The organism is Desulfatiglans sp., assembly GCA_012513605.1.
Taxonomy (GTDB): Bacteria; Desulfobacterota; DSM-4660; order Desulfatiglandales; family HGW-15; genus JAAZBV01.
In genome coordinates this window covers 1-57671 of sequence record JAAZBV010000154.1, presented here as the reverse complement: position 1 = coordinate 57671, position 57671 = coordinate 1, and the positions used below count along the sequence as shown (strand labels likewise).

General features: G+C 44.0%; 45 protein-coding genes and 1 tRNA gene (1 of these 46 running past the window's edge). 27 read left to right on the top strand and 19 right to left on the bottom strand.

The annotated features are described in order from the left end of the window. On the bottom strand, positions 1 to 140 hold the start of the coding sequence (gene amrB / locus GX654_20810; GenBank protein NLD39304.1) for an AmmeMemoRadiSam system protein B. The gene continues 808 nt to the left of window position 1, outside the view; only the first 140 of its 948 coding nucleotides appear in the window; its start codon is at positions 138 to 140; its stop codon lies off the left edge, out of view. Between the two features lie 175 nt (positions 141 to 315). Between amrB and GX654_20805 the strand changes: the two genes are divergently transcribed. From GX654_20805 to GX654_20730, 16 genes are all read left to right on the top strand, one after another. Next, complete coding sequence (locus GX654_20805) at positions 316 to 843, top strand: TlpA family protein disulfide reductase (GenBank protein ID NLD39303.1); 528 nt, start codon at positions 316 to 318, stop codon at positions 841 to 843. Continuing rightward, positions 840 to 1688, top strand: a complete 849-nt coding sequence (locus GX654_20800) for an amidohydrolase (protein ID NLD39302.1) — start codon at positions 840 to 842, stop codon at positions 1686 to 1688. Before GX654_20805 ends, GX654_20800 begins: the two co-directional genes overlap by 4 nt. Positions 1689 to 1964: 276 nt before the next feature. Next, positions 1965 to 2729, top strand: coding sequence for a hypothetical protein (locus tag GX654_20795; protein ID NLD39301.1), 765 nt, complete (start codon positions 1965 to 1967; stop codon positions 2727 to 2729). Positions 2730 to 3270: 541 nt separating this feature from the next. After that, positions 3271 to 4041 (top strand): 4Fe-4S dicluster domain-containing protein, encoded by a 771-nt coding sequence (locus GX654_20790; GenBank protein ID NLD39300.1) that lies wholly within the window; start codon positions 3271 to 3273, stop codon positions 4039 to 4041. Positions 4042 to 4058: 17 nt separating this feature from the next. Then, entirely contained in the window at positions 4059 to 5033 is a 975-nt protein-coding gene (gene nrfD / locus GX654_20785; GenBank protein ID NLD39299.1) for a polysulfide reductase NrfD, read from the top strand. Between the two features lie 25 nt (positions 5034 to 5058). Further along, on the top strand, positions 5059 to 7281 hold the full coding sequence (locus GX654_20780; GenBank protein ID NLD39298.1) for a molybdopterin-dependent oxidoreductase: 2223 nt from the start codon (positions 5059 to 5061) through the stop codon (positions 7279 to 7281). A gap of 186 nt (positions 7282 to 7467) precedes the next feature. Continuing rightward, positions 7468 to 10080, top strand: coding sequence for a molybdopterin-dependent oxidoreductase (locus tag GX654_20775; protein NLD39297.1), 2613 nt, complete (start codon positions 7468 to 7470; stop codon positions 10078 to 10080). Further along, complete coding sequence (locus GX654_20770) at positions 10080 to 10889, top strand: 4Fe-4S binding protein (GenBank protein NLD39296.1); 810 nt, start codon at positions 10080 to 10082, stop codon at positions 10887 to 10889. The genes GX654_20775 and GX654_20770 overlap by 1 nt, the downstream gene beginning before the upstream one ends. A 216-nt stretch (positions 10890 to 11105) precedes the next feature. Further along, positions 11106 to 13718, top strand: coding sequence for a molybdopterin-dependent oxidoreductase (locus GX654_20765; protein ID NLD39295.1), 2613 nt, complete (start codon positions 11106 to 11108; stop codon positions 13716 to 13718). A 2-nt stretch (positions 13719 to 13720) separates the two neighbouring features. Then, positions 13721 to 14542 carry a 4Fe-4S dicluster domain-containing protein gene (locus tag GX654_20760; GenBank protein NLD39294.1) on the top strand — a complete coding sequence of 274 codons (822 nt, stop codon included), beginning with the start codon at positions 13721 to 13723 and terminating at the stop codon, positions 14540 to 14542. Between the two features lie 183 nt (positions 14543 to 14725). Beyond that, the gene (locus tag GX654_20755) at positions 14726 to 15868 is read left to right on the top strand and encodes an ATP-binding protein (GenBank protein ID NLD39293.1); all 1143 of its coding nucleotides are present in this window, start codon (positions 14726 to 14728) and stop codon (positions 15866 to 15868) included. A 511-nt stretch (positions 15869 to 16379) separates the two neighbouring features. Next, on the top strand, positions 16380 to 16901 hold the full coding sequence (locus tag GX654_20750) for an RNA polymerase sigma factor (GenBank protein NLD39292.1): 522 nt from the start codon (positions 16380 to 16382) through the stop codon (positions 16899 to 16901). A gap of 1 nt (position 16902) precedes the next feature. Next, positions 16903 to 17715 carry a hypothetical protein gene (locus GX654_20745; GenBank protein ID NLD39291.1) on the top strand — a complete coding sequence of 271 codons (813 nt, stop codon included), beginning with the start codon at positions 16903 to 16905 and terminating at the stop codon, positions 17713 to 17715. A gap of 22 nt (positions 17716 to 17737) precedes the next feature. Continuing rightward, entirely contained in the window at positions 17738 to 18814 is a 1077-nt protein-coding gene (locus tag GX654_20740) for a DUF4097 family beta strand repeat protein (GenBank protein ID NLD39290.1), read from the top strand. Between the two features lie 51 nt (positions 18815 to 18865). After that, positions 18866 to 21127: a carbohydrate binding family 9 domain-containing protein gene (locus GX654_20735; GenBank protein NLD39289.1), complete on the top strand. Its 2262-nt coding sequence runs from the start codon at positions 18866 to 18868 to the stop codon at positions 21125 to 21127. 174 nt (positions 21128 to 21301) lie between these two features. After that, on the top strand, positions 21302 to 23290 hold the full coding sequence (locus GX654_20730) for a hypothetical protein (GenBank protein NLD39288.1): 1989 nt from the start codon (positions 21302 to 21304) through the stop codon (positions 23288 to 23290). Between the two features lie 11 nt (positions 23291 to 23301). Here the strand turns inward: GX654_20730 and GX654_20725 are convergent, their stop codons facing one another. The 4 genes from GX654_20725 to GX654_20710 form a co-directional block, all read right to left on the bottom strand. Further along, positions 23302 to 24588 carry a protein kinase gene (locus tag GX654_20725; protein NLD39287.1) on the bottom strand — a complete coding sequence of 429 codons (1287 nt, stop codon included), beginning with the start codon at positions 24586 to 24588 and terminating at the stop codon, positions 23302 to 23304. A gap of 238 nt (positions 24589 to 24826) precedes the next feature. Then, positions 24827 to 24903: transfer RNA gene (locus tag GX654_20720), tRNA-Arg, on the bottom strand. Positions 24904 to 25039: 136 nt separating this feature from the next. After that, a complete protein-coding gene (locus tag GX654_20715) occupies positions 25040 to 25429 on the bottom strand; it encodes a hypothetical protein (protein ID NLD39286.1) in 390 nt (129 codons plus the stop codon). 200 nt (positions 25430 to 25629) lie between these two features. Continuing rightward, complete coding sequence (locus tag GX654_20710) at positions 25630 to 26403, bottom strand: FadR family transcriptional regulator (protein NLD39285.1); 774 nt, start codon at positions 26401 to 26403, stop codon at positions 25630 to 25632. Between the two features lie 203 nt (positions 26404 to 26606). Here GX654_20710 and GX654_20705 point away from each other — a divergent pair, with 203 nt between their 5' ends. The 5 genes from GX654_20705 to hflX all read left to right on the top strand — a co-directional run bounded on the left by GX654_20705 (position 26607) and on the right by hflX (position 31363). Further along, positions 26607 to 27650 (top strand): TRAP transporter substrate-binding protein, encoded by a 1044-nt coding sequence (locus tag GX654_20705; GenBank protein NLD39284.1) that lies wholly within the window; start codon positions 26607 to 26609, stop codon positions 27648 to 27650. A gap of 179 nt (positions 27651 to 27829) precedes the next feature. After that, positions 27830 to 28333, top strand: a complete 504-nt coding sequence (locus tag GX654_20700; GenBank protein ID NLD39283.1) for a TRAP transporter small permease — start codon at positions 27830 to 27832, stop codon at positions 28331 to 28333. Then, positions 28321 to 29619 carry a TRAP transporter large permease gene (locus tag GX654_20695; protein ID NLD39282.1) on the top strand — a complete coding sequence of 433 codons (1299 nt, stop codon included), beginning with the start codon at positions 28321 to 28323 and terminating at the stop codon, positions 29617 to 29619. Before GX654_20700 ends, GX654_20695 begins: the two co-directional genes overlap by 13 nt. Positions 29620 to 29634: 15 nt before the next feature. After that, a complete protein-coding gene (locus tag GX654_20690) occupies positions 29635 to 29943 on the top strand; it encodes a hypothetical protein (protein NLD39281.1) in 309 nt (102 codons plus the stop codon). Positions 29944 to 29980: 37 nt separating this feature from the next. Next, positions 29981 to 31363 (top strand): GTPase HflX, encoded by a 1383-nt coding sequence (gene hflX / locus GX654_20685; GenBank protein NLD39280.1) that lies wholly within the window; start codon positions 29981 to 29983, stop codon positions 31361 to 31363. A gap of 7 nt (positions 31364 to 31370) precedes the next feature. Here the strand turns inward: hflX and GX654_20680 are convergent, their stop codons facing one another. Both GX654_20680 and GX654_20675 read right to left on the bottom strand, forming a co-directional pair. Further along, on the bottom strand, positions 31371 to 32096 hold the full coding sequence (locus tag GX654_20680; GenBank protein ID NLD39279.1) for a UPF0280 family protein: 726 nt from the start codon (positions 32094 to 32096) through the stop codon (positions 31371 to 31373). An 11-nt stretch (positions 32097 to 32107) separates the two neighbouring features. Then, positions 32108 to 34150 carry a hypothetical protein gene (locus GX654_20675; GenBank protein ID NLD39278.1) on the bottom strand — a complete coding sequence of 681 codons (2043 nt, stop codon included), beginning with the start codon at positions 34148 to 34150 and terminating at the stop codon, positions 32108 to 32110. Positions 34151 to 34359: 209 nt separating this feature from the next. On the opposite strand from GX654_20675, the gene GX654_20670 reads away from it, so the two are divergent. Then, on the top strand, positions 34360 to 34836 hold the full coding sequence (locus GX654_20670; protein ID NLD39277.1) for a CBS domain-containing protein: 477 nt from the start codon (positions 34360 to 34362) through the stop codon (positions 34834 to 34836). A gap of 20 nt (positions 34837 to 34856) precedes the next feature. Here GX654_20670 and GX654_20665 read toward each other — a convergent pair whose 3' ends face one another. Then, the gene (locus GX654_20665; GenBank protein ID NLD39276.1) at positions 34857 to 35141 is read right to left on the bottom strand and encodes a hypothetical protein; all 285 of its coding nucleotides are present in this window, start codon (positions 35139 to 35141) and stop codon (positions 34857 to 34859) included. 503 nt (positions 35142 to 35644) lie between these two features. On the opposite strand from GX654_20665, the gene GX654_20660 reads away from it, so the two are divergent. From GX654_20660 to GX654_20640, 5 genes are all read left to right on the top strand, one after another. Beyond that, a complete protein-coding gene (locus GX654_20660) occupies positions 35645 to 36070 on the top strand; it encodes an archease (protein ID NLD39275.1) in 426 nt (141 codons plus the stop codon). A gap of 8 nt (positions 36071 to 36078) precedes the next feature. After that, positions 36079 to 37512 carry an RtcB family protein gene (locus tag GX654_20655; protein ID NLD39274.1) on the top strand — a complete coding sequence of 478 codons (1434 nt, stop codon included), beginning with the start codon at positions 36079 to 36081 and terminating at the stop codon, positions 37510 to 37512. An 18-nt stretch (positions 37513 to 37530) separates the two neighbouring features. After that, complete coding sequence (locus GX654_20650) at positions 37531 to 39489, top strand: response regulator (protein NLD39273.1); 1959 nt, start codon at positions 37531 to 37533, stop codon at positions 39487 to 39489. A gap of 105 nt (positions 39490 to 39594) precedes the next feature. Then, the gene (locus GX654_20645) at positions 39595 to 40383 is read left to right on the top strand and encodes a hypothetical protein (protein ID NLD39272.1); all 789 of its coding nucleotides are present in this window, start codon (positions 39595 to 39597) and stop codon (positions 40381 to 40383) included. Positions 40384 to 40819: 436 nt separating this feature from the next. After that, positions 40820 to 43270, top strand: coding sequence for a beta-glucosidase (locus GX654_20640; GenBank protein NLD39271.1), 2451 nt, complete (start codon positions 40820 to 40822; stop codon positions 43268 to 43270). A 14-nt stretch (positions 43271 to 43284) separates the two neighbouring features. On the opposite strand, the gene GX654_20635 is transcribed toward GX654_20640, so the two are convergent. The 11 genes from GX654_20635 to GX654_20585 all read right to left on the bottom strand — a co-directional run. Then, positions 43285 to 44118: a response regulator gene (locus tag GX654_20635; GenBank protein NLD39270.1), complete on the bottom strand. Its 834-nt coding sequence runs from the start codon at positions 44116 to 44118 to the stop codon at positions 43285 to 43287. A gap of 67 nt (positions 44119 to 44185) precedes the next feature. Further along, positions 44186 to 45526: a response regulator gene (locus GX654_20630; protein ID NLD39269.1), complete on the bottom strand. Its 1341-nt coding sequence runs from the start codon at positions 45524 to 45526 to the stop codon at positions 44186 to 44188. Positions 45527 to 45583: 57 nt separating this feature from the next. Next, on the bottom strand, positions 45584 to 47167 hold the full coding sequence (locus GX654_20625) for a response regulator (GenBank protein ID NLD39268.1): 1584 nt from the start codon (positions 47165 to 47167) through the stop codon (positions 45584 to 45586). Positions 47168 to 47267: 100 nt separating this feature from the next. Then, positions 47268 to 48482: a hypothetical protein gene (locus tag GX654_20620; GenBank protein NLD39267.1), complete on the bottom strand. Its 1215-nt coding sequence runs from the start codon at positions 48480 to 48482 to the stop codon at positions 47268 to 47270. Positions 48483 to 48600: 118 nt separating this feature from the next. Beyond that, positions 48601 to 49821, bottom strand: a complete 1221-nt coding sequence (locus GX654_20615) for a response regulator (GenBank protein ID NLD39266.1) — start codon at positions 49819 to 49821, stop codon at positions 48601 to 48603. Between the two features lie 5 nt (positions 49822 to 49826). Then, the gene (locus GX654_20610) at positions 49827 to 51185 is read right to left on the bottom strand and encodes a PFL family protein (protein ID NLD39265.1); all 1359 of its coding nucleotides are present in this window, start codon (positions 51183 to 51185) and stop codon (positions 49827 to 49829) included. Positions 51186 to 51189: 4 nt separating this feature from the next. Continuing rightward, positions 51190 to 51468, bottom strand: coding sequence for an ACT domain-containing protein (locus GX654_20605; GenBank protein NLD39264.1), 279 nt, complete (start codon positions 51466 to 51468; stop codon positions 51190 to 51192). A 69-nt stretch (positions 51469 to 51537) separates the two neighbouring features. Then, a complete protein-coding gene (locus GX654_20600) occupies positions 51538 to 53814 on the bottom strand; it encodes a response regulator (protein ID NLD39263.1) in 2277 nt (758 codons plus the stop codon). After that, positions 53798 to 54409, bottom strand: a complete 612-nt coding sequence (locus tag GX654_20595; protein ID NLD39262.1) for a YfiR family protein — start codon at positions 54407 to 54409, stop codon at positions 53798 to 53800. The genes GX654_20600 and GX654_20595 overlap by 17 nt, the downstream gene beginning before the upstream one ends. An 18-nt stretch (positions 54410 to 54427) precedes the next feature. Then, positions 54428 to 56500: a TonB-dependent receptor gene (locus GX654_20590; GenBank protein NLD39261.1), complete on the bottom strand. Its 2073-nt coding sequence runs from the start codon at positions 56498 to 56500 to the stop codon at positions 54428 to 54430. A gap of 228 nt (positions 56501 to 56728) precedes the next feature. Continuing rightward, the coding region (locus GX654_20585) for a sigma-54-dependent Fis family transcriptional regulator (protein ID NLD39260.1) at positions 56729 to 57671 on the bottom strand (943 nt) is incomplete at its 5' end.

Genomic DNA, 57671 nt, shown 5'->3' with positions numbered 1-57671 from the left:
GGATAAAAGGCACCTGCAACTGAGGCCGGTCTGGTTTTTGTGGTACTGTCTGATTTTATCATGGTTTCACCATAGGTATTTATTAAGGTCAGTGTTAAAAAAATAAAAGCGGTTATTAATGTATATGGTTTTTGTACCATTTTTTACCTCATATATTTTTAATATTAACTATTCCATATCCGGTGAAAAAATAGTATTTAGCAGTATAATTGAACAGGATAAATATTTAAAGCAATTGTTTTTAAATGGCCGCAGGATAGAACCCGTGCTAAGGATCGTGCGGCTTAATACAAAATTCAGATATCAGGAGACAAAATGAGATTTAAATTGATTGCGTTATGCGTAACCCTGCTAACCATATTTATGGCTTTTACCTTTTCCGGTTGTTCGAAAGACAACGAAAAGGCCGAAGTGAAGACGATAGATGCCCCGGATTTCACATTAACGGCAATGACAGGTGAGGATATTACACTTTCACAATACCGCGGCAAGGTGGTGCTCCTTGATTTCTGGGCAACATGGTGCGGCCCATGCATGCTCTCTATCCCGGAGCTTGTTCGCCTTCAGGAAAAATACAGGGATAAGGGGCTTGTCGTGCTTGGTGTTTCTGTGGATACCCTTTCACAGGCAGATGATGGGCAGATACTAAAGTTCATGAGGACATTCGGGATAAATTACCCTGTGATGAGGGATGATGGTACTGTAAGCGGTACATATTATGGTGATTCCCCTGCTGCAATACCCACCATGCATATTATCAACAGGGAAGGTAAGATCATTAAGACAATATCGGGATTTACCCAGGGTGAAGTCCCGAATATTGTTGAAACGCTTTTAAAATGATTATTGATGCTCATACCCATATCTTTCCTGCGATCTTCAGGGATAAAAGAAGCTCCTTCTTTGATGATGAGCCTTCATTTAAGATGCTTTACAGCCATAAGACATCAAAATTGGAGGGTGTCCAAAACCTGATTCAGGATATGGATGCAGATGGTGTGGATGTTGCTGTTGTGTTCGGTTTCCCGTGGAAGAACCCGGATAATTACAGGCGGCACAATGATTATATTATAGAGGCAGTCGCAGCAAACCCGGATAGACTGATCGGTTTAAGCTGCTTCGACCCTGTTTCATCTGAAGGTGCAAGGGAGGCGGAGAGGTGTTTCAAGTCAGGGCTTAAGGGCGTGGGTGAACTGGCAGTATATGACTCGCCCCTGACCGATGATATTATCTTAAGGATGAACGATGTTATGGCAGTATGCCGTGCTCATGATGCGCCTCTTCTCATGCATGTGAATGAACCGGTTGGGCATCACTATCCGGGCAAGCAGGCGATTACACTTAAACAGATAGAGAACCTCATCAATAGGTATCCTGATAATAAAATAATCCTGGCCCACTGGGGCGGGGGTATCTTCTTTTATGCCCTTCTGAAAAAAGAGCTAAAAGAGGCCCTCACTAATGTCTGGTTTGATACAGCCGCATCACCATTCCTTTATGACCCGGCAATCTACAAAACAGCAGGTTCAATTATCCGTTATGATAAAATCCTGTTCGGTTCCGACTATCCCCTGATTAAACCCGACAGGTATTTCCGGGAGATAGACACCGCGGGTATTGAACCTGAAGATATGGCAAAGCTAAAAGGTGATAATGCCTCTGGTCTGTTTCACCACAGAGGACACTGAGAAAAGATTTTTATTATATTATCAATAAATAATTTTTGTTTTTCTTAGCGCCTTTTGCGTCTTTGCAGTTCAATTTTAGTCTGTCACTTCAACCATACAAGGAAACGGAGAGCATGGAGAAATACTATAATAAAAAACCTTTCATTCTAGTTTATGTGAAGGCCATCTGGTAATAGGCTAATCAGTTTTTAACCTCTATTATTTATTAATGAAAACTTATTTATTGCCGATAAGGAGAATATCAAAAAAGAATCTGCCTGGGGAGGAGGATTCATTATGAACACAACAGGTTTAACAAATAACAACTATAATAAATATGGTTTTGACGGGTATTCTAGCGGCCAGTTCAACTATGTACAGGGACACTACGCTAAAACTGACAGCGCGGATATCACCATTGTCACAGATGACGGTGACAGGGTAACCATCTCATCTTCTAACAGCCTTGAAACGAGCTATGCCACGTACAGCGGCCTTTTACGATCAGGGTCAGCATTAATTAATGCAGAGGGTTATGAGTACACGAGTAAACTCAGCAGCAGCCTTTCACTTTCCATTACAGGTGATCTGGACAAAGAGGAGTATGAAGATGTTCTTGCGGCTGTTAAGACTATAGAATCCCTTATGGAAAAATCCTTTACAGGCAGTGTGGATGACCTTAATAAACTGGCAAAAGAGTTTGTTGGTCTTGATTCCCTTTCAAGCCTTGACGCAGCTATCAGTGTTGAAGAATCCATGAGTTATGAGCAGGTTCAGGCAGTTGTTTCAGAGGCTGTCGAGTCAAAAGGTGAAGGGCGTAAAGGCCGCAGTGAATGGGCAAAGATGGATCATGCCCTTGACACCATACTTAAATCAGCCAGAAAATCAGGGAAGTCTCATGACTCTGTACGCTCAATGATGAATGATTACCTTACCGGTCTTTTTGCTATGTTCTCTGAAAAGGCAGACAAAAATGAGGATGGCATAAAAGCCGGTCAGCAGATGAAAGATTCGATCATGAATCGACTTGATGAAAAGGCCGAGACCGAGGCCCAGGCCTGATATACATAGTGTCCATCCAGAAAGAGCCAAATCCTGGATGGGGTTTTCAGCTGTCAGCGATCAGCTGTCAGCTAACTCTTTGGTTTAAAAGTCTTTTGCTGAAGGCTGAATGCTGATGGCTGACCGCTAGAATTAAAAAACGACAGTTTCCGGATGGACACTAAATAAATTTTATCTTTTTTTTAGATGCTCCTGCCCCATAAAAAGGATCAGACTGCTATTTTCCTGTTCGTTTTTAGTCACTTCAGATGCAGTTTTTTAGTTTTGCATTCGAAACCTTAAATGAATTATTTTGCTTTTAAAATCATAAAATATATTTTTCTGTTAGAAAATTAATTATCTAAATTAAGATATAAAATGTTTAATTTGGTGATTTTAAGTTAAAAAGCAAGCGTATAAATGTAATACGTTTTTACATTTAACAATTGACAACAGGTATACCTGAAAGTATAATCCCTTTGTTTTATTTCTGCATGTAAAACTTTTAGCCAGTACCACATTGTAGTTTACTGGCAGATTGTATATCGGAAAAGGAGAGAAAATTATGAGATGGGGAATGGTTATAGACCTAGTTAAATGCACCAGATGCCATGCGTGCGTGGCAGCCTGCAGGATTGAACACTTCCTTCCTTTACATGTCACATGGCCGAGGCTTTTGGCCCTTGAGACCGATGTGGGTGGGAAACCTGAACTGACCACCTTTCCTGTAAGGTGTAATCAGTGCAAGGATGCCCCCTGTGTAAAGGTCTGCCCGACAGAGGCAACAACGCAGAGGGATGACGGGATAGTAGTGATAGACTCCAACAAGTGTATCGGCTGTCGGTATTGCGTTATTGCATGCCCCTACCAGAACCGTAATTTCCTGTCAAAGGACAAGGACCCGGGCTATTTCCCCGGTTACGAATTGACCGGTTTTGAAAAGAAGGGAAAGAAACTTTATCCGCATCAGGTGGGCACAACAGAAAAATGTAATTTCTGCGCAGAAAAGATCGATGCCGGAAGAGAAAAGGGCTTAATACCCGGAAAGGATCGTGATGCCACACCCGCCTGTGTGAATACCTGCCAGGCGCGCGCAATGACATTCGGCAACCTTGATGACCCGGACAGCAATGTCTCTGTGCTTATCAGGGAGCGCAAAGGTTTTACCCTTCAACCTGAATATGGCACAGAACCTTCGGTCTATTATGTGGATGGCAGGATCGGTGGCAAGGAGTCGAACAAGGCCCCTCTGCATGCACAGACAGGGAGTAACATGCAGCACCTCAGTTCAGTAGATGCAGACGCTAAAAAGCGTTTTGACGGTTTAGCTTAAGGATAATGGAGGGATATATGCGATATCAAACTTCTCGTCAATGGATGATAACCCATGAGTGGATGGTTAAACCCATGCAGCAGAAAGAGTGGATTGAAAAACAGGGGATCCTTGTGTGGCTTTCTGAGGTATTTTCTGCCCTTGGTACAGGTCTTTACCTGATTGCAATATTTGTTGATAGCTGGTGGGGCGCACTTGCAGGGTATCTTATTGTAATGCTTTTAAAGCTGCCTCTTCATCTTATTTATCTTGGCAAACCCTTGAGGTTCTGGAGGACAATGCCACCCTTTTCAGGGGCCTGGCGGACATCATGGATAGCAAGGGGCGTTGTATTTACTGTATTTTTCAGCATATTTGGTTTTCTGCAGCTTATAACATCATACATCCTTGGCTCTGACTTCCTTGCAAGCGGTCAGGCCCATAACATGGTATATGCTGCAGATATTATCCTCAAGATTATAGCAGGGTTCTTTGTAATACTTACCGGTATTTACTGCGGATTCATGATGAGCTGTTGTAAGAGTGTCCCATTCTGGAACACGGGCATCCTTCCCATCGTGATACTGAATGCAGGTATTGCTGACGGCCTTGCACTTGTTATGGGAATAGGGCTTTTAGCCGGAGGTGTTGGTGTGTATGGCCCTGAGTATTTCCATAACCTTGAATATGCCAGCCGGATCGTGCTCGGGGTAAATGCGGTGCTTCTTGGGACATATCTTATGAATGCATCATACCAGTCTTCAACTGCGGAATTGTCTGTCAGGGAGCTCCTTGTAGGGAGAGTGGCAGTTGTTTTCTGGCTTGGGATTGTTTTCTTCGGTATTGTCATGCCGCTTGCCATATCTTTTATAAGCATGTTTACTGGAGATATAACAACATTACTTCTTGTTATTGCAATTATAGGACACACGGCAGGCGCATTTGCGCTGAAATACTGTATCCTCAAGGTGGGAATATATAAACCCATATTGCCGAAGAGCATAGTTTTCTAAGGCTGGAAAGATAAAGGAGAATTAAATGGGCGAAAGAAAAATACATTATACAACCTGCATAAGCTGCCACGGCGGCTGCGGTGTAAAGGTAACAACCGAAGACGGTGCTATAGTGCACATTGAAGGTAACCCTGATTCACTCACAAGGGGCACCATGTGTGCAAAGGGCTTATCAGCCATTCAACATATTGATAACCCGTACCGTGTAAAATATCCTATTAAACGAACAGGTCCCAAGGGGTCAGGGCAGTGGCAGCGGATCTCATGGGATGAGGCCCTTGATACGATTGAAGAAAAGATGAAAGATGCCATAAAGAATTTCGGGGCTCATACCATTGCAATATCACAGGGCACCGGAAGAGGGTATAACCGGTATACCCACAGGCTTGCGAGATCAATAGGCACAGCAAATGTAATAACACCCGGTTATGTATGCCACAGCCCGAGGCTGGGGCTTTACGGGCTTGTCACAGGCTACGGCAGGCTCTACTGCGATTATCACGGCTGGGGTGGAGAGTTCCCCAAGACCCAGATCATGTGGGCAAAGCAGCTTGAGATATCCAGCGCAGACTCTGAGATGTGCAACTGGTTTATACAGTCCCTTGATTACTGTAAAAACCTTATCATTATAGACCCCAGGCAGACTGCCTATGCCTCAAGGGCCACGCTCCATCTTCAACCGAGGCCCGGCACAGACAGTGCCCTTGCCCTTGCCATGATGAATGTAATCATCAATGAAGGGCTCTGGGACAAGGAATTTGTTGAGAAGTGGACATTCGGCTTTGAGGAGCTAAAGGAGAGGGTCATGCCCATGACCCCGGAACGCGCCTCTGAGATTACATGGGTGCCAAAGGAAAAGATCATACAGGCAGCAAGGATGTTTGCCATTGATACACCCGGCTGTATCCAGGTGGGTAGCTCATTAGAGCGTCAGGCAAACTGCGGACACACGTTAAGGGCCATTACCTGCTTAATGGGGCTGTGCGGCAATATTGAACGCCCCGGCAGCATGATAAGCTGGGTGCTCCCGGAAACAGGCCTTATTGAGGATTTTTTTCTTGAACTTCCATTAACCGATGAGATGAAAAGCCATATCATAGGTATTGATAAATACAAGATGGGCGCTGCCAGAACATGTAACCCTGATACAATGGTAAAGGCCATCCTTTCAGGGGAGGCGCCAATCAAGGTATGGTTCAGTGTTGGTGGGCAGCAGATTGTCCATATGGCAAATACGACTGAGGTGGTAAAGGCCATAGAAAAGGTGGAGTTCATGGTGCACTGTGAACAGCTCATGGGGCCAATGGCCCAGGCCGCCGATATCGTACTTCCTTCGGCACACTGGCTTGAGATGGACGATGTCTATGATATGCACCCCAGGTTTATGATTGAGGCACATAATAAGGTTGTTGAGCCGCCCGGAGAGGCAAAATCCAATATATGGATATTCAATGAAATAGGTAAAAGGATTGCCCCTCAGCACTGGTTTAAGGACGTTGAGGAGTGCCTCTCATACCAGGTAAAGAAGGGCGAAAACATGGACTGGAAGAAGTTCAGTAAAAACCTGGTAAGCGGCTGCTGGGGCAAGGACCAGGTATATTATAAGTATAAAACCGATTACTGGAAAAAGGGGGGCGGGTTCCCCACTGCCACAGGCAAATTTGAGTTTGTATCAAAGAGGCTTGAGGAACTGGGCTATGATCCCCTCCCTCAATATCGTGAACCTGGTGAAAGCCCGATTTCAACCCCTGATCTTTACAAGGAATATCCTGTTATCATGACCAGCGGTTACAGGCAGCCGTTCTATTTCCTGGGCCAGTACAGGAATATCCCCTGGCTCAGGAGCTTTATGGAATATCCTACAGCCCAGATTCATCCCAATACAGCCAAAAAGTATGGGATAAAAGATGGTGACTGGATCTGGATAGAGTCCCCAAGGGGGAAGATCAGGCAGAAATGCCGTGTGTTCCCTGGCATACTTGAGGGTGTTCTTATGGCGACAGCCAATTGTTTTTACCCGGAAGAGTCGCCAACAACATATCACGGGGTTTTTATATCAAACCCGAATGTGTTAACAAGCAATGACCATCTTGACCCCATGTACGGTTCACCGGATCTCACCTGTCTACTCTGTAAAATCTACCCCTGTACAGAGGATGATCTACAGGAAAATGTATTTAAGACAGAAGAGTATGGCACTGTTCAGCAATTGGGTGGGGGGAGAACTGCCCTTACAGAAAAGGATTAGTCAAAGGTAAAAATACTGGTTCTTCTTTTTTAAGAACTCTGTTCCTGTTCGCCATATTTTCGAACAGGACAGGGTTTTTTTGATAAAAGAACCAGTTTCTGTCTAAAAGTGTAGTTGCAAAATATATTGTTTTAGTAGTATAGATAGAACATGTCTTAAAATAACAACTATATTAAGGAGGTTTCTATGGCGTCCCGGAAGACTAAAGATAAAACAGTTATAAGGGCTCTGGGTCTGGGCGGGCTTCTAGGGGGCAGTAGTGAGGGAGTGGTTGATGTCAAGGATGGCAAGATCGTTAGAGTCAGGCCCTTCCATTACGACTGGAAATATAAAAAAGAGGATATTAAGACATGGAAGATGGAAAGGAACGGAAAAGTCTTTGAACAGCCATGGAAATCACTTCCCGGGCCATTTTCCCTTGCCTATAAAAAACGCGTATACTCTCCAAACAGAATCAAATTCCCCATGAAAAGGGTGGACTGGGACCCTGATGGTGAACGCAACCCCCAGAACAGGGGAAAAAGCAAATATGTAAGGATATCATGGGATGAGGCAACCGATATCCTGGCTAAAGAGATAAAGAGGATTCATAAACAGTACGGTCCTTACGGGATACTGGTTCAGGGAGATGGCCACGGCGAGTGCATGACCATACATACCCCTCACGGCCATTCAGGCTCCCTCCTTGACAAAATGGGCGGCTTTACACAGCAGGTAAGAAACCCTGATTCATGGGAAGGCTGGTACTGGGGCAGTAAACATGTATGGGGCCAGGGTATTCAGGGTGGTATGTTCCCGGCTGGAAATATTGTAAAGGATACGACAGAACATGCTGAGATGGTGCTCTTCTGGGGCTGTGATCCTGAGACCACACCATGGGGTTTTACAGGGCAGATGCCAAGCCGCCTCACCTATTTCTGGAAAGAGGCCGGCATAGAGCAGGTCTATATATGCCCTGATGTTAACTATGGATGTGCAGTTCACGCTGATAAATGGATACCTGTTTTACCTAATACAGATGCCGCTCTTCAGCTCGCAATCGCTTACACCTGGATAAAGGAAGGCACCTACAACAAGGAATATGTAAAGACCCATGTAATAGGTTTTGATAAGTTCAAGGCATATGTTATGGGCGAAGAAGAGGATGATGTACCCAAGACACCAGAATGGGCATCTAAAAAATGCGGTGTGTCTGAATGGACGATCAAGGCCCTGGCAAGACAGTTTGCCAAAAAGGTTACATCCATTGCCCACTATTTTGGGGGTGGCTACGTAAGGGGGCCATTCAGCCACGAGCCCGGACGTCTTGAGGTATGTCTCTTAGGCATGCAGGGCCTTGGCGGGCCAGGCAGGCATCATCATCAGATCACCTATTTTGGGCTTCCAAGGTCAAACGGGCTTTCGGGCACATTCTTCTGGAACCCTGACCTTGCGGACAGGTTAAGAACTCCAAGCTTAACAACCATCAACGCATGGCAGAAACAGCTTATTCCAAAGACATATATACATGATGCGATCGAGGCCAGTGAGCCAATGACGTTCTACGGCTCAGGCGCCATAGAGGTGGATACAAAGGATCAGTTCAAGAAGTATGTATATCCTATTCCAAAAAAGGAGGGGGGCACAGAGATCCATATGATATGGTCTGACACCCCGTGCCGCACTACCTGCTGGAACAACGGAAATGCAACAGAGCTTGCACTAAGAAATCCGAAGATAGAATGTGTGGTAACACAGCACCCCTGGATGGAAAATGATACCCTCTTTTCGGATATTATCCTTCCCTCAAATACACATATGGAGGTAAGCGATATAGTATCGAGCATCAGGGGCGGCACATCCATACCCAATGTTGCACTGTGTGATCAGGCCATAGAACCTGTGGGGGAATCCAAGAGCAACTATGAGGTGGTTCTTGAGGTGGCAAAGAAGCTCGGTATGGAAAAGGCCATGACAGGCGGCAAGACAGATGAAGACCTGAAAATGGAGATGTTTGCAAACATGCGCCTGGATAAACTCACCACATGGAAGGAGTTCAGGGAAAAGGGCTATTACCTCTACAATGTGGCTGATGACTGGGAGGATGACTCCCCGGGGCTAAGGAAATTCTATGATGACCCTGAGAAGAATCCGCTGCCAACGCCAACAGGAAAGCTTGAGTTCTATTCAGAGGCCCTTGCAAAGAATTTCCCCCATGACAAGGAGAGGCCCCCTGTGCCAAAATGGATTGAAAAGGGGCCCACCCATGATGAAAGATTATCAAGCGAACGGGCCAAGATGTTCCCGCTCATCCTCATGAGTAATCACGGCAGGTGGAGGGTGCATGCACAGGCGGATGATATTTCCTGGACACGTGAGGCGCCTACATGCAAGATCAGGGGCTGGGACGGCTACATGTATGAACCCTGCTGGATACACACCTCAGAGGCAGAAAAGCGGGGGATAAAACATGGTGATATAGTCAAGGTGTTTAACGAAAGGGGCATTGTGCTTGCGGGCGCCTATGTTACAGAGAGGATTAGGCCCAATGTGGCATACATGGATCACGGCGCAAGGGTCGACATGATCAAGGTAGGTGAAATAGACAGAGGCGGTGCAATCAACACCATATCCGGTTCAGGCACATCCTCCAGAAATGCAGTGGGCCAGGCCACAACCGCCTATCTGGTACAGGTGGAAAGGTTGAGCATGGAGGAGATGGACCAGTGGAGAAGAGACTACCCGGAGGCGTTTGAAAGGGAGTATGACCCTGCATCCGGACTTTGTGTAAACGCATGGTTAGAGGGAGGAGAAAAATAATGAAGGCATTTGTTATTGATCTTTCAGTATGTAACGGCTGTTATGCCTGCCAGATAGCCTGCAAGGATGAGCATGTTGGCAATGACTGGACTCCCTATGCAAAACCTCAGCCCGATACGGGCCATTTCTGGCTTGGAATAAAAGAGACAGTAAGGGGAACCGTGCCCAAGGTTATGGTAACCTATGTACCCATGCTCTGCATGCACTGCGCTGATGCCCCCTGCATGAAGGCATGCAAAGCAGATGCAATCTATAAGAGAGAAGATGGCCTTGTTATTATTGACCCTGAAAAATGCACAGGCTGCAAGCTCTGCATGGATGTCTGCCCATATGATGCCATATTCATGAACAATGGTCTTAATATTGCGCAGAAATGCACAGGGTGCGCCCATCTCCTTGATGATGGATGGGAGGTTCCAAGGTGTGTTGATAACTGCCCCACTGATGCTCTCAGATTCGGTGAAGAAAAGGATCTTAAAAAATACATAACAAAGGCCGAGCCGATTAAACCCGAAGTTAAACTCAAGACAAGGGTTTATTATCTTAATACACCCAAAAAATGGGTTGCAGGCACACTCTATGATCCAAAGGAAAAGGAAGTTATCACCGGCGCTATATGTACTCTTACTGACTGCCAAAGCAAGGAGACGTTAGCTGCTGAAACCAATGCATGGGGTGATTTCTGGTTCAGGGGGCTATCGGATAATCGCAAGTTTAATCTAAAGATTGAAAAGGGAAAGAAATCAGTAACTATTGATTCTATATGCACGGATATTGACAGGAATCTTGGTGATATAGCGTTAAAATAAAAAAAATGTACAGGGTTATGATTTTGGCATGTCAGTACCCTATAGGGTTTGTTGGTTATGGTTTCGCTTTAAATATTACTTTCGGTAATAATATTTAGGCTATAGTCAACCTTTAAAAGGGAGTCTGGAATTAATAATTTTAACGGAGGATCTATGTCGGTAGGAAAAGTAAAAGAAAAGACAAAAAAAACAAAGGTAAAAGAGCCGCTTGCAAGTATGGCTGATAAAACAGTATACAAGGCTCTTGGATTGAGTGGAGGAATTTTTGGCGCGGCCCCATGTGCGATTGATGTTAAGAATGACAGGATCGTTAGAATAAGGCCTCTTCATTTTGATGCCAAATATGATCCCAAGACTTTTAATCCATGGAAAATCACCAAAAATGGGAAGACCCTTGAGCCCATGTACAAGGCGCTTCCGTCACCTTTCAGCCTTGCCTATAAAAAACGCGTATATTCCCCCAACAGGATTAAATACCCGTTAAAGAGGGTTGACTGGGATCCGGATGGAGAGCGCAATACCCAGAACAGGGGAAAGAGCAAATTTGTAAGGATATCATGGGATGAGGCTACAGATCTCATAGCTAAAGAGATCAGAAGGCTGCACAAACAGTACGGTCCGTGTACAATCCTGATACAGGGCGACGGCCACGGAGAGTGTATGTTTGTACATGCAACCCACGGCTCATCATCACTGCTGCTTGACAAGATGGGAGGGTTTACCCAGCAGATCAGAAACCCTGACTCATGGGAAGGCTGGTACTGGGGATCAAAACATGTCTGGGGCTCAGGCCTTATAGGCATGATGAATCCGGCTAATAACATAATAAAAGATATCTCTGAACATACCCAGCTTCTTCTGGTATGGGGCGGTGACCCTGAGACAACACCATGGGGCTTCAGGGGCCAGTATGCGAGCAATATTGTAAGGTTCTGGTCTGAGATCGGGATCAAGCAGATATATATCTGCCCTGACCTGAACTATGCTGCTGCCATCCATGCAAACAAGTGGATACCTGTGCTGCCCAATACAGACGCAGCCCTGCAGCTTGCCATCATCTATATGTGGGTCAAGGAAGGCACCTATGACAAGGAGTATATCAAGACCCACACAGTAGGTTTTGACAAGATAAAGGCATATGTTTTAGGAGAAGAAGACGGCGAACCCAAGACACCTGAATGGGCGTCAAAGAAGTGTGGCGTACCCGAATGGACCATTAAGGCCCTTGCAAGGGACTGGGCAAAGAAGGTTTGTACCATAGGCCACTATTTTGGCGGCGGTATGATAAGAGGCCCGCTGGCACATGAACCGGCAAGGCTTGAGTGCGTTCTCTTAGGAATGCGTGGTCTTGGAAAACCAGGAGTTCATCAGGCTCAGATCTCATATCAGGGCATGCCAAGGAATATCGTCTCCAAGAAGACAGGCAGCCATATGGGTATGTTTGAGCGTCTGAAGGGCACAAAGTACGGTGACAGGCTGTTGAAACCGCATAGCATAACACCTACCGCATGGGGCAAGCAGATGATCCCCAAGACAATGATAGAAAAGGCCATCAATGAGGGTAAGGTTGATTTCTATGGTACTGGCGGTCATGAGGTTCCAACCTCTGATCAGTTTGTAAAATACTCATACCCGATACCCAAGGAGAAGGGCGGTACAGAGATCCATATGATGTGGACAGATACACCATGCCGTATCACATGCTGGAACTGCGGTAACGATGTTATTGACACCGTAAGAAGCCCCAAGATAGAATTTGTTCTAGCCCAGCATCCCTGGCTCGAAAATGACTGTCTCTATGCAGATATAATCCTGCCGATTAAGACCATTGTTGAGACAGATGACATCTCCCCATGCGTAAGGGACGGCGAAAGTTTCCAGAGCCTTGTACGCATGAAACCGGCTATCCCGCCGATTGGCGAGGCATTATCTAATTATGAGGCGGTATGCGAGATTGCCAAAAAACTCAATATGTATGATGAGGTTACAGAGAAAAGATCAGTCCCTGACCTGATCAAGGATGTATTTTATGGTCTGGGTTTTGGCGACTATATCAGCTATGATGAGTTTGAGGAAAAGGGGTATTACGTGCTTCCTGTTGCCGATGACTGGGAAGATGACGTTGCAGGTCTTTATGATTTCTACAAGGACCCTGTGAAGAACCCATTACCCACACCATCAGGAAAGCTTGAATTCTATGCAGAGCGTATAGCCAAGCACTTCCCGGATGATAAGGAGCGCGGGCCATATCCAAAATGGATAGAAAGAAGCGAGACCCATGACGAGAGAATATCAAGCGAAAGGGCAAAGCTCTATCCGCTGCTTCTGATGTCTAACCATGGCAGGTGGAGGGTTCATGCACAGTGCGATGATATAACCTGGACAAGAGAGGCATATACAGGAAAGGTTCTGGGTTTTGACGGTTATAAATATGAACCCTGCTGGATCAATCCCAATGATGCCAAGGCAAGAGGGATCAAGGACGGGGATATAGTCAAGGTCTTTAACGAAAGAGGCGCTGTACTTTGCGGCGCCAGGGTTTTTGAGAGGGTAATGCCAGGGGTTGTTTCGGTAGACCATGGCGCAAGAGCTGATGCAATTATCCCGGGTAAACTAGACAGAGGAGGCGCCATCAATTGTGTTACACCTGCAGGGCTTACTTCAAAGAACTGCGCAGGCCAGGCCACAAGCGGTTTTCTGGTGAACATCGAAAAGGTTACTCCTGAGCAGATGGGTAAATGGATGAACGATTACCCTGATGCCTTCAACAGAGAATATGATCCGGATTCAGGTCTTAGGTTTGACGCCTGGGTTGAAGGGAGGAAATAATTATGTCAAAGAAAGTATTTGTAATAGATATCAAGAAATGTAATGGATGTCATGCCTGCCAGATAGTATGTAAGGATGAGCATGTTGGTAATGACTGGTCACCTATAGCCAAACCTCAGCCAGATGCAGGTCAGTTCTGGATTGAACTTACCGAGCGGGTAAGGGGTACAGTACCAAAGGTAAAGGTTGCATACCGTCCCCACATGTGCATGCATTGTGATAATGCACCCTGTATAGAGGCCTGTCCGGTTGAAGGTGCCCTGTACAAGAGGGAAGACGGCCTCGTTATCATTGATTCAGTAAAGTGTTCCGGTTGCAGAAACTGTCTGGATGTCTGCCCATATGATGCCATTTTCTATAACGATGACCTTAACCTTGCACAGAAATGTACAGGTTGCGCCCATCTTCTGGATGACGGCTGGGTGGAGCCAAGGTGCGCTGATGCATGTCCGACAGGCGCACTGAAGTTCATGGATGAAGATGAGGCCAAGAAGCTGATATCCAAGGCAGAGGTCTGGAAGCCTGAGCTGAAGAAACAGGTAAAACCAAGGGTATACTATCTCAACCTGCCCGGCAGATTTATCGCCGGAACAGTGTATGACCCGAAGGCAAAGGAGATCATAGAGGATGCTGATTGTGTTCTTACCAATGCAGCAACCGGAAAGACATACAGCATCAAGACAGACAACTATGGTGACTTCTGGTTTGAAAACCTGGGCGAAGGCGAATACAGCCTCCAGATAACAAAGGGTAAAAAGAAAGAGACATTCAAAAAGCTCGATACTACCCTTGAAGACATTAACCTGGGCGATATAGCCCTTTAATCAGGGTTCATGTAAAGCCCATTTAAGATCAAAAACAAGAGCCCCGCCCGGTGTTATATGCCGGGCGGGGCTCTTTGTTTTATTAATAATGCCCTGAATAATTATATGCACACTATCCTTGACTTCTGGAAAATCAACTAGTATATTGCTGAAAATACGGAAATACAGTGATGATGGTGTCGAATGTTCATAAAACGATTACTTGATCTAAAAGAAATACTTAATAAAAAATCATTTTTTTTGTTTGGCCCAAGGTCTACAGGTAAATCAACCCTGATAAAGCAGCAATTAGCAGATTCACCATTTGTTATTGACCTTCTTGATTCCCGCCTGTTTCTCCGGCTGTCAGGTGCCCCTCATGAAATAGAAGAGATTATTAATGCAGGTGGTTCAAATCTTGTTGTAATCGATGAAATACAGCGCATCCCTGAACTTCTTAATGAAGTCCATCGCCTCATAGAAAACAGAAAAATTCGCTTTCTACTGACTGGAAGCAGCGCCAGAAAACTCAGGAGAGGCAATGCAAATCTTCTGGCAGGAAGGGTCTGGGAGGCAAGGCTTTTTCCTTTAACATGGAGGGAGTTGCCGGATTTTAAACTTGAAAGATACCTCCGTTATGGCGGTTTACCCCAGGTTTATCTGAGTGAATATCCGGACGAGGAGCTTGATGCCTATGTAAACATATATCTGAAAGAGGAGATTATGGCAGAGGGCTTAATAAGAAATCTACCTCCTTTTGCCCGTTTTTTAAAGTCAATATCCCTTTCAAATGGCGAGGTGGTTAACTTCACGAAACTTGGGAATGACTGTCAGATATCTGCATCAACAGTACGCGAATATATATCACTTCTGGAAGATACACTCGTTGGATTTCTGATCCCCGCATGGACAGAATCAAAAAAGAGAAAGGCAATAAAATCAGGAAAATTCTATTTTTTTGATACTGGGGTTACTCATACCCTGTCCGGCACGCAGTCTCTTGATCGCAACTCCGATCTGTATGGTAAAAGTTTTGAGCAATTTATCTGCATGGAATTAAGGGCATACCTCAGTTACAAAAGAAATAAATCTCCTCTTTCATACTGGAGATCAACTCATGGTAATGAGGTTGATTTTTTAATCGGTGAAGATGTCGCCATAGAAGTGAAATCCAGTCAGAGAATAACCCCTTCTGATTATAAAGGGCTTAAGGCGCTAAATGAAGAGGGTATATTTAAAGACCTCTATCTCACCAGTCAAGATCCTGTTGCATCAAAAAATGAGAATATAAATAGTCTCCACTGGAAAGATTTTCTTGAAAAATTGTGGCAGGGGAAAATAATTTAAAAGGAATACCATAAAGAGACATAATACCAAGACCGAAAACTATGGTGACTTCTAGTTTGAAGGATTAGGCGAAGGTGAATACAGCCTCCAGATAACAAAGGGTAAAAAGAAAGAGACATTCAAAAAGATTGATACCACAACAGCAGACATCAATCTTGGAGATATATCCCTTTAATTTTTTTTAAAAAAAAGGCCTTGAAAAAACGGGGCCTTTTGTTTCTTCTCTTTCATTTTTCCATTATAAACAAATAGAATTATTTATTGTTTTTCACACCGATCAGCATTCCATACTTCGTTTTTTCTGATCCACCACCTCAAGTCTGGGGCTTCAAGCATAATACAAGGCAAGTTCAACATGCCTTCTGTCAATGGAAAGAGTGATTTCACCTGTAATAAGTAAATCTATTTTGACCTTTTTAAATTGCACGTGTAACCTTTTCCTGTAGAGGATGTATTAATAAACAAAAATACAGATTGTCCCGGAGCTGAATTGGTTGAGGATCGTGAAATAATGCTGATGGTGAAAGATGGTGATGTCCATAAGCTGGGGTTGCTTTTTGACAGGCATGCCCAGGGTTTGTTCAATTACTTCCAATTACAGGTCAGGGAGCGGTTTAAGAGCGAGGATCTTGTGCAGAACGTTTTTTATAAAATCCTGAAATACAGGCATACATTTAAAGAGGGTGCTGACTTCAGGGTGTGGATGTACGCAATAGCCAGAAATGAAAAGGTAAATTTTTTTAAGACAAACAGGGTTTCAGATGAGGAGGTTGATTCTGAACAGACTGATGAAAACAGCGACAATCCTGAAAACGCCCTCGCATCCAAAGCAGATAAAAAGCACCTGACAAGGGCGCTTGAAAGGATGTCTCCTGATAACAGGGAGTTGCTTATATTAAGTAAATATACAGGATTGCCATACAGTCAGATAGCTGAAATGTTCGAGTGCACAGTAGGGGCAATAAAGGTTCGGATATTCAGGGCAATGCAGGAGTTAAAGGCCCAGTTTATAAATATTGCAGAGGAGCAATGATATGGAATGCAATAATATAAAAGAGCTGATTATCGATTACATGGACGGCAGCCTTGATAAAAAAGAGGCTGAAAAGGTAGATTCACACCTTTTATCATGTGAAGAGTGTCGCACTGAACTGGAGGCTATAAAATCCATATGGTTTGATCTGGATGATCTGAAGATGGAAAAGGTCTCAGACCAACTGAAGAAAAACATAGATAGTATGATTGGTTCATACATCCTTGGCATGAAAAATACCAAAGATGAAAAATGGCATGTGTCATTTGTAAAATGGCTGGAATCATGGTGGCCCAGACGACCGGTGATTCAGCTTGCTTCAACAATGGCTTTACTTATAATCGGCCTTATAACAGGCTTCAGTATCGGGTCAAAAACAGAATCAAAAAATGAGATAGTCCAACTGAAGTCAGATGTAAACCAGCTCCAGCAGGTGGTGATGAGCTCTATACTTGATCAGAATTCCGTGACAGAAAGGATACGCGGATTATCCATGACAGGCATGGTAAAAAATACTGATAAAGAGTTTTACTCTACATTACTGTTAATATTGAACAGCGATTCAAATGTTAACGTAAGGATGGCTGCCGTGAATGCCCTCTCTAATTTTACCGGCAATGAATATGTAAGGCGTGAGCTTGTAAAATCACTGGGCCTTCAGTCATCACCACTGGTTCAGGTCTCATTGATCGACCTGCTTGCAACCATAAAAGAGCCCGAGGCATCTTCTGCCCTGATCAATATTATCAATGATTCTGAGGTAAATATGCATGTTAAAGAGAGGGCCAAAAAGGCATTGAAACAGTTTATATAGTCTTTAGTTTCAGGAGGATAAAATGAAAAAAAATATGATAACCAAATTTACCATTATTCTTATTTTAGTTTCTGCCAGCATCTGCGTGGCAAAGGAAAATCAGTATAACAATGAACTGGAATTTGGAAACCCTTCTGCCAAAAGGGTCTTGCAGATAGGCGGAAATGGTGATCTCAATATTACAGGGTATAATGGGGACAAGGTCTTGATTTCTGCAGGTAAAGATATCTTTGATGAGTCTGACACAAGGGATGAAAAGGCAAAAGGGCTGAAAAGGATACGCGGAGGCGGATTCAACATAATTAATAATAAAAAGGACAATATAATCTATATAACACGTCCAATAAATGATGATGTTGACCTGAATATCAGTGTCCCGAACGGTATAACGCTAAAACTTGGGAACGGAGTTGCTTTAAAAAATCAAAATCTCAATCTCAAAAAACTGAATAAGCAGTCAGAGAAACAGAACAGTGAGCTTGAAGAGAAAGCAGAAAAGCTTAAAGGATTAGAAGCAGAGTTAAAGGAAAAAGAGACTGAGCTTAATGCGTTTGACAAAAGCATGCAGCAGGTTGTCCAAAAGATTCAGGAGAATTTAAATATTTCCATTTCTGCCCCGGTTGTTACCGGTTTAAGCAGATTTGCCCACTCTACCGGGATTATCGATGGAAATATTTCCATCAGGGATTTTACAGGGGTTATTGAAGTTAGCACAGTAAATGGAAGGATTACTGCACAAAATATTACTGGTGAAGCAGTTGCAAGCACAGTTGATGGGGAGATAAACATATCCTTCAAAAGGGTTAATAAGGATAGTTCACTCTATTTCAGCACGGTTGATGGTGACATAGATATCACTTTACCCAAAGAGGCAAAGGCCGATATCATGGCACGGACAATGGATGGGGATGTTTACACAGGTTTTGATACAGACCTGGTTTTTGGTGGGGAAATTGATGGCAGAAAAGGTGGTGCATTTCAAAATTACATGAATCCTTTCTTTAATTCAAACAATATAACCGCACGCATTAACGGGGGCGGTAACAAGGTTTATCTCAATACGATAAATGGGAATATCTATATCCGAAAAGGCGAATAACCTTTTAATCCTTAAAAATATATAACCCTGAAAACACAGGAGTGATATGTGATGCTTGAAGTCTGTAAAAATTATGTGAAATATGTCCTGATTATCAATCTTGCTATCTGTTCTATTGCACTCCTTCTGTTATCAGAGATACCCTATGCCAAGGCAGGAGAAGTTAATATCAGCCACAACATACCATTCAGTCAAGTAAAGCCGGTTATAGATGGTGAAATAAATGCAGGGGAATGGGAAGCCGCTTCCAGTGTATCTCTTGATAATGAGACCTTTCCGTCACAGAATGTTCCCGCGCTGGTAGATACCGAAGCCATGATGATGGAGGATGGGGCAAATTTTTATCTTGCCTTTATAGCCTCTGACCCCGAACCAGAAAAGATCCGCGCATTTTATAGAGACAGGGACGCATCATGGGGAGATGATTTTGTCGGGATAGTTATTGATACCTTTAATGATGAAAGACGTTCATTCGAGTTTTTCGCAAATGCATTAGGGGTGCAAACTGATGCTATTTTTGATGATGTAGTACAGAATGAAGATACCTCCTGGAATGCGATATGGGACAGCGCCGGCAACATAACCGATAAGGGGTACGTTGTAGAAATGAAAATACCCTTAAGCCAGCTTCGGTTTCCAGAAGGCGTTGATAAACAGACCTGGGGCGTTGATATCTTGAGATTCTATCCAAGGGACAAACGGCACAGATTAAGCAACAACACAAAAGATTATAATCTCTCATGCTATCTGTGCCAGTTTAAAAAGGCACAGGGCTTCACAAAGCAGGAGCAGAAGCTAAATCTTCAGGTGGTCCCGACAATTACAGCCTCCTATTCCAGAAACCGCTTATCACCTGAAAATGGCAAATGGGATTCTGAATATGATCCTGAAGCAGGCATGGATATACGCTGGGGAATCAATCAGGATTTTTATCTGAATGCAACAATAAACCCTGATTTCTCGCAGGTTGAGGCAGATGTGGCCCAGCTTAATGTGAATAATACATTCTCTTTGTATTTTCCCGAAAGGCGGGAGTTTTTCCTGGATGGCGCAGAGTATTTCAATACACACGCCAATCTTGTCTATACTCGAAACATCTCATCACCGGAATATGGCATTAAACTCACGGGTAAAAAAGATGCGCATACATACGGACTGTTTTTTGCCAATGATGAAATAACAACCCTGACCATCCCTGGCAGGGATGGGTCAATCATCGCATCTATCCCGGATGAAAAAAGTACGAATACGGCTTATCGTTACCGCCTCGATATTGACCGGAATATAAACCTGGGGATGATTTTTACTGACCGCAGGGCAGACGATTATTCAAATACTCTTACAGGTATTGACGGCAATATCCGCCTTGGAAAGAGCGATAAAATCAAGATGCAGATAATGAAATCCTTTTCCGAGTATCCTGAGCAGATCCAGCATGATTATAGGCAGAAACCCGAAATAGATGATTACGCTTACCTATTTAAATATGAACACTCTGACAATAAATGGTACTGGGGATCATGGTACAATGAGTATGGTGATGATTTCAGGGCAGATATGGGTTTTATTAACCGTGTGGATTACAGGCGGTTTGATAACGAGGTAGGTCATACCTGGCGCTTTGGCCAGGGAAGCAGGTTCAGCAGGGTCTATTTGGGCGTTGACTGGATTAAAACCTACAGTGAATCGGGCGATGATCTTGAGGACGAGCGGATAATACTGGTAAATGCCGACGGTCCTATGCAGTCCTATATTTTTATGAGTTTTTCCCAGAAAGACCATTTATATAGAGGAATCAACTTTGATGAATACAACATAAATTATTACACCCAGATGAGGCCAATAGCAGGTATGGAGATCGGGCTGGACCTTAATTATGGTGATAAGATTGATTATGACAATATACGTCTGGGCAGGGTTCTCAGCCTGGGGCCCAGAATCACCATGCAGATGGGAAAGCATTTCCAGGTAGCTTTGCGCCATAACTATCAGGAAATGGATATTGAAGGTGATAGATTATATGCTACAAACCTGAGCGATCTCCGTTTTACATACCAGTTTGGCATCAGGAGCTTTTTACGGGCTATTATACAGTATTCGGATACGAGGCGTGATCCATCATTATACATTTTTGATATTGACAGAAGATCAAAGTGTCTTACGACCCAGCTGCTTTACAGCTATAAGATAAACCCTCAGACACGTTTTTTTATCGGGTATTCTGATACGGGATTTCAGGATGAGGATATGAACAGTATTAAAAAGACCAATTTCACTGTTTTTACAAAACTGAGCTATGCCTGGCAAAATTAACAGGCAAGTCTTTATATGTCCCCACGGGGAAATCATTGTTTCCGGGTGGGGACTTTTTTAAGAAACACATTTTGACATGCTATCCTTTATTAGATAATATCTTTTACAGCATCTCATCTGAAATCATTATAGGTTTAGGCATATGTATTACTTTTACAAGTGAGCCGGTATAATATGGAAAAATTTAAAACCATAAATCAGGAGCGAAATAAACGTAAACTTACAGGCATCCTGAGCGCAGATGTTGCAGGCTACAGCCGTCTTATGGAAGAAAATGAGGCAGTTACCATAAGACGTCTTGATGAAAGCAGGCGGATTTTTGGAAAACTTGTAAATGAATATGAAGGGCGTATTGTTGATTCCCCGGGTGATAATATACTTGCTGAGTTCGGGAGTGTAGTTAACGCGGTTGAATGCGCTGTAACCATACAGGCAAGGTTGAAGTTTTATAACGCTCAGCTCCCTGAAAACGATCGTATGGATTTCCGTATAGGTGTGAATCTGGGAGATGTTATTGAGGAGGATGGACGCATATATGGCGATGGTGTCAACATTGCTGCCCGTATTCAGACTCTTGCCGAACCCGGCGGAATCTGTATTTCACGAACAGCTTATGACCATGTGAAATCAAAGCTTAATATCGGGTATGAATACCTTGGTGAACACAATCTTAAAAATATATCCGAACCTGTAAGTGTTTACCGCGTGCTTACCAATGTGGAAACCCCTGGAAAGGTGATAGGCGAAAAAAGGTTTCTTGGCAGCATTTCACGGAAAGCAGCCCTTGCCGTTATACTTATTCTGTTTATTGCAGCTGCCGGTTCAATAGGGTTCATAATATATTCCCGCAACCATCAAAAAACAGAACAACAGACTTCACTTGACAGGTTGGCCTTTTCAATGCCTGAAAAATCCACAATCGCTGTGCTTCCATTTGTGAATATAAGCGGCAGTGAAGACCAGGACTATTTCAGTGACGGCCTTACTGAGGAGATAATCGCAGGGCTTTCAAGACACCCTGATCTCATGGTCACGGCCCGTAACTCATCATCTTACTATAAAGGTAAACCTGTAAAGATCCAGGAGGTAAGTAAAGAGCTGGGTGTGCGCTATGTGCTTGATGGCAGTGTTCGGCAGGATGAGGGCAAGGTGAGGATCTCAGTCAAGCTGATCGATGCGGAGCAGGGGTACAATATCTGGACAGAGACATATGACCGGAAAAAGAGGGATATACTTTCGCTCCAGTCCGAAATAATGTGGCTTATTTTGAGGGAGGTGCGCACAAGGCTGCTTGACAGAGGCCGTGAACCTGACTTTCTCCCTGATAAGAAAGACAGTATAGAGTATACAGAGACATACTATATCCTCTACCGTTGCTATAAAGAAAGAACCCCTGACAGGCTGAAAACTGCAAAGGAGCTGGCTGATAAACTTATAGAAACAGCGCCTGACCCATGGGTCTATTTCATGAGAAGCTCTATCCTTATAGCCCTTGCAGGGCCACCCGATAACAAGGTATCAGAATATCTTAATGAGGTTGAAAAGGATGCCAAAGCGGTAGAAAACCTTGATAAGGGCGCAAGTCTTGCTATTTTAGGGCAGTTGTATCTGGCGAAGTATGAACGTGAAAGGGTATTGGGATATCTTGAAAAAGCATCAGAATATCTTGAAAAGGCATTGGAATATTACAAAAAATGGGTAGAAATATCACCTGACTCAAAGAATGCCCATTTCGGGTTGGGCTTTACTCTTTTGTTTTTGCAACGATATGATGAGTCTGCAAAACATTATGAGATTGGTCTAAATATAGATTCCCGGTCTGAGGTCCAGAATTTTGTTTTTATGGGCATCTCCTATTCAAGCCCATCGCCAACCGGGTTTTTAAACCTTGAAAGGGCAAAGATGGCCCTTGAAAGGGCTTCAATGCCACCTGAACAGAATAATATCCTAGCACATATATACCTGACCCTGATTTATACCTATGAGGATCAGATGGATCGTGCACGAATCCATGCAAAAGAGATACTCAGGATAATCCCCTATTTTTCATCAGAAGCATACTTGTCATGGATACCCATAAGTGAGGAGACCAAAAGATATCATAAAGAATTGCTCAAAAAGGCAGGCATACCTGAAAAGAGCCGCTTTAATCCTTTTCAGTAAAAAAAGACAGATCAGGGGTTCAGCCTCTGGTCTGCCTCCCTGAAACGTTCTGCCAGGGTGCGTATAAATGGGCCAAGCCATGAGCCTGTATCCAGCTCCTCCTTGAAGTACTGGCTTTTAATCACCGCAACGGTCACGTTGTCAACTGCCTCAACGCTTGCTGACCTGGGCTTTTCTGTCAGTATGGCCGTTTCACCAAACACATCACCTGCTTTCATGATGCGGAGTTCAACCTTTTCGCCGTTAATGGTCTTGAAGGCGCGGCATTCGCCGGATCTTATGATATATGCCTCATGTCCAATATCACCTTCGCGTACAATAAGGGCGCCCGGCCTGTATGTGTGGCCGGGAAACCGCTCGCTTCCCTCTAGGAAATTTTCCAGCTCATCCTTTAGTTCTTCAACTGACTGATAACGATCCGAGGGATTTTTACTCATGGCCTTCATGGTTATTCTAATAAGACCCAATGGCAGAGGGAAATCCACCTTTTCGTCAGGCGGCTGGATCTCGCAAATCCTTGCATTTATAACCATATCCCTGAGTGAATCTCCGGGTATGGGGCGTAATCCGGTAAGAATCTCATACAGGGTTGCGCCTATTGAAAAGACATCACTCCGCTCATCAACACTATCAAGATCTCCTCTTGCCTGTTCTGGCGACATATAGCACGGGGTACCGAATATATTCCCCTGCACCTCTACCCGCATGCTGAACTGTTTGCGTTTTTTTATCTCCGGCAGGTTCATCTGTTCTATTACTGATATTTTACCTCCTTTGACACGGGCAATGCCCCAGTCCATGAGGTAAACCTGACCAAAACTCCCTACCATTATATTGTCAGGCTTGATGTCACGGTGTATTACGCCCTTGCTGTGGGCATAGGATACCGCATCGCATACCTTGATCATTATCTGTACCAGACGTAATATATCCCTGTCTGTTCTCTGTGAAAGATCCTTTTCATTGATAAGTTCATAGAGCACCTTACCGCGTACCTTTTTCATAGTGAAAAAGAGCCTCTCTTTTTTGTCTATCCCGAGCTCATATATGGGGATGATATTGGGGTGATCCAGTTGTGCGGTAATTTGTGCCTCAACCACCATGCGGCTCAGCTCATACTCGTCTTTAATTTTTTCATCCCGCATGATCTTCATGACTATCCGGCGCATGAGGTTTGTATCTGTGGCATCCATCAGGAGGGACATCCCCCCCTCCTGGAATTTATCGCCCGTTATAAGCCGTTTTTCACTCTTTTCTTCCGGCCTTCTCGGGTCTATGTGAACAATATCTTCGGACATAATCACCTGATTAAGTAACTGGTCATGAATGATCGATAAATAAATTTAGGCAATTTTAAAACTATAAAAAATCAGAAATATCATGTCAAACTTTAATTCTGACAGATATGCAGCATGCGACTGTATCAGGTAAAGTTGGATCAGGCAGGCCTTGCATCCCTGTGCCTCAATATGTGTTATAACAAATAAAAAAGGCTCAACCGGATCAGCTAAGCCCTTTATGATATGAATTTTTATATGGTGCGCCCAGCAAGATTCGAACTTGCGACCTGCGGATTCGTAGTCCGTCACTCTATCCATCTGAGCTATGGGCGCACGAAAGAAAGATTTTTAGCATATCATTTAATGATTTTCAATGATCAATTATCAATTATCATTTAAAAAATAAATATAGCAATAAAAAAGGCCAGGCAACCCCTGGTTGCATGGCCTTTTGATAAGCGAAATAAAATTATTTTACTTTCTTGAGTATTGTCGGAGGCATCTCACCCATACCCGGTCCGGCTGGTGCGCCTTCGGGTGCAGCGGGCATCTCCATCTTCATTTCAATAGTGTCGCCCTTTACCTCGCCCTTAAATACCAATGGCATACCCATACCAAAATCAAGAGCAAATGAAAATTTATTACCATCAATCTTGCCATCCTGAATGGCCAGGTCATTACCATCCATACCCTTTGTGTTACCGGTCAGGTTTTTTCCATCGGCCTTGAAGGTATAGTTAATCTTCATTGGTTCCCCGCCCATTCCGGGTGCTTCACCCTGCCAGTTGCCGTCGATATCAGCGGCATAGGCCATCCCTGCTACAAGCATAAACAATACTGAAAAAATTAAAGCTCTCATTTTCGTTCCTCCTCTTTGGTTTTTTAATTTAATAAAAAAGAAATGCCATGTTGGGAGCAAGCATAGAGTTGATATCATCCTCTGTCAAGAAAATAAAATGCAGAAATTCAGCACATATGACCATATATTTTAAAAAATGCGGTTTTATGTGCATTATACCCTGAATAAAGGCCAAATTTGGCCATGTTAGGTGGTTCAGGCTAACTCTCTTCCATTTCTTCCTGCTCATTTTCATCATCTTCAGGGTATATACTGCCTAAAAGTTCAAGGTATGTATCCTCAAGCTCCTTCATCTCTCTCAGGATATCCATTGCATGTCTTGTGCCCACCTCTGCGGCCTTTTCAGAATCCCTCTGCTTGAATGCCTCAAGGATTTTATCATGGTCGCCATCATTGTGGATAATGGTGGTTACAGGTTTCATGGTTCTTATAAAGCTCTCTGTAAAATCCATGATATTTTCCATTATGATGGAATATATCGGGTTTCCGCATGCACGCCCAACAAACCTGTGGAACAGGGCATAAAGGTTGTCAAGTTTGTCATGCTCCTTTATAACAACATAGGAGGCCAGTAGATCCTGCATCTCCTTCAGCATTTTTGGCGTTGCATTCTGGGCTGTAAGTCTGCACACCTCAGGCTCAAGAAGCAGCCTTGCCCTTGCAAGGTGATCTACCTTTACCCTCCTGTACCTGATAAGGTCTGCAAAGTCCTCCATGAAAGGCAACTGATACATCTCCCGCACAAATGCGCCGCCGGTTATACCCCTTCTTATCTCTAAAAAACCCCTTGACTGAAGTACCCTTATCCCTTCCCTTATTACAGGCCTGCTTACTCCCAGGAGTCTTGCAAGCTCTGTCTCGCTTGGAAGCGCCTCGCCTGTCTTGTATTTACCTGAGAGGATGGCCTTTTTTATCTCGTTTACCACATCCTCATAGAGGTTTGTGGCGCGTTTTATCCTTTTAAATCCCTGCAATTTTCTTCTCCTGGACCCGTCCAAACAATATGCATAAAAGGCCGGGCTGGTTATAATTATAAAATTATCAATAATTTGTACTAATTGACAGACTCGCTTTATACCATGAATCCCGTCATATTTGCCACTTCTTTTTAGCATTGGAATCCTTTCTATTTTTTTTCAGATGTGTTAAGGCAGATGTTTTAATCATGGAGGTAAACGTGAAAAGATATTTCCAGATCATCCCTGCTGCCATGTTATTCATGACTCTGCTTTTTTCATCCATTACAGGCGCAAAGAACATCACCCTGAGATTTTCTGACCAGAACTCAAAAACAGGCTGGGGCCCCATTCATGCCCTTGGCCCCTGGATAGAGATGATTGAAGATGCGGTCAGAAAAAACACGAGCCATGAGCTGAAAATAATTGTCTTCCCTAACCAGACACTTGCAAAGGGTAAGGATAACTGGAATGCTGTCAGGACAGGCATTGCTGACATGGGCTGGTGCTTTCACGGCTACTGGCCAGGCATGACCCCGCTTGCAGATGTGATCAGCCTGCCTGCCCTGCCATTTACCACAGGTGAAAAGGGGAGTGAAGCGCTCTGGAGGCTCTATGAAAAATTCCCTGAAATCAAAAAACAGTTTGATGAAAATCACATACTGCTTCTTTATACCACAGAGCCCTATTCCCTGATAACCACTAAAAAGCAGGTGAAAACACTTGAAGAGCTTAAGGGGCTAAAGATCCGGACAACAGGAGGGCCGCCGACAGACCAGATGAAGGCCCTTGGCGGCATTCCAATGTCCATTCCCATGCCGGATGTATACCTGGCTTTAAAGCAGGGGGTAATTGATGGCATGGGTGTATCATGGGAGGCGGTTCATTCATTCAGGTTATATGAGGTGGCAGATTTTTATACACAGACACCCTTCCCTGCTGTATATTTTTCAATAGCCATAAACAGGAAAAAGTGGGAATCACTGCCGGATGATGTTAAAAAGGCCATTACCTCTGTGAGCGGTCTGCAGGGGTCAAGGTTATGGGGTAAAAAATATGATATGGCAAAAGAGGGTGTGTTTGAACTTGCCCGCAAAGAGGGGAAGAATATAGGCTCTGTTACGCTCTCTGCGGATGAGATGAACAGGTGGCTTGAGACCGGCGGGAAACCATTATGGGATGAATGGGTGAAAAAGATGGAAAAGGAAGGGTATAAAAATGCCCATGAGATACTGGATACAACACTAAAGTATTTGCAAGAGTGAAAAGAAAAAGATGAACGTCGAACATTGAACATCGAACTTTCAACTTTCAATCATAATACAATAAAGAGGTTATATTGTTGTGTCTGAAACACAATAATCAATTGTTTCTTTTTAAATAATTCGATATTAGACATTCGACGTTGAGTGTTGAATGTTCATCTTTTAAGGTGAAAAAAGGGATGCAGGTCATCAGCCTGGTTAACAAATTTAATAATTTTCTGGTTCTTATCCTCAAGCACATTGCTATATGGATACTTGCCGCAATGATGTTTATTACTGCCATTGATGTTTTTCTAAGGTATATCTTCAACAGCCCGATATCAGGCAGCTTTGAGCTGGTGGAATACATGATGGCCCTTGTTGTGCCCTTCAGCATAGTATTCTGTGCAAAGCATAAGGCCCATGTCCGGGTGGATATTATACTAGATCATGCCGGGAAAAAGGTGAGGTCATTTATCCATTTTTTGGGCAGCATCCTTTCCTTATGCCTTTTTTCCATTATTGCCTGGCAGGCATGTATATATGTTACTGAGGAGTATGTATCAAGGCTTACATCATCAGTCCTTTATATCCCTGTTTACCCATTTATAGGGGCCCTTGCCGCGGCATTCATTATCCTGAGCCTCTTGACCCTTGCGGAGGCCATCAATTATTTTGCCGGGAATATAAAATGGAGCCGATAGTAATAGGCATTATAGGGATAATTTTCCTTATTTTTCTGCTATTTGCCGGGCTTCCAATAGGTGTGGGAATGGCGCTCGTGGGTGTTCTGGGCTTTGCATATCTTACTGATATGGGTGCGGCCCTTGGGCTCCTGCGCACCGTCCCATATGCCACCTTTGCGAGTAACAGCCTGAGTGTAATACCTCTCTTCATACTTATGGGTGCATTTGCCATGTCATCAGGCATGAGCGAGGCACTTTTCAGGGCGGTCTACAAATGGCTCGGGCACATGAAGGGAGGTGTGGCCCAGGCCACTATTGCTGCATGCGCATTCTTTGCCGCCATAAGCGGTTCAAGCCTTGCCACTGCAGTAACCCTCGGTTCAGTTGCCCTCCCTGAGATGCGCAAATACAAATATGATGACTCGCTAGCAACAGGCGCTGTGGCTGCGGGCGGGAGCATGGGGATACTTATACCGCCTAGCGTGATACTCATCATATATGGCATAATAACAGAGCAGTCTATAGGCAAGCTGTTTCTGGCAGGGTTTGTGCCTGGTATCATGGAGATGGTTTTTTACATGATTACCGTGTGGTTGCTCACAACAATCAAGCCGGGGCTCGGGCCAAAGGGGCCTAAAACAGGCTTCAGGGAAAAGATGAATGCACTGGGCCATACCTGGGATATTGTGCTGCTCTTTATTGTTGTTATAGGAGGCATCTACGCGGGTGTTTTTACCCCTACAGAAGCGGCAGGGATAGGGGCATTCGGGACATTCTTCTTTACCCTTGTTAGAAAAAGGCTCACATGGGGGGTGTTCAAAGAGAGTCTTTCAACTACCCTTGTCACAACCGGGATGCTGTTTCTTATCATGATGGGTGCCATGATATTCGGCTATTTTCTCTCTGTTTCACAGCTTCCTTCTGAAATGGCAGTCTTTGTGGGCGGGCTCTCGGTAAACAGATACATTATACTTGCAGCCATACTTATCATAGTGCTAATGCTTGGCTGTATTATGGATTCAATGGCCATTGTGCTTTTGACCATACCTGTCTTTTATCCGCTTGTCATTGATCTGGGGTTTAACCCCATATGGTTCGGTATACTGGTGGTAAGGGTGACAGAGATGGGTATGATAACACCCCCTGTGGGGATGAATGTATTTGTAATAAAGGGGATATCAGATGCGCCAATAGGCACTATATTCAGGGGGATCGCCCCCTTTTTGATGGCGGATGTAATACAGGTTATCCTCCTGGTATTGTTTCCGCAGATTGTACTTTTATTACCTGATCTTATGACATAAAAAAAGGGGTTTAAAATGCGGGCAAAACCGATTGGAATGGTTAAAGAGATTATTCAGGCAGCAGGGTTAAGGGCTTCATATGCCTATGATGACCTTTTATTTACAGAGGATAATTCCATAATTTTTCAGTTTGACAGCAAGGATAAAAAGGGTCTCAGGTTTTATGTCAACACTACCTTGGGCTATGATGCCTCTGTCAAGCTTGAAAAAAGGCTTGATGATGCGGCGCAAGAGGCCGGTTACACAGTAATTAAAAGCGGTGAGTTTGAGATGGAAAAGAAAAAGGGTTCTGATGAAACCGAGTTCAGGCTTCTTCCTTTTTAGGGTCTCTTAAGGAGCTAATGTGGAGAGTAATAAAAAGATGATTAAATTCTCAGAGGATGAGAAAAGGAAGAAGAGGGCGGTTCTCTTTTCTGTTCAGGCACAGGGGGTTACCGATGAGGAGAACAGCGCTTCTCTTATCGAGCTCAGGCGTCTTGTAAAAACCCTTGGGCTGGAGGTAGTGGGCGCAGTTACACAGCGCCGGGCAAAACCAGACCCTGGCGTACTCCTTGGCCCTGGAAAGCTAAAGGAACTGGCAGGCTATACGGGCGGCAAAGGTGTTGTTGAGGGGTTCAGCAGTAAATCGGGTGATGAAGAAGATGAAGAGTGGGAAGAAGATATTTCTCCAGATGGTTCCAACGATGATGCAACAGATACCGGGGATATTAAAGAAGATATAAAGGCCGGAGTTGTTGTGTATGATGGTGAGATAACACCGAGGCAGCTAAGGAATCTTGAAAAGGCTACAGGGGTTGAGGTGCTTGATCGCACAGGCGTGATACTTGAGATCTTCAGCCGCCATGCAAAGAGCCGTGAGGCCATGATACAGGTTGAGATAGCAAAGCTTGCCTATCTGGCGCCAAGGCTCAGGGCCTCCCATATTGATGGTGACAGACAGGGAGCGGGTATCGGGACAAGAGGGGCAGGGGAGACCTCGTACGAGCTGGATAAACGCCGTATAAGGGATCGTATATCAGAGCTGAAGAGACGTCTGGTTGAAATACGTAAAGAACAGGAGAGAAGACGTGACCGCAGGAAGGAGACATTCCAGATTGCGCTTGTAGGCTATACCAATGCGGGCAAGTCATCCATCATGCGGAAGCTGACAGGGAGTGATGTGCTGGTTGAGGATAAACTCTTTGCCACACTTGACACCCGTGTAAAGACCATGCAGCCGGAGGGTTTTCCTCCTGTGCTTGTATCAGACACAGTCGGATTTATAAAAAAACTGCCCCATGACCTTGTTGCCTCTTTCCAGTCTACACTTGATGAGGCGCTTGCCGCCTCGCTGCTTTTGTATGTGGTTGATGTGGCTGATCCGGCATTCCGACCGCAGCTTGCTGTTGCAAAAGAGGTTATTAAAGAGATCGGCGGTGAAAAGATACCCGGGATACTTATTATGAATAAATCGGATAAGCTCTCGGAAACAGAGGTTGAAACACTACGCTGTGAATTCCCGGATGGGATCTTTATCTCTGCACATAACATTGATGATATTGCCATATTAAGAAAAAAGGTGCTTGAGTTTTTTGAGGCAGGCATGGTCAAAGAAAAAATGGTGATACCCTATGATAAGGGGCGCATACTTGGGGAGTTAAGAACAAGGGCTCAGATCCTGAGTGAATCATATGATGAAAAGGGGACAGAGATAACCTTCAGGACATTACCTGAGACAATTGCATGGCTTAAGAAAAATCTTTGAATTCCCTTTATAAAGCCGCTAATTCAACATCCCCCCATGCTGTCATCTCATCATCCATAATTGCCACAAGACCCAGCACACCCTCTATCTGGCCTGCACTTTCGGAAAGTCTTTTAAGCTCTTTTTTGGTCTTTACCATATTAGCGAGGGCGGTTGCAGCGGCATCTGCAAGGGGGGCGGATTTTGCGATTACACATACAACATCTGAGTTACCCATGCTTAAGGAGTGGCCTATTCTGCCGGATGAAGAGCAGACACCCACAGGCATCATCCTTTCAGGGATTTTAATCCCTATCCTGTCGCTTAAGGGTGATGTGCCAGCATAAATGGATACGGTTACATCCCGTAAGAGATTCATATATATATCGCCGCCATTTTCTATGATTACCTGTTGCGATAAATCCTTTAGGCCGTATGCCACATGCTGGGCAATTGCACCAGCAACAGATGCCATTGGGCCTACGCCTGCTGACATTGAACATGCAATCATCTCTCTGATTATTTGAGGCGCATAGGGGTCATCAGGGTATGGGGTGAGGGTGGTAAAAAAAACTGGATGCATCTCTATATAACCTTCAAGACTGAATCGTAAGTCATGGACAATACCCTCTGTCTCCTTTACAAGCTCCTGCTCAGCGCTCACCCACAGGTCGGTCTCCTTAACAGATACATGAAAGGTGGTAAGGTCTTTGACCTTTACTCTGTTCCTGTAATGGCGCTCTACATATTTCATCTATCCTCACCTCATTTCTTGACCATGCAACGGTTTACTATATCCATGGCCTTTTTCCTCAATTCAAGCCCTAATGGGTTCCGGGCACGGACACTGTCATCCAGAGCTGACATGGTATCATAAAAAAGTTGCCACGCCTTTCTTTCCCTTTCATACTGCCCCTTAAGTCTGTTACCTTTGCCTGAGCAGAATTCTATTGCAGCAGACAGCCTCTTTGCGCCCGAACGTATAAGCTCATTGGCCCAGGCGCTCTCTCCCTCATGGGCAAGAGAGGTCGCCTTTAATGCAAGCCTCAGATAAACAAGAGTAAGGGGGATATGGGAGATAAAGCATCCTGTGTATGGGTCCATAATCCCTTTTAACCCCTTTCTGCCACCGGGAATAACCTCTGGAAGGGTTGAAAAATAGAGGATGCGGATATAATCACCTATGAGCTTTGATATCTGGGTAGGCATATCCTCCTCTCTGGCAAAGCTCTTTTTATCATGCCTCATAATAAGCCCTGCCTCATGAAGGTATGCGAGACGCTCAGGCCTGTTAAAGAGGGTTGATAAAATGTATGCCTGATCCTCTGCCCTGCCTATAAAGGATGGTGTAAATGGCCTGTGCCTCTTAAGTGCCTCAACAAGGATGCCTGTTGTGCCCCCTGTAACATGAATCCTCTCTATGCATTCATCTTTACCATTGAGGCTGCTCCCTTTACCATATCTTGTCATCATCTCTGCCCCGGTTGAAAGGGCCTGCGGCAGGCGGCTGAAGAATATCATCTCATCCGGTTTGAGCGCGCCTGAAGGGTATCTTATATCAGTGGTAAAGAGCCCCATATGGATATCATCATTATTTACCAGTGCGCCCGCTAACATGCCGAGTTCTACAGGCATCCCTTGTGAGTCAATGCCTGTTGCGCCCCATAGCCCAGTCTTGAGATGCTCAAATGCGGATTTGCCTGTCTCCTTCACAAGCTCCTCCTGCGGAAAAACCTGATCAAGATCGATCTTGAATGTGGCCTTTATCCTCTCATCTATAAGTATGTTCCAGAACAGGGCGATGGCCTTTAAGAAGCTGTAATGGCGGCCATATTCGCCGTCAACCCCGAAGATCAGCATAAGGTCTGAGCCATCCCGGTTAAGAAAACCCTCTGCTGCCGGATTAAGAACATCCCTTACTATCTCCTGTGTATCCTTTTCAGTGAAGAGACAGAGATCAAAATTATCAGGGCAATTCGTGTCTTTAAGGAGCCCCTCAAGATATGAAGCTGAGATATCCTGCAGCCCTTTATGCGTTACTGAGACTGACATGAGCATTACAGGTCTTGCCTTGAAAGCGGCATTCCCCCTCTCCCTTTCAAAGCGGAGGGCCTCATCAAAACCCTTAAGCCCATATAGAAACTCGCTGTTTTCACTGCAAACGCCCATCTCCATGGGGTGATCATACCAGTACAGCTGCTTTTCTTTCATTATATCTGCAAGGTGTTCTTTTACAGGGTTACTCAAATTCAGCTCTTCTATCTTTGCCCCTTCAGGCGGTAAAGTAATGAGCACATTTGATGTAAAGATGACCTCTGAAGCGGGGTCAGTTACAGGGTCAGGGTTCAGGGCTGTGATCTTTACCCTTCTTTTATTTCTAAGTGCCTGTTCTGCTGCTGATTTATCATGAAGTATGCCGCACCCTTCAGGGAAGAATATAGACCACAGCCTTTCCACTGCACCCTGTTCACTGATACTGTGGCGTTCACTTAAAGAATGGGCCAGTGATTCCAGCCTGGGGTGAAAATCAGTGGATTCATTCACCGCATTATCTATCTCATCTTTAATGAGGGAAATCCCTTTCAGATAGAAGTTTGCGGTATCCCCCCACAGGGGTGAATTGCTTTCAGATGATAAAATCTCTATTGCCCCTCTGTTTTCCATGGAATTTTCATTTGTGATTGCAGTAAGAAAGGCATGGGTCAGCTTAAGAGGCATATCTGCACATTCAGAAATGCCCTCTAAAAGCCCATCCTTTTTAAGCCTGTCAAGGATGGTGTATATAATGGTTTTAAATGCATTATCCATCAAGGGTCTCCTGCATGGGGTCATTTTATTTTAAAAATCACACATTGAATAATGATTTAATTTATTTTATAATCCGAATCAAGGTCTTGCAGTAAATAAATAATCATCTCTGCCAGACCTGGGATGGACAATCCTGATACTATTTGCAGGAGCAGGCATCGCGTCTGTAATGGGCAATCATTTGTTAACCTGTAAACTTGGGGGCAAGAATGGTTAGTCTTTTGGCAAAGGATATCATGAATTCGGACGTTCTCTCAGTCGGACCAGACTGGTCAATAAGTCAGCTGGCAGATTTTTTTCTTTCAAACTCCATCTCGGGCGCACCGGTTATCTCTGAAGACAATAAACTGATGGGGGTCGTCTCCATGACAGACCTTATCAGGCATACCAGCCTGCCCGCAGTGGATGCATGCCTTGATTTAAAGGATGAATGCTACATCCACCCGCATGAAAATCAGTATTCTCTCTCTGAGATAGAATCATCCCGGATTGATGCCCAGTCTCTTGTTACCGTGCGTGATATCATGACACCTGTTACATTCAATGTAAATGAATATACCAGGATACAGGATGTCGCTGATGCCATGTTACGGGGGCGGATACACAGGGTATTTGTAACCCGTGATGAATCCCTTGTGGGTATCATCACAACCATGGATCTGCTCAGCGCGGTGAGAGAACTCTGATTTTGCCTGATTGGCCCTCTTTATTTTCTGAAAAGAGCCTCAAGGGCCTCTCTTGCCTCTTTTGCCCTGTAGACAACCCCGCTCACTTCCTTTGAGCCCTTTGGGACAAAGTAGTCGCAGAAATTGGCCCTCTCCTTGTCGGTGGTCCTTTCTGCCATTACCTCCCTGCACTCATTATAGGCACGGGTATCAAAAAATTTACACTGTTTGCAGCAGCGCAGGTCGCGCTGACAATGGGGACAGGTGTCCCTCCTGCCAATTTTCCCTTCTACAGGTACTTTCTTTCCGCAAAAAACACATTCCATTTTCACATTCCCTCCCGAATTTGAAAATTAAAATTTTTTTGCCAAATGGCCCACAGGGATAAAATCCCTTTGGACAGTTGATAATAAAAAACTAAAGAGTTGTGTTACTTCTATGAAAAACCGTTCTGAGGCAGTAGTCTGAGACAGGATCTCTAACCCTTCATCAATTCGTGCTTAAGGTGATTTTTCATATAAAAAATTGCTATTCCTGAGAATCCCCGGTTTGAACCATGCTTAAAAGATAACACCTGATCCCGTTTAAGCAAGCCCCTGGGGCGTGGTAATTCCAGAATTTCTATTTTTTATTGTCTATCAACTATCTAATGCAATATATAAATCGATTTTAAAACAAAAAAACTTTAATAAATTATCAGGCAAATTATTCCGGCAAATCTTCTATTAATGTTGTATACTAAGCCTGATTATTTTTCATTTAATATATCACAGATGTAAAAGCAACGAAAAAAATGGCCTTTTTTGATTTTTTTTGGAGTCTGAAATATATGAAAAGGGATTTTCCTTATACCCTGTTAAGCCATACTGCCGATCTTGGCATGAGAGTTAAAGGCGATTCATGTGAAGGGCTTTTCAGGAATGCCGGCATGGCCCTCACAGATATAATGATACTGAACAAGGCACCTGAGCCCGGTGAAAAAAAAGATATATCCATAAAAGGCAATGACCTCCCGGATCTGATGGTTAAATGGCTCTCAGAGATCCTCTATCTATTTGAGGGAGAAGATCTGATCACTACTGAAATAGCAGTCAATCAAATGAGCGAAAGCAGTATAAACTCCACTCTTATAACAGTGGGTTTTGACGCGAGATATCATGAGGTATTGAGAGAGATAAAGGCGATTACATATCATCAGGTTGAGGTCAGGGAAGATGAGGGGCTCTGGACAGCCAGGGTTATTTTTGATCTATAGGTGTCAACATGAAGATAAAACTCGAAAAGATTGATGATAATCGGTGGCTTATCCCGAAGACAGGCAGCATGCGGGTCCCTGGCATGATCTTTTCCAGCCAGGAGCTTATTGATGAGGTGCTGGATGGTGAGAGCATTACCCAGGTGGCGAATGTGAGCACCCTTCCCGGCATAGTGGGTTATTCCATAGCCATGCCGGACATACACTGGGGGTATGGCTTTCCTATTGGCGGGGTTGCGGCCTTTCGCATGGAAGATGGCATTGTATCCCCCGGTGGCGTTGGTTATGATATTAACTGCGGTTGCCGCCTCATGACCACCGGGCTTATGGCCGATGATATAAAACCCTTGATAAGGGATATTGTCCTTGCGCTGTACAGGGATATCCCACTGGGTGTAGGAAAGGGCGGGGAGATAAGGCTTTCAAAAAAGGAGGGTGAGATGGTTGCCACCCTCGGAGCATCGTGGGCGATCAAACAGGGTTATGGTAATAAGGATGACCTGATCAGGACAGAGGACAGGGGTGTAATGCTAGGCGCAGACCCTGATGTTGTAAGCGAAAGGGCAGTAAAAAGGGGTGCGGATCAGCTTGGCACCCTGGGTTCAGGTAACCATTTTTTAGAGATCCAGGTGGTTGATGAGATATATGACCAGAAGAGAGCTGCCCTTTTTAATCTGCACAAAGGCGGGGTAACCCTGTTCCTGCACACAGGGTCAAGGGGTTTCGGACACCAGATCTGCGATGATTTTTTAAAGAAGATGTCAGAAAAGCCCCAGATTACAGGGCTTCCTGACAGGCAGCTTGCATGCGCCCCCATAGGCTCAGATTCAGGCAAAAGGTATCTTGCAGCAATGGCCTGTGCTGCCAATTATGCATGGGCAAACAGGCAGGTGATGATGCACCTTGCCTGTGAATCAATGCTGAAGGCCCTTGGCACAACCCCGGGTGTGCTGCGTATGTCACTCCTCTATGATGTCTCCCATAACATAGTCAAGATGGAGCATCACAATGTGGATAACAGGAAAACCCTTTTATGTGTGCACAGAAAAGGGGCTACACGGGCGTTTCCACCCGGCCATGAAACTTTGCCCGACATCTTCCGTGAGACTGGTCAGCCGGTACTTATCCCCGGTGACATGGGCAGATTCTCATATGTACTCGCAGGGGATCAGGGCGCTATGGAGATGAGTTTTGGTTCGAGCTGTCACGGGGCAGGGCGAACCCTGAGCAGGAGCATGGCGATAAAAAAGGCACAGGGGAGGTCCATACAGAAGGAACTTGAGGATAAGGGCATCTTTGTCCAAGCAGGGGGAAGGCACACCCTGAAGGAGGAGATGCCTGAGGCATATAAGGATGTATCCAAGGTGGTTGAGGCAGTAAATAATGCGGGCCTGGCCAGAAAGGTAGCCCGTTTAAGGCCACTGGGTGTTATCAAGGGATAATTATTTTGGGGAGACAAAATGACTCAAAAACCATCCTGTAGCGATCTGGAAAAAAGAATAAAAGAGCTTGAAGAGCTGGTTCTAAAAGGTAAAGGAATAGAGCAGGAATTGGTTGAAAGCAACAGGTTGTTAAAAGAGATACAGAGGGTTACCAGGATTGGGAGCTGGCTGTATGATCCAATAACCGATATCCTTAACTGGTCAGAAGAGATGTATGAAATTTTCGGCCTTCCCCATCAATCCGGCCCGCCACTTTACAGGGATATTCGCACCATAATACATCCTGATGACTGGGCGCCCTTTAATATGTCCGTGACAAAGGCATTGAAGGAGGGGAGCGGATACAATCTTGAAATAAGGATCATAAGGCCCTGCGGGGATCTAAGATATCTCAATATAAGGGGTTATGCTGAAAAGGATGGTAAAGGTTCAATAAAAAGGCTTATTGGCACAACCCAGGATATTACTGAGGGCAAAAGGTCACAGGAGGCCCTCGCTATGAGTGAGGAGCGCTACCGGGCCCTTTTTGACAATATCCCTATAAATACAGTGGTTGTAGATCGGAAAGGTAAAATCACTGCATTCAGGTTTCCTGAGCATGAAGAGCAGATACTAAAACCTGCTATTGGCGATGTTATGTATGTGGATTTTGCACACTACCCCCATATGGATATGCATATAGAATTGATGGAAAGCATGGAGAGAGGGATTAAAAAGGAGTACCTGGATTTAAGATATGGCGATAAGTCCCTGCATATAAGAATCAATCCCTATAAGGATGGGGCGATAATCACAGCCATAGATACAACATCTGTCAGGAGGCTAGAATCTGAGCTCCAGCACAGCCGCAAAATGGAGTCTCTCGGCACGCTGGCAGGCGGCATTGCCCATGAATTTAACAATATTTTAGGGATCATCCTCGGGAATGCAGAACTTGCAGCGGAATATATAGCGCAAAAAAATCCCGCCTCGGATTGTGTGAAAGAGATAAGGGAGGCATCTCTCAGGGCAAAGGATGTGGTGAGACAGATCATGAGTTTTGCCAGGAAGAACTATGTGGAAAAAAGGCCCATACTCATTGCCAGTGTTGTCAGGGATTCTGTAAAACTAATTTCATCCACAATCCCTAAAAGCATAAGGATCAGTGAAAAGATACTCTGCCATTCAGAGGTTATTATAGGGAATAATACTGAGATAGGGCAGATCATCATGAACCTGTGTAAAAACTCTGAACAGGCAATTAAGGGCGGTGTGGGAGAGATAGAGGTATTGCTGGAACCTGTAATGCTCGATAACCTGATGGCCTCTGAATATGAGGGCATTTCACCCGGAAGTTTTATAAGACTTGCAATAAAGGATAGTGGCGAGGGTATAGCCCCTGAGATCATGGATCGTATCCTTGAGCCATACTTTACCACCAAGGATGTTGATGAGGGGCTTGGCATGGGGCTAGCAGTTGTTTACGGGATAGTCAAAAAGTATGATGGCGCAATTAGGATAAAGAGTGAGCCGGGCAAGGGAACAACTGTTGAGGTGCTCTTCCCCTTATCAGAAAGGAAGGTGGAGGAGATTGAAACGGATTCAGAAATACTCCCGAAAGGGACTGAGCGTATCCTCTTTGTTGATGATGAGCCCTCGCTTGTCAGGATTGCCGGAAATATACTGGAACAGCAGGGTTACAGGGTTACAGGGCTTACAAGTAGCATGGAGGCCCTTAACCTTTTTATAAAAGAGCCTGAGAGCTTTGACCTGGTTATCTCTGACATGTCCATGCCTGATTTGCCCGGGGATACGCTGATTAGGGAGATCCATAAAATCAGACCTGAAATCCCGGTCATACTCTCCTCAGGGCAGAGCGACCCTATTGATTATGACCTTTTAAGAGAGCTTTCTGTTAATGCCTTTGCCATGAAGCCCTTGAAAAGGGGGGAGCTTATGAGGACAGTCCGGGATGCACTGGACAGGGCCGGTGATTAAATATTGCAGGAGATTTTCTATTGACATAAAAAACACAACCCCATATACTCCAGACCTCTAAAAGAGGATTCTTATCAACTATTTAAAGAAAGAAGGGAACGAAAAATGAAGATATTATATGAATTTATCCCAAGGCTTGATTTTGTCAGCTCTGCAGCAAAGGTTAAGGATCTGGTAGACGGATTCAATATTACAGACAGCGCCGGTGGCGCCCCAGCGCCAGGCGGTATTTCCGTGGCATGCGTTTTGAAACAGATATACCCTGACAAGGTAACCATACCTATGATGATTACCAACTATAAGGGTCCTGTTGAATTGGGCGCGGCTGCTCTTGCCGCCGAGGCAATGGGCGTTGACGGCATTCTTCCTGACCCGGGCGATCCGCCGAAGTATGGCACACTGATCAGGACACGTGAAGACGGCTCCTGCCAGACTATTTCTGACCCGGATGAAATCCTTGCATACAGGCGCTCTACCGGCCCTGCTGAAGAGGTAAGGAATTTTCTCCGCAAATCAGTAAAGATAAGCAAGACAAAGATTGGTTGTCTTTTGACCGCACGTGTACCTGCTGAGGCCGCTATCGAGCGTATGAAGAATGAATGGGATTTCGGTTTCTTCCTGAGATTAGAAGAGTCAACCCTGCCAAAACTGAAAGAGATAGGCACAGAATGCAAACGCATGGGCAAATCCTTTTATCCATATTTTATAGTGGGTACAGAGAAAAACCAGAAGGTTTTGCAGAGGATCGGCTGGCCAGCCAGCGCAACCATGGATACTGCTGAAAAATTTATCGCCGATATGGAAGGTTATGTAGACGGCATAATCGCGACCTGCCTGGGTGATGTAGCCTCAGACATGGAACTGCTTGCAAAGGCTCAGAAGTTCAGGGGTTAATTGAGATCTTTCTGGCTCAATTTTAAAATTAATCCGCCATAAAGGGCGGTAATAAAAAAGGCCGAAACCTGTTTCGGCCTTTTTTATGTCTGCAATATCTGTAATTTTATTATCATATTTAACCTGAGTACATGTTGGCATAAATACAATAATGTTTACACCAAGAGCACGGAGGACACGGAGTAACTAAAGCCCATGATTTATTTAATTTGATATTTTACTGTAAGTCTGCGAAAATGCGAATCCATTGGTTTTACAAAGATTTTCTGGATGTCCTTCGGAGGTTATCCCGCATTTATTGTTGGGTGGGCATGAGGACTTATTTTTTACGTTAATTGCAGTTTTCACTCCGTGCCCTCTGTGTCCTCCGTGGTGAAAAATCTATGTTTAAAGCGGTAGATTTGAAGATTCAAAATCTTTTAAAAAGAGAGGGGAGATGCATATTGATATGAGGAGGATATTCATAATGTCATTTTTATCTGTCATTTTTCTTTTAACCTGCTCATGTGACAATAGACCGGCAGAGAGATCAAAACTAAATAAAAACAATATTACCGGGATAATCAAGGCCATGACCCTTCATGAAAAGGCCATGCTTGTAACAGGTACAGGTATGGATATTCCTCTTTCCATGCTTGAAAACCTGCCGGAGGGCGAAAACCCGTTTGGCGTTGTTACCGGAAAAAGCAAAGAGCCTGACACTGAATATGATGCAATGGTTGCGAAAATAAAAAAGATTGCGCCGGGCGCAGCAGGCAGGACAGTCGAGATACCTGATTTAGGCATACCAACAATGGTTGTTGCAGACGGGCCTGCCGGTTTAAGGTTAAATCCTGACAGGGATGGAGAAACACGGAAGTTCTATTGCACTGCATTTCCAATTGCGACACTCCTTGCATCCACATGGGATACAGGGGTTGTTACAGAGGTTGGGGGTGCAATGGGTAACGAGGTGCTTGAATATGGTGTTGATGCCATACTTGGCCCTGGTATGAACCTGCATAGAAACCCCCTGTGCGGCCGTAACTTTGAGTATTATTCAGAAGACCCTCTGGTTACAGGGAAGATGGCTGCTGCAATGGTGAAGGGCATCCAGTCAAAGGGTGTTGGCACATCAATAAAACACTTTGCCGCAAACAACCAGGAGACAAACCGGCAGAGTGTTGATGCCATCGTGAGTGAAAGGGCGTTGAGGGAGCTTTACCTTGAAGGGTTCAGGATAGCGGTTCAGGAGTCAGAACCCTGGACGGTCATGTCTTCATATAATAAAATAAATGGAGTCTACACCTCTGAAAGCAATGATCTTCTGACAAATATACTGCGTGAAGAGTGGGGTTTTAAGGGTTATGTAATGACAGACTGGGGCGGGGGCTCTGATGTTGTTGCACAGATGATGGCAGGTAATGACCTTATAATGCCAGGAAACAGGGATCAGTCAAAGGAGATAGAAAAGGCGGTTAAGGAGGGCAGGCTTGATGAAAAGATACTGGATCAGAATGTGGAGAGGATACTCAATATTATAGTTAATACCCCGAGATTCAATGGCTATAAATATACAGACAAACCTGACCTTACCACGAATGCGTTAACAGCAAGACGGGCTGCTGCTGACGGCATGATCCTTTTAAAGAACAATGAAAAAGCTCTACCTTTTGCCAAGGGAATAAAGAATGTGGCGGTATTCGGTAACTCATCTTATAAAATAATCACAAGCGGCACAGGGAGCGGTGACGTGAATGAGGGTTACAGTATTTCCCTTATTGATGGGCTCAAGAATGCGGGGTACTCTATCGATGCCGGTATAATGGATGTATACCTCAATTACATAAAAGATGCGGAAGAAAAACAGGAGAAACCAGTAAACGTATTCATGGGAAAGCCGCGAGTCCCTGAGATGAAGATGGATACAGATGAGATAAAACGACTGGCAGACAGTATGGATATTGCCCTTGTCACTATAGGGCGCATATCAGGTGAGGGTGGAGATAGAAAGGCTGACCCAGGGGATTTTTATCTGACAGAGGATGAAATGGCGCTCATAAAGAATGTCAGCACAGAATTCAGGTTAAGGAAAAAAAAGACAGCGGTCATCCTGAATATCGGTGGTGTAATAGAGGTAACTTCATGGAGGGATTACCCTGACGCAATACTCCTTGCATGGCAGCCGGGCCAGGAGACAGGAAATGCGATAGCAGATATCTTAAGCGGCAAGGTAAACCCGTCAGGAAAACTCGCATCCACATTCCCAGTGAAATATGATGATGTGCCTTCAGCTAAAACCTTTCCGAGGATAGAACTCCCCATGACCGATGAAGAGAATAAGGCAAATGAGGCCCTGCCCCTGTTCATGCGTAAAAAACCTGCAATATCTGTGTATGAAGAGGATATATATGTGGGATACAGATATTATGACACCTTTAATGTGCCTGTTGCATATGAGTTCGGGTATGGACTCTCCTATACCTCATTTGAATACAGCAATATGAAACTTGATGAAACCAATTTCAATGGCTCTGTAAATGTCTCACTTGATATAAAAAATACTGGGGATTTACCTGGCCGCGAGGTGGTTCAGTTGTATGTATCAGCGCCTTCAATAAAAATCAAAAAACCGGCAAAAGAGCTAAAGGCATTCACAAAAACAGGGCTCTTAAAACCGGGAGAGATAGAGACAGTCACATTCACCCTTGACGCAAAGAGTTTAGTAAGTTTTGATACTGATGCCTCATCATGGGTGGCAGAGTCAGGTGAGTACAGGGTGCAGGCAGGGTCATCATCAAGGGATACAAGACAGTCTATAGCATTCCATGTGGAGAAAGATATTGTAGTAAGCAAGGTTAACAGAGCGCTTTCACCTTACATGGAAATAAACAGGTTAAGACACTGATAAAATAAAGCGCTTCATACAAATATCAGCGTAACCCCCTTTCCCTTGAACTGACCAAGGAGCGGGGCAATAAATATTTTATAATTTGTGCCCATGACAGGGCAAACATCCATTACCTCCAATTTGCCATCTTTGATTGCACTTTCAAGGTGTGCATTTAAATCATTGGGGAAACAATCAGAGATGTAATTTCCAACCTCAAATCCTTCATTACCATATGTTATTTCCAGTGCCTTTTTGTTTCTCATCACTATCATGCCGTCTGAGCTGATGCCAATTACCGGGAGAGGCATATCTTCAATAATAGCACGGAATAATTCAAGCGCCTTATTCTGTATCTCAAGGTCTTTTGTCCTTTCCTGAACTATTGATTCCAGGTTTGTGTTTATACTTACCAGTTCATCATTTATTATTTCCAGCTCTTCATTCTTTTTTACTATAAGGTCATTCAGTTCCCGGTTTTTCCTCATCAATTCATACTGTTCAAGACACTGCTTTATCTCCAGCCTCAGGTTATTTTCATCCCAGGGTTTATAAAAAAATTTATAGATATGCCCCTTATTGATAGACTCGGTTATGGAATCTACACCGGTATAACCTGAAATGATCGTTCTGATTATATCAGGGAAATCCACCCTGATTTTACCTAAAAATTCGGTTCCGCTCTCGCCTGGCATCCTCTGATCTGATATGACAAGCTGCACGTCGTTTTCACTCAGTAATTTATAGCCCTCTTCAGCGCTCAGGGCAGTTAAAATCCTGTAGCCATCCCTGTGAAGCAACCGTTTAAGGCTGCTTAACACATGCTCTTCATCATCAACGATCAATATTGTTTTTTCATTCTCCACCGGGTTACTCTCCTTGATAATAAAACCGGTATTTTATTACATTGTCGTCCATTAAATTTTTACCTTTTCATTTTTTGACAAAGAGGTTTCCTATTACAGGGCTTTGAGCTTGTATGGCCTTGAGTCTATTAACCAGCTCTTGTGTCAGTCTTGTATTATATGGGAGAAGAAACCTGCCATTTACCGCATAAAGTGATCTTGAAAGTATCATCCCCTGGGTAATTTTTTCAATTGGTATCTCCTTTTCATCCTCATCACTCACCCCCTGTTTTTCTATATAATCAAGAAACACCTTAACAACATCAGGGGCAAATTCGATAAATGCATTTTTTTTAATAGAAAAAGATGCTGCTGCCTTAATAAGTGTTTCAGGAGCAAAATGATCCTGTGTAATATTACGCTCCCTCAAGTAATCCTTTATGCACCTTTCTTTGTCTATGCCAAGGTGAACGATCTTGTCATATCTGTCTGCCACAGATATAATCTGGGATTCAATGGGAATGAGCTCCCCGCTGAGTTTATCCGGGAAACCCCTGCCATCATATCTCTCATGATGTGATCTGATTAGTAATCCTACATGATCAAGCTTGCTTATAAACTTTACCACACCCTGACCCTCTTCAGGATGTTTGTTATAAATGGCTTTTTCCTGGTCAGTCATTTTTTGACTGTCAATAAGGAATAGTCTTTCAGGAAGGCCAATTTTACCGATGTCATGCAGCAGCGCTGCAATTTCAACATTCATGATCTCTATTTCAGAGAGTTTCAATGCCTGGGCAAGCTGTTTTGACATAAGACTGACACGTCTTCCATGCCCTTCCATAGCCGGCGAGCTGTTATCCACCAGTGATGCAAATGCCCTTACAGTGTTATAAAGGCCCTGTTCAAGCTCCTGGTTCTTTGCCTGAATTTCCCTGGTCCTCTCTTCAACCTTTTGTTCCAGGGATTTGTTTATCTCCTTCAGTTCCAGATTTTGCTTTTTTACCAGATTGTTAAGCCGCTTATTTTCCAGCTTAAGCTCAAACTGATACAGTGTTTCACGCACCTGGCCTACAAACTCTGCATCATTCCATGGCTTTGTAATATATCTATGTATTTCGCCCATATTCAGGGCATCAATAATGGCATTAATATCAGAGTAACCTGTTAAAAGTATTCTGAATGAATCAGGTGCAATCTTTTTCACCTTCTGCATCAACTGCGAGCCTGACATATTTGGCATTCGCTGATCAGAGATAATCCCTGACACTGGTTTTTCAAGTTTGCCCAAGGTCTCAAGGGCATCTGCCCCGCTGTTTGCCTCGATTACGTTAAATCCCTCTTTACGGAGTAACCTGTTTAATGATTTGGTAATCAATACATCATCATCAACAACCATGATTGTATGTTTATATTTGAGTTCCATCATGCCACCTCATTTATGCAGAAAGTATACTATGGATTTAAATCAAATACCTGAACAAAGTTACTCATCGGTATTATTTACAGGAACGAGTATAGTAAATGTTGTACCACAGCCCTTTTCACTTTCAACACTTATTTTTCCATTATGTTTTTTTATAATATTGTATGCCACATTAAGCCCCAGGCCTGTGCCTTTTCCAACATCCTTGGTGGTAAAAAATGGATCAAATATTTTTGAAAGATGCTCCCTGGCTATGCCTGAGCCTGTATCACTTATTTTTATCACAATATTTTCATCTGACAGACTTGTCCTTATCCCGATTTCACCATGCCCAGTAATGGCCTGTGCTGCATTTACCATGATATTGGCAAATACCTGATTAAGCTGCTGGGGATGACAGAGTATTTCCGGCAATTCCCCATACTCCTTGTTTACCTGTGCCTTGTATTTGATCTCATTCCATACAATATTAAGGGTTGAATCAAGACACCTGTTTATGTCTGTGAACCTGGGCTTGTCTTCTCCGGGATGCGCAAAATCCTTCAGATCCTGCACAATCTTTTTGATCCTCTCTGTACCCTCAAGGCTCTCATGTATCAGTTGTGAGATATCCTCTTTTAAAAAACCGATATCCATATTCGCCTCCTGCTCTTTGATCTCTTGAAGAAAATCGGCATAATCAGCCGATCTCCCGCTGTTTTCCATCTGTGTGGCAAGGGCCTGATACCGGTCAATAATTATATTGTAGTCTTTTATGTAGGCGGATAGGGTATTCAGGTTGCTGCTTACAAAACCTGTAGGGTTATTTATCTCATGGGCCACGCCTGCTGCAAGCTGACCTATAGAGGCCATTTTATCAGACTGACGGAGCTGGGCCTCAATCAATTTTCTTTCCTGCTCTGCCTGCTTTATTTTCGAGATATCTGTAATAACGACAACCGCCCCATCATGCATACCAGATGAGTTTAAGACAGGTTTTGCCGACACAAGAGTAGGTATAAGACTGCCTTCTTTAGTTATATAATTCAGTTCGTATGAATCACCTAACCCCTCTCTTCTCCGATTCACCTTGCGCGCTATCACTTCCTCGTCCTCTTTTTCATGAATGGAGTTGATGTTTTTACCTATAAGCTCTTCCCTGGTGTACCCGATCATCTTACAAAGACTTTCATTTACGAAAGTCAGCGTGCCTCCCTCGTTTACCATTAACAATCCCTCCTTCATGTTTTCAAGAAGAATCCTGTTTTTATCAATTTCATGGTTCAGGTTTTCTGAAAGGGATATGATCCGACGGGCTGTTTTTATACTTACCCTCAACCTTTCCATATCTATAGGCTTTGTAATATAGTCATCCGCCCCCTTATTAAACGCCTCTTTAATATCTGAACTCTGGTCCTTTGCGGTAATTATTATTATGTATGTATATTTGTTTTTAATAAATTTCCGGATCTCTTCACACAGGGCAAGTCCGTCCATCCCTGGCATTATCCAGTCTGTAATGACAATACTGATATCGTTATTCTTATATTTTTCAAGCCCATCAAGCCCGTCATTAGCAGTCAGGACTGTTTGTCCCCATTTTTTAAGGGTATTTGAAAGAAGCTCTCTAGTAACCGGTGAGTCATCTACTATCAGTATGGACATGTACCCCTCACTATACTTGTAGATCATCTCCTGTTTTTACAGGGAGAGATATTGTAAATGTTGTACCTTCGTTCCAATCTGGTTGAAACGTAAGAGTAACTTAATCAATATTTTCTGTAGAATCCCTGCCCTTTTCAGGTGATGCCTTTTCAATATCTATTATTGTCTTTGTAAGATATGCCTTTGTCTCATATTTTGTTATGTTCATGAGCTTTTTGGTTATCTCGCCCATCTTTTCTATCTGGGTTGTTATTATATCAAGATTTTTAATAATGGGGTTATCCTTGTCTGCTCCAAGTTTTATTATCTCTGACTGCCCCATAATCACCTGAAGTGGCTGATTTATTTCATGACATACAGCGCCCGCCATCTCCAGCACACCCTCCAGTTTTTCCTTGCGTACCTTGTCTTTTTCAGCCATTTTAATATCGGTAATATCATTAAGCATGATCACCATGCCACGGTATTTATCACTAAAATCAAGCATCCTTTTTATGCGTATCAGGAAAAATCTCACCCCGTTTTTGGTAACCAGTGTTTTTTCAAGGGTATAATCATGGATATCATTCTGTATTACAGGCAGAATTTCATCCAGGAACCCGGGCACCTTCTTTCCAGGTTGTATATCCCTGTTATAGTAAATGGAGCCCGGTATGGATGACTCCTCAAACAGCTCATTCCATGCCTGGTTATAATTTTCCACCCTGTTCTCCTCATTTATCAGTACAACAGGGGCATGTATGGTCTCAAAGATGGTAAGGTACCTGTTTTTTTCATTAAGGATCTCTCTGTTTTTGGCTTGAAGTTCCTTTAATTTTGAATTTTCAGTCTCAGAACACCACTCTGTACAGAAACCAAGCTCCATCCGGTCAAAAAATCTCTCTGTCTTAATCCTGCATTTGTCTCTGTATGGGCCCGGTTTGATCTCCTGTTCTATCAGGTCCATGTAAGACTGCCTGTAGTATTTTAAAAGCCCCAGAAACATGGAGAGGCTGACGCCCCGCTCCCTGTGACGCTTTGCTTCAAGTATGCCAAAGGCAGCGGCTGGGTCTTTTGTATAATCTTCATCAGGTGTAAGTTCAAGGTCATGCGAACAGGATGAGATGAGGGTGTATGATATCCCTGAAATGGATAAACGCCAGGCTTCCATGAGTGTAGATGTGTGTCTTGAGTAGTCATGCCTCTTTGCATAAAAAAGGATCTGTTTCATGAGCCACTCTTCTTTTCCGGCAATGAAATCTCTGAACCTGCCGTGATCAAATTCAGGAAGGAGAGGGTTTTCAGGATTATTTTGTTTTTCAGGATTATTACTCATATCAATTGTTCCTTTTTTTAACATCAGATAAAACGGATATATGCGCCAATCGGCATAACATGCTAGATACTAAAGGAAATATTACTTAACTGTTGCAACCCGCAAATAAAGGGTACACCTAGGCTCTAAGCCCCTTTTTGACAGCCTCACCGATTTCAGCGATCGAATAGGGTTTTTTAATACAGAAGCGGCAGCCCAGTCTCTGTATCTCCTTAAGCCTTTCTGTCTCAGCATAACCGCTTACAATAACAAACCTCTGATCCGGTTTGAATTCGGAGATCCTTTTAAAGGTCTCAAGGCCGTCTATGCCCGGGTCCATAATCATGTCAAGGATGACCATGTCTGCCTTTTTGGCCCTGAGATAGGCCACTGCATCTTCTCCGCAGGGCACAGAAGAGACAGAATAGCCAAGCTTTTTGAGTATAGTGCATGCAAGTTCTCTCTGCTCAGGCATATCATCCACTATAAGCATGGATTCCCCGTTTCCCCTGCAGTTAACAATCTCATCCGGAGGCGCCCATTTTTTGCTGCCATCAACGGTTACAGGGAAGTAAAGGATAAAGGTTGTCCCTCTATCTAAAGCGCTGATTATATTGATGTAGCCATTGACCTGACTGATGGTTTCCCATACAACAGGCATGCTGAGCCCTGACCCGTCTCTTCCCATCACCTTTTTGGTATAAAAAGGTTCAAAAAGACTTGAGATATCCTTTTCGGTCATGCCATTACCTGTATCCTGGATGGTGACAGTAACATAATCTCCCTTTTCAATCATATGCTTATAACCCCTTTCAGGGGTTTTAATGCTCATGTTTGCGGTGGACACAGTTATTCTACCCTGTCCGTTTATAGATTCAGCCGCATTATAAAATATGTTAATAAGGGATCTTGTTATCAGCTTTGGAATACCCTTTATATTATCAAGGGGCATCTCAAGATCAAATACAACCTTTACATCAGGGTGACAGCGCTTAAACTCCTTAAAATCAGGGCTTTTCTTGAGGTCAGAAATAATATCATTGAGATTCAGGGAATGGGTGGAGGCGGCAGGGTCCTGTGAGAGCATCATGAGATCCTGAACAATATTCGCTGCCTTTTCCCCTGCCTGCTTTATTGCATAGAGATATTTTCTTGAGGAGTTCTTTTCGGGGAGCTCCATCAGGATAAGCTCAGGATAGGTAAAAATACCTGCAAGGAGGTTATTCAGATCATGGGCAACACTTCCTGCATAGCTGCCCAGATGCCCCATCCTTCTGGATCGTTCAAGCTTATCCTCTGCCCTTTTCAGCTCCTCTTCAAGGGCCTTAATTCTTTTCTTAAGCGCTTCTGTCTCTGGCATAGATTTTAATTTCTCATGCTTGTTACAGGCGCTGGCATCCGCCCGCCCCTCTTCATAAAATCCGAGGATGAGCCTTTGTTTACCCTCATGATAGGCGCCTCACCCAGAAGCCCCCCAAAATCTACTGATTCACCCTCTTTCATACCGGGAACCGGAATAACGCGCACCGCGGTTGTCTTGTTGTTGATAATCCCTATGGCAAGTTCATCTGCAATAATGGCATTAATGGTGCTTTCAGGTGTATCCCCCGGTATAGCAAACATATCAAGCCCTACAGAACAGACAGATGTGAGTGCCTCCAGTTTATCAAGGCTTAAAAAACCATTCTTGACCGCATTTATCATCCCTGTGTCTTCGCTTATTGGTATGAATGTGCCGCTCAAGCCACCCACATTGCCGCTTGCCATTGCGCCGCCCTTTTTTACAGCATCCATAAGGAGCGCTACAGCGAGTGTAGAACCATGGGCACCGACCGATTCAATCCCGAATGCTTCAATAATATTTGCAACAGAGTCACCAGTAGCGGTGGTGGGGGCAAGGGAGATATCAACAATACCAAAGGGTATATCAAGGTTTTTGGCCAGCTCCCTGCCAATAAGTTCACCACCCCTGGTTATCTTGAAGACAGTGCGCTTTATAATCTCGGAAAGCTGGGTCAGGTTGCAGTCACGATTTTTTTCCACAACACTGTGGACAACGCCAGGGCCGCTGATACCAATATTAAGGGTCATGTCAGCCTCCCCTATACCGTGAAAGGCACCTGCCATAAAGGGGTTATCCTCTGGTGCATTGGCAAATACGACAAACTTGGCGCACCCGATCGCATCCTTTGTCATACCGGCTGTTTTTTTAAGCATAGGGCCTATAAGGTTTATGGCATCAAGATTAAGTCCTGCTGTGTTTGTGCCCACATTCAGGAAGGAGCAGACCCTATTTGTCTCGGAAAATACATCAGGGAGCGCTTCTATCAGCATCATGTCAGATGGCGTGAGCCCCTTGTGTACAATGGCCCCAAAACCCCCTATGAAATCTATGCCTGCATCCTCAACCGCTCTGTCCATGGCTTTTGCCATCTGGACAAATTTTGCCTTTTCGCAGTGGGTCTCCATTATGAGGCTTACAGGTGTTATGGATATCCTCTTGTTGACAATGGGGATGCCATACTTTAATTCCATTGCCTTTGCCTCTTTGACAAGCCTTGCAGCATTGGCGCTGATCTTATCGTATACCTTGTTCGTAAACCGCTCAAAGTCATTATCTATGCAGTCTTTAAGGTTTATCCCCATGGTGGTTGTCCTGATATCAAGGTTCTGATACAGGATCATGCTTGCGGTTTCAAATACCTCTTCAACAGATATTGTCATTTTTTTATATCCTGTGCATCATCTTGAAGATGTTTTCATGCTGTATCTGGATCTTGAGTTTAAGTTCCATACCTATCTTTTCAAGCTCTTCCCTCACCTTTTCAAGGCTTAAGTTTGATTCCTTCATATCAACAAGCATGGTCATAACAAAATATGTCCCCATGATCCTCTGGTTAATATCCTCTATATTGATATCGCATGTGTACAGTAGATTTGAGACCTTGGCTACAATCCCCTTTTTATCAGCGCCAATCACAGTTATAAATAACAGTTCTTTGTCCATATAATTACTCCGAATGAATTGGTTGATTAATTAGTGGAGAATGCTACCACAGTTTCAGATATCTATCAATTAATTGATTTTTTCAATCCGCCTGTCCAGCTCCTTCCGCACTGCGGTGCCAAGGTTAATGGCTGTATATGGCTTTTTCACATAGGCGCCTGCACCCAGTTTCAATGCCTCTTTTACACGGATATTTTCAGCAAAACCGCTTGAGATTACGGCCTTCTGGCCGGGGTTGATCTCAAGCACCTTTCTGTAGGTCTCAAGCCCGTCCATGCCCGGCTCCATAATCATATCAAGGATAATAAGGTCAGCCTTTTTTGTCTTGAGGTAATTTATCGCCTCTTCTCCGGATATTACTGTAACCACATTATAGCCCAGCTTTTTAAGGGCAAATAGGGCAAGCTCCCGCTGTTCCTCTACATCATCAACCACAAGTATCGTTTCATTACCCCTGCATGTTTCAAGAGATATCTCCCTGCTCTCCTCTATTACCTTTTCATCTGTTGAAGGAAAATAGAGGTCAAAACGGGTGCCTTTGCCCTTTGTGCTCTCAATATCAATAAAACCCCTGTGATCCTTCACCACACCGGATACCACGGTCATGCCCAGCCCTGTACCGCTTCTACCCATGATCTTTTTTGTATAGAATGGTTCGAAGATCATTTTCTGGTCATCCTTTGAGATACCTGTACCCCTGTCTTCCACAGAAACAATTGAATAACCGCCCCTGGTGACTGTCTGAAAACCATGATAATCTGCGTCAAGGTAACAGAAGTGGGTGGAGATAATGATCTCCCTGTCTTCATCTGTCAGGGCCTCAGCAGCATTCGAGACAAGATTCATTATTGCCTTTGAGAGATGGACATTAGACCCTGTTATATTGGGCAGGTTTTTGTCAAGATTTACAGTAATGGTGATGCCGGGGTGGAATTCCATGATTTTAGTGTGTTCAGGGCTTTTTAGATAATCACTTATCACATCATTAGGGCTTACCACCTTCTGGATATCAACATTGCGCCTGGCAAGGGCTAGCATGTCCTGCACTATTGCGGCCGCCTTTTCACCCGATTTTTTTATGGTCTGTAGGGGTTTTATCAGTGGGCTTCCTTCCGGGATGTCCATGAGAAGGAGATCAGGATAACCTACAAGCCCACCTAAAATATTATTAAGGTCATGGGCCACCCCGCCGGCCAGTGTGCCTATTGCCTCCAGCTTCTGTGCCTGTTCAAGCTGGGCCTTGAGCCTCTGCTTATCGGTAATATCCCTGATAAATGAACAGTTGTAGAGCTTCCCATTGAATTCTATGTTGCTCACAAAAACTTCTGATGGAAAGCTTGTCCCATCCTTTTTATAAGTCTCAATCTCGGCAGATATATTTTTCTCCTTCAGTATAAACTCCCACATTTCCTTCCATGTTTCAGGTGTTAATTTCAGATAGAAGTCATACAGGGTCATGGAAAGGATCTCCTCTTTTGTATACCCCATCAGGTCGCATGCCTTTTGGTTTGCGCTGACAATACAGGCATCTGAATCGGCCCAGAATATGGCATCCTGCATGTGATCCACTGAATACTGAATAAACCTGAGCCTGTCATCCCTTTCCTGTATCTCGCTAAGCATTTCATTAAACATCTCACACAGCGTGCCAAGCTCATCCCTGCTCTGTTTTATTACCCTCACGGAATAATCCTTGTCACGGGAGACATTCGCCATAGTGTCTGCAAGCATATTCACAGGCCCTGAGATGCTCTTCTGCGCCTTTGTCGAGATAAAAACTGCAAGCATAGAGGCAATCACCAGCACGAACAGGTTGACAAAAAAGATAGCAGCCATGGCCTCATTGAGTTCACGCTGATTTGATGTAATCTCAATTATGCCTACCTGTCTATCATCCATTGTAACAGGATGCAGGATTATCGCCATTCCCCCTGAATAGATAAACCGGTCATCAATGAGGTCGATAGAGGATTTTTCTTTTGTTTCATCTCCTATCTTATACCAATTTATATTCACCTTTTTTCTGTTTTTATCTGAATGCCTAAGGAATTCAGCAAAAACAGTCCCATCCGGGAGATATACCCTTGCTGATTCTATATGGGTTTCTGTCCTTAATCCTTCAAGTGTTTTTTCTGCTGCATCATTATCACCGAAGATTACAGCTGCACCGCAATTTGTACCCGTGATACGTGCAAGTGATACAAGACTATTTCTATTGTTCTGCTTAAACCCGATATAGGCGAAGAGCAGGTTTGTGATCAGCACAAGCAGTATTGCCGCAAGTGCGGTAAAGGCGGTTATGGAAATAAGCTTTTTCTTTAATGAGAGATCACTGAATCTTTTCATTATGTAAATCCTTGCTTTCCGGTTCAATGATCTTTCCAAGCCTCAACAGGTGTGAACTGATTTTGAGGCCGGCCGATTCTGCAGCCCTGTTATTTATCTCGAACCTCAGCCTGTTATCATCCTCGTATAGATTTATCATCACACCCATATGGGCATATCCTTTTGTGTCACTGACTGTGAGTATCCTGTGCCTTTTCAGTTCATTAGTGATATCAGAAATATTTTCTCTTTCTGAAGGGCCTATAAAAAGGATACTGCAATCCCTTGCCTCTTCAATTGATTCATACTGCCTGATCTCTATACTTGCATCATTGATCATCTTACCCTGAATGATATCAAGCTCTGCCCCGAAGGGGTTTTCACCAAGGATGCCTATTATAAATTTCTCTCCATTTTTTTCTGTATCCGGCCATGTTACATACTTTGCAAAGTTGTATAGAAATGCCGCCTTGAGCCTGTATTCGCTTTCTACAGCAGGTTGTGCGGCCAAGGTAAAACAAGGACAGAGCAGGAGCAGAATAATGCTAAAGAAAAGCAGGAGTCTTGCTCTATTCAGTTTTATATTTAAAAAGGCATTTTGCATTTTCCTAATCATTTAGCCCGGTAATAGCTGTTAAAAATTCCATGTAAATCTAAGGTAGTAACCCCTTTCTATCTGGGATGCTATATAGATAGAATCATTTACTACTGTCTCAGGCTGCTTTGAATCAAACAGGTTCTGACTTGTTATAGATATATCCATATCCTTTCCCAGCCTGTATCCTATCCTTGCATCCATATTGAAAATGGATGGGAGCAAATGGGATGAAAGATTGTCGCGGTATTTGAACCAGAGGTCCAGTTCAAGGTTATATGGAAGCTCTATTGATGACCTTACAGAAAACCGGTGGGAAGGGCTTGCACCTTCATAAAACCGGGAATAGTAACCCTGCGTTACAGGATCATTCAGATCAAACCTGAGATATGAGTATGCCCCCTGAAACCGCAGATAGCTGAGCGGGCTATAGTCAATTGATAATTCCCCGCCATAGGTGTTACCCTTCATGTTGTTTGCCGCTGACTCGGTAATGACCAGATATAGAGGCTCTCCTTCAAAAAATGGTGTACCAAACTCATATGTGATAAGCCTGTCATACCTGTTTAAGAACAGGGCAAGGTCTATTGAAAATGAATCATGGGGTTTAAACCTGTACCCCGCCTCATAGGCCCATAGCTCTTCCGATTCCGCCTCCCTGTTCCCGATTATTGCAAAATAGAAGGGATCATAGCCCTCCATGGAAAACAAATAATTTGTCCTGACATCATGCTCAAATCTTGATGGTGTCCTTACGGCCCTTGATATGGCTCCCCACACGCTGTTTAATCTATCAGGTGTCCACATGAGCCTGAGGCTTGGCTGTAGCTCTTTGCCTGTATAGTTGTTCTTTTCTATCTTTGTCCCGATGGTGGCTGTAAGTTTTTCAGGAAAGATCGTGACCTCATCCTGGATAAAAAAACTGTAAAGATGGTCTGTCCGCTCATGAGGGACAAATGATATATCAAATGAGCCCCTTGTCTTGTTGTTTACATGCCTGTACCCGGTTCCCCACAGTATCTCCTGAAGATTTCCCAGCCTGAACCTGTGTTGAAAATCCATGTCATAAACAGCCTCCTTTTCAAAAAGACCGGGGTTATCACGTTCGTTCATATGGTAATACAATTGAAGATTGAAATCAGAATTCCTGGAATAGGCATGATCCCATCTTGCCTGGATGTTCCAGCCTGATTTGTCCTCTACACTGTTTATCTTCTCAAAGTATGGATCATATGGCAGCGTCCTGATATTTCTGGCCCCCGATTCACCGTCGTAATAATCACCCTGGATAAAAAGGCTGTCTTGACCTCCCAACTCCAGCTCCATTTTTCCGCCTGCCCGCGAAATCTCCATGGTGTCAGGCCTTTCACCTCCTGAAAATGCGGCTGAGCTATCCCTTTTAAGAAATTTTGCGTATACCCTGTACCATGCCTTTTCGCCTGCCTTACCGCCATAACGAAGTGAACCTATTGCCCTCTCCTCAGTCCCTGCGATGATATCGAGATGGCCGCCCTGTGTATCTTTTACCTTTTTTGTGACAATGTTTATGACTCCATTAACCGCATTTGCACCCCACAGGGTACCGCCCGGCCCCCTTATAACCTCGATGCGTTCAATGTCGCTTAGTACAGTGTCCTGTACCTCCCAGTAGACCCCTGAGAAGAGAGATGTGTAGACGGTCCTCCCGTCCATAAGTACAAGGAGCTTGTTTGAATAATAATTGTTGAAACCCCTTGAAGCGATAGTCCACCTGTTTGCGTCAATCCTTGAGACCTCAATGCCCGGCACCATACGCAGGGCCTCAGGTATACTCATTGCGCCTGACCTCCTGATATCCTCCTGTGTTATCACAAATACAGCGGCAGCCACCTCATTAACTGCCTGGGCCTTGCGTGATATGGTGGTTTTCATCTCTATTGACATGAGCTCTTCAATGGTAAGTTCTGTAATATCATATTGCGGAGGAACACCTCGCGCTGAACTGGATAAAAACAATTGAAGAATGAAGATAAACAGTGTCAGATAGAATAGAGAGGAAGTAGTTAATTTGTCTGTCTGCCCGTATGAAATGGATAAAATACTGGTCCGGGCTTTATTTAATATTCTGTTCATGGCCTTAAAACAATTCTTAAAAAAATATTTCCAGAAAAAGACCTTGAAACACAATATTGAACCCTTTTACATTGCTTCAGCGCAATATTTTTATTGCTTATACAGATATCTCTGGCCTTTTTGCCGGATATCAGTAATTCGACACAACTATTAAATAACTTTAATTAAAATAGAGAGACGAAAGGAGGGATAAATTGATATCTCATGCAAAGTTCAGGTAATAATTTTTTAATCCATCACACCATACTTTTTAAGCTTTTTATGGAGTGTCTTTCTTGTAATACCAAGCCTTCTTGCGGCCTCGCTCTTGTTTCCGCTGGTGGTCTCAAGGGTGTTCAGGATGGTTGCCTTTTCCACCTCTTCAAGTGGGACATCTCCAGTGATCATGGAAGGGGAGAATAAGGGCTGATCCTCATCATCCTCTTCAGTGCCAAACGGCAGATCGTTCTGGTCAATATAATCGGCAGTGGAAAGCACCACGCACCGCTCTATTACATTCATGAGCTCCCTGATGTTTCCGGGCCACTCATACTTGAGGAGCGTATCCATTGCCTTTGGGGTAAACCCCTTTGCCTGCTTATGATTTTTTTCAGAGAAGAGTTCAAGGTAATGCTGGGCAAGGAGCGGGATATCCTCCTTTCTCTCCCTTAATGGAGGCATCCTTAGCTCCACCACATTTAGCCTGTAATAGAGGTCTTCTCTGAACCTGTTATCCTCTATATCCTTTAGCAGGTTTCTGTTGGAGGCGGCTATTATTCGCACATCCACCTTTAAAACCTCTTCACCACCTACCCTTGTTATCTCCCTTTCCTGAAGCACCCTTAGGAGCTTGACCTGCATGGACATGGGCATCTCACCTATCTCATCAAGGAAGATGCTACCCCCGTGCGCAAGACGGAACTTGCCCTCCTTACGCCTCTGTGCCCCTGTGAATGACCCCTTTTCATGGCCGAATAGTTCCGACTCAAGCAGGGTCTCTGTAATGGCTGCGCAGTTTATCTTGATAAATGGGGCATCCTTTCTGGGGCTGTTATAGTGTATGGCGCCGGCTATCATCTCCTTTCCTGTACCTGAATCTCCCGTGATAAGCACGGTTGCCTCGGATGATGAGACCTGTGCCACTGTTTCAAGGAGCTTTACCATGACAGGGCTCCTGCCTATGATGTTTCTC

Bases quoted from the DNA above. Each gene is read 5' to 3' on its own strand.
- GX654_20590 (NLD39261.1), bottom strand. From the start codon at position 56,500: ATGAACAGAATATTAAATAAAGCCCGGACCAGTATTTTATCCATTTCA.
- GX654_20730 (NLD39288.1), top strand. From the start codon at position 21,302: ATGGAAAAATTTAAAACCATAAATCAGGAGCGAAATAAACGTAAACTT.
- nrfD (NLD39299.1), top strand. From the start codon at position 4,059: ATGCGATATCAAACTTCTCGTCAATGGATGATAACCCATGAGTGGATG.
- GX654_20800 (NLD39302.1), top strand. From the start codon at position 840: ATGATTATTGATGCTCATACCCATATCTTTCCTGCGATCTTCAGGGAT.
- GX654_20630 (NLD39269.1), bottom strand. From the start codon at position 45,526: ATGATGGAACTCAAATATAAACATACAATCATGGTTGTTGATGATGAT.
- GX654_20805 (NLD39303.1), top strand. From the start codon at position 316: ATGAGATTTAAATTGATTGCGTTATGCGTAACCCTGCTAACCATATTT.
- GX654_20780 (NLD39298.1), top strand. From the start codon at position 5,059: ATGGGCGAAAGAAAAATACATTATACAACCTGCATAAGCTGCCACGGC.
- GX654_20695 (NLD39282.1), top strand. From the start codon at position 28,321: ATGGAGCCGATAGTAATAGGCATTATAGGGATAATTTTCCTTATTTTT.
- GX654_20675 (NLD39278.1), bottom strand. From the start codon at position 34,150: ATGGATAATGCATTTAAAACCATTATATACACCATCCTTGACAGGCTT.
- GX654_20600 (NLD39263.1), bottom strand. From the start codon at position 53,814: ATGAAAAGATTCAGTGATCTCTCATTAAAGAAAAAGCTTATTTCCATA.
- GX654_20640 (NLD39271.1), top strand. From the start codon at position 40,820: ATGCATATTGATATGAGGAGGATATTCATAATGTCATTTTTATCTGTC.
- GX654_20645 (NLD39272.1), top strand. From the start codon at position 39,595: ATGAAGATATTATATGAATTTATCCCAAGGCTTGATTTTGTCAGCTCT.
- GX654_20605 (NLD39264.1), bottom strand. From the start codon at position 51,468: ATGGACAAAGAACTGTTATTTATAACTGTGATTGGCGCTGATAAAAAG.
- GX654_20795 (NLD39301.1), top strand. From the start codon at position 1,965: ATGAACACAACAGGTTTAACAAATAACAACTATAATAAATATGGTTTT.
- GX654_20735 (NLD39289.1), top strand. From the start codon at position 18,866: ATGCTTGAAGTCTGTAAAAATTATGTGAAATATGTCCTGATTATCAAT.
- GX654_20680 (NLD39279.1), bottom strand. From the start codon at position 32,096: ATGAAATATGTAGAGCGCCATTACAGGAACAGAGTAAAGGTCAAAGAC.
- GX654_20625 (NLD39268.1), bottom strand. From the start codon at position 47,167: ATGTCCATACTGATAGTAGATGACTCACCGGTTACTAGAGAGCTTCTT.
- GX654_20660 (NLD39275.1), top strand. From the start codon at position 35,645: ATGAAAAGGGATTTTCCTTATACCCTGTTAAGCCATACTGCCGATCTT.
- GX654_20665 (NLD39276.1), bottom strand. From the start codon at position 35,141: ATGGAATGTGTTTTTTGCGGAAAGAAAGTACCTGTAGAAGGGAAAATT.
- GX654_20595 (NLD39262.1), bottom strand. From the start codon at position 54,409: ATGATTAGGAAAATGCAAAATGCCTTTTTAAATATAAAACTGAATAGA.
- GX654_20650 (NLD39273.1), top strand. From the start codon at position 37,531: ATGACTCAAAAACCATCCTGTAGCGATCTGGAAAAAAGAATAAAAGAG.
- GX654_20755 (NLD39293.1), top strand. From the start codon at position 14,726: ATGTTCATAAAACGATTACTTGATCTAAAAGAAATACTTAATAAAAAA.
- GX654_20620 (NLD39267.1), bottom strand. From the start codon at position 48,482: ATGAGTAATAATCCTGAAAAACAAAATAATCCTGAAAACCCTCTCCTT.
- GX654_20760 (NLD39294.1), top strand. From the start codon at position 13,721: ATGTCAAAGAAAGTATTTGTAATAGATATCAAGAAATGTAATGGATGT.
- hflX (NLD39280.1), top strand. From the start codon at position 29,981: ATGATTAAATTCTCAGAGGATGAGAAAAGGAAGAAGAGGGCGGTTCTC.
- GX654_20610 (NLD39265.1), bottom strand. From the start codon at position 51,185: ATGACAATATCTGTTGAAGAGGTATTTGAAACCGCAAGCATGATCCTG.
- GX654_20770 (NLD39296.1), top strand. From the start codon at position 10,080: ATGAAGGCATTTGTTATTGATCTTTCAGTATGTAACGGCTGTTATGCC.
- GX654_20765 (NLD39295.1), top strand. From the start codon at position 11,106: ATGGCTGATAAAACAGTATACAAGGCTCTTGGATTGAGTGGAGGAATT.
- GX654_20740 (NLD39290.1), top strand. From the start codon at position 17,738: ATGAAAAAAAATATGATAACCAAATTTACCATTATTCTTATTTTAGTT.
- GX654_20725 (NLD39287.1), bottom strand. From the start codon at position 24,588: ATGTCCGAAGATATTGTTCACATAGACCCGAGAAGGCCGGAAGAAAAG.
- GX654_20745 (NLD39291.1), top strand. From the start codon at position 16,903: ATGGAATGCAATAATATAAAAGAGCTGATTATCGATTACATGGACGGC.
- GX654_20750 (NLD39292.1), top strand. From the start codon at position 16,380: ATGCTGATGGTGAAAGATGGTGATGTCCATAAGCTGGGGTTGCTTTTT.
- GX654_20715 (NLD39286.1), bottom strand. From the start codon at position 25,429: ATGAGAGCTTTAATTTTTTCAGTATTGTTTATGCTTGTAGCAGGGATG.
- GX654_20670 (NLD39277.1), top strand. From the start codon at position 34,360: ATGGTTAGTCTTTTGGCAAAGGATATCATGAATTCGGACGTTCTCTCA.
- GX654_20700 (NLD39283.1), top strand. From the start codon at position 27,830: ATGCAGGTCATCAGCCTGGTTAACAAATTTAATAATTTTCTGGTTCTT.
- GX654_20775 (NLD39297.1), top strand. From the start codon at position 7,468: ATGGCGTCCCGGAAGACTAAAGATAAAACAGTTATAAGGGCTCTGGGT.
- GX654_20655 (NLD39274.1), top strand. From the start codon at position 36,079: ATGAAGATAAAACTCGAAAAGATTGATGATAATCGGTGGCTTATCCCG.
- GX654_20615 (NLD39266.1), bottom strand. From the start codon at position 49,821: ATGCCAGAGACAGAAGCGCTTAAGAAAAGAATTAAGGCCCTTGAAGAG.
- GX654_20690 (NLD39281.1), top strand. From the start codon at position 29,635: ATGCGGGCAAAACCGATTGGAATGGTTAAAGAGATTATTCAGGCAGCA.